Genomic DNA, 56,229 nt, shown 5'->3' with positions numbered 1-56,229 from the left:
GCGGCGCTTCTTCGTGAGGTCGAATCCGATGTCGTCGGGAGTGTACATGGCGGTGCCTTTCGAAGAGGGGGTGCGCGGGCGTGCTGTAGGGGCGCCCGCGCACCCCCTCTTCGAAAGGCACCGCCATGTCCACTCCCGACGACCTCGGATTCGATCTCACGAAGAAGCGCCGCTGGCCCTGGATCGCCGGAGCGGCCGTCGTCGTCGTCGGCGTCGCCTCCGCGATCGCCGTCCCGCTCCTCTCCCCCGCCGTCTCGGCCAACGAGCAGGAGGGAGCGACGCTCTACGTCGCGACCGCCGAGGGCAACGCCTCCGAGCAGGCCCTGGTCGACTTCGTCGCGAAGGAGGTGGCGCCGCGCTACGGCATCACCGTCGCCTTCAAGGGGCTCTCGGACAGCAACACCATCAACCGCGCGGTGAGCGAGGGCGAGGTCGCGGCCACGGTCTACCAGCACAAGCTCTGGCTGGGACAGGTGCTCGAGGCCAACCCCGACTTCGAGGAGGAGGCGGCCACCCCCGTCTTCCGCTGGGGCTTCGGGCTCTGGAGCGACAAGTACTCCGACGTCTCCCAGATCCCCGACGGCGGCACGGTCTCGCTCTACTCCGACCCCGCCAACGAGGCGCAGGGCCTCTGGCTGCTGCAGAACGCCGGCCTGATCAAGCTGAAGCCGGGCACGGAGCCGGGCACCGCGACCCAGGACGACATCGCCGAGAACCCGAAGAACCTGCAGTTCACGCTGCTCGACTTCGCCGCCCAGTCGCGCGCGCTGCCGGACCTCGACGCGGCCGTCGGCTACACCGAGTACTACCTCGCCGCCGGCATCCCGATCGAGCAGCAGATCTTCGCCCCGCAGGCCCCCGACGACTTCGCCGGGCAGCTCACCATCGGCTCGAAGTACCGCGACACCGAGAACGTGAAGAAGCTCGTCCAGGCCTTCCAGGACCCGGCCGTGCAGGAGTTCCTCGCCACGGACGAGACGGTGAAGGGGATCCTGCTGCCGATCGACGGCTGAACAGGGCCGGAGCGACGGGGTCGCCTGAGGAGTCGCGCGCGGCTTCTCGGGCGACTCGGCGTCTGCGGACGTAGCGTGGGCTCATGAACACGTTCACTCTCCACAACGGTGTCGAGATCCCCGCCCTCGGACTCGGCGTCTTCCAGACTCCGCCCGACGAGACCCGCGCCGCCGTCGCCGCCGCGCTCGACGCGGGGTACCGGCACATCGACACGGCGGCGGCCTACGGCAACGAGCGCGAGGTGGGCGAGGCGATCGCCGGCCGCGACGACGTCTTCCTCGAGACGAAGGTGTGGATCAGCGACTACGGCTACGACGAGACGCTGCACGCCTTCGACAAGAGCGCGGGCAAGCTCGGCGTCGAGCGGATCGACCTGCTGATCCTGCACCAGGCCCTGCCCGAGGCCTTCGACCGCACCCTCGACGCCTACCGGGCGCTCGAGCGGCTGCTCGCCGACGGGAGGGTGCGGGCGATCGGCGTGAGCAACTTCATGGTCGAGCACCTCACCCGCCTGCTCGCCGAGACCGACGTCGTCCCCGCGGTGAACCAGCTCGAGGTGCACCCGTACTTCCAGCAGCGGCGGGTCGAGCGCTTCGGCTGCGAGAACGACATCCTCACCCAGGCCTGGTCGCCGATCGGCGGCATCACCGCCTACCGCGACTCCCCGCGCCGCAGCTTCGACGACCCGGTGCTCCTCGAGCTCGGCGCCAAGTACGGGAAGACGGCCGCGCAGGTGATGCTGCGCTGGCACCTCCAGGAGGGCCGCCAGGTCATCCCCAAGTCGACCCGCCCCGAGCGCATCGCCGAGAACATCGACGTGTTCGACTTCGCGCTCTCCGGCTCGGAGCTCGCCCGGATCGACGCCCTCGAGGCCGGCGTGCGCGGCGGACCGGAGCCCGAGGCCGTGACGCTGGAGGCGTACGGCCGCGACATCCCCGAGGCGTGAGGAAGGCGCCCGCGACGGGAACACCGGAGCCGTCGCGGGCGTTGCCCTCACCATGAGCGTTCCCCTCTCCATCCTCGACCTCGCCCCCATCGCCCCCGGTGAGACCGCTCGCGACAGCTTCGCCGCTTCCGTCGCCCTGGCCCAGGAGGCCGAGCGGAACGGCTACCGCCGCGTCTGGTACGCCGAGCACCACAACATGGCGAGCATCGCCTCCAGCGCGACCTCGGTGCTCATCGCGCACGTCGCCTCGCAGACCTCCACGATCCGCCTCGGCTCCGGCGGCGTCATGCTGCCGAACCACTCCCCGCTCACCATCGCCGAGCAGTTCGGCACCCTCGAGACGCTGCACCCGGGCCGGATCGACCTCGGACTCGGCCGCGCCCCCGGCAGCGACCAGGCGACCTTCCGCGCGCTCCGCCGCGACCCCGACTCCTCCGAGCGCTTCCCGCAGGACGTGCTGGAGCTGCAGGCGTTCCTCGCCGGCGAGTCCCGCATCCCCGGAGTGAGCGCGACGCCCGGTGCCGGCACCCGCGTCCCCCTCTACATCCTCGGCTCCTCGCTCTTCGGCGCGCAGCTCGCGGCCGCGCTGGGCCTGCCGTACGCGTTCGCCTCGCACTTCGCTCCGGACGCGCTGCACCAGGCCGTCGCGGAGTACCGCCGCGGCTTCCGCCCCTCCGAGCAGCTCGACGCGCCCTACGTGATCACCGGGATGAACGCCATCGCCGCCGACACCGAGGAGGACGCACAGGAGCAGTTCGCGCAGATGAAGCGCGCCCGCCTGATGATGCTGCTGCGCCAGAGCGGGCAGATCCCCGTCGGCCAGACCTTCGACGACGAGGAGCTCGACGCCCTGCTCAGCGCCCCGATCGGCGCCCACGTCGCGAGCATGACCACCTACACCGGTGTCGGCACCGGCGACCAGGTGGCCGACTACACCGCCGACTTCGCCCGCTCCGCCGACGCCGACGAGGTCATCGTCGCCCACGCGTCGCTGCAGACGGAGGCGCGCCTGCGCTCGGTCGCGCTCCTCGCGCAGTCGAACGCGCGCGTCGCCGCCTGACGGGCGGGCGGCCCAGTCCGTCGACGCCGCCGCACGGGCCCCGTGCGCGACCGGGGCCGCGCATCGGCGGGCGTGCGGCGCGCATCGGCGGACTCCTGTGAAAGTGAGCCTCTAACGGGGGCCACCTCTCAGGGAACGACCCCGGGAGGAGCGCGTCCGCGGTGCCAGGCTGAGCCCTGTGTCGACGATGACGGGCAAGCGGCGTGAGCCCGGGGACGGCCCTGCGCGGTCGGCGGCCCTGCTGCTGCGGGTCTGCGCGGGCGACCGGATCGCCTTCCGGCAGCTCTACTCGCTCACTGCGAGCAGAGTCGTCTCCGTCGCGGACGCGGTGCTCGACGACCGCGCCGCCGCCGAGGAGGTCGCGCAGGAGGTCTACCTCGAGCTCTGGCGCACCGCGCGCTCGCTCGACCCGGGCCGTCCCGTCCTCGCCTTCCTAGCCCAGGTCGCGCACCGCCGTGCCGTGGACCGCGCCCGGGCGGACCGGTCGGCGCGGCGCCGGGAGCTGCAGTACACGGTCCTCGACCGGCCGCGCGATCACGAGTGGGAGCGCTCGGACGTCCGGCTGGCCCTGGCGCCCGCGGCCGGCGCGATCCGGCAGCTCGCCGCCATCCACCACGACGTCCTCTACCTCGCCTACGTCCGCGGGTACAGCCACTCCGAGATCGCGGAGGAGCTGTCGATCCCGCTCGGCACCGTCAAGACCCGGCTGCGCGACACCCTCATCCGCCTGCACACCCACCTGCAGTCCGCCGGCCCGGCGGATCCGGACGGCGGACCGGGACGGCGCATCCGGCACTGACCGGTGGCGCGAACGCCTCTGCGCCACCGGGGTCGCACGCCTCAGGACCGAGTCCGGCCCGCTCAGCCCGCCTGCGTCGCGCCCGAGACCGCGAGCCCGACGATCACCGTGAGCACCGTCGTCCACAGTGCGATCGCGACGCCCTGCCAGAGCAGGATCCGCCCGCGGCCGACTCCGGCGCCCGCCAGCATCACCGCGGTGAAGTGCGTCGGGAGCAGCAGCGGCCCCAGCAGGCTCACGCCCGGGACGCCGTAGCGGGTGAAGGCCCGCTGGAACTTCTCGCGCCGCGGAGTCGTCCGCTTCGCCTCCGAGCGGCCCGTGATCGCCGAGCGGACGCCGGTGCCCAGCAGCACGAGCAGCGCCACGCAGACGAAGTTGCCGATCGCCCCGGCGAGCCCGGCGACCACCGGGTGGATGCCGCCGATGATGCCGATCGACGCCGCCCCCTCGCCCTCGATGAAGGGGACGGCCCCGGCCGCCGCGACGACGAGGGGCTGTACGAGTTCCGGAACGCGGCCGATCAGGTCCTGGAATCCGAGGATCGCGTCGCTGATGATCGTCATGGTCGTGCCTTCCGATGCGGGGCCCCGGCTCTCGGGACTCCTCCATCCGACCGTGTCCGGGAGCGCCGCGGCAGTGCCGCCGGGTCACCGCGTCCCGGGAGGATCGACGGCCCGAGGGGTGACAAGTGTCATGGTCGTAGCCTGGGCCGCATGGTGAACTCGACCGAGGCGGATCCGCCCGTGCGCGCGGGCCGCGGCGTCGCCGTGACCTGGTGGTACACCCTCGCGTCGGCCGCCTCCTTCGTGGTGATCGTCCTGGCCGTCTGGTCCGTGGCGGTGCTGAGCGCCGAGGCCGAGGAGTGGCGGAAGGGCGCCTACTTCCTGGGCGCGGCCGCCTGGGTCGCGGTGTTCTCGCCGACCGCGCTCGCGTACCGGCGCGCCGACCGCGAGGGCCCGGTGCGCCTCCGGGCTGTGCCGACCCTGGTCTTCTGCCTCGGAGTGGCGGCCGCGGCGCTCACCGGCACGGCCGCCGGGAGCCTCGCGCTCGGGCTCTCGCTCGCCGCGACCCTGGTCGCCGTGCTGCCCTGGCAGAGCGGGGTGCGGCTCCGGGTGATGGTGCTCTGCACGATCGTCCTCGCGGTCGCGGCGGTGCTCGAGCAGACGCGCGCGGCGCCGGACGCGTCGGCCGCGCTCTCGACCCTCCTGCTGTTCGCGACGCTGCTGCCCCTGACGGTCGTCAGCGCGCTGTGGTGGTGGGACATCGTCCGCGAGCTCGACCGGGCGCGCGCCGCCGAGGGCCGGCTCGCCGCCGCCCAGGAGCGCCTGCTGCTCGCCGGCGACGTGCACGACCTCCAGGGCCACCACCTCCAGGTGATCGCGCTGCAGCTCGAGCTCGCGGAGCGCCTCCTCGGCAGCGACCCGGAGGCCGCTCTCGAGCAGCTGCGCGCCGCCCAGCGCTCGGTCGACGGCGCCCGCACCGGCACCCGCGAGCTGGCGACGCGCTTCCGCAGCGTCCCGCTCGTCGACGAGCTGGCCAACGCCGCCGACCTGCTCCGCTCGGCCGGGCTCCGCGTCGAGCTCGAGGTCGACCCGGCGGCGGCCCACGCGCCGGCCGAGACGCTCGGGCCGGTGGTCCGCGAGACGACGACGAACATCCTCAAGCACGGCGGCGGCTCCAGCGCGCGGCTGCGGCTCGCGCGGGAGCAGGACGAGTGGCGGTTCGAGGCGGTGAACGACCTGGCACCGGACGCGGAGGAGGCGGACGGGACCGGCTCGGGCGTCCTCGGCATGGCGGAGCGGGTCGAGCGCGCGGGCGGGACGCTGCGCGCCGGGGCGGTCCGCCGCTCCTTCGAGCTGGACGCGCGCCTGCCGGTGGGGAGCGACTCGTGATCCGGGTGCTGATCGCCGACGACGAGGACATGATCCGCACGGCGCTGGCCGCGCTCCTCCGCCTCGAGGAGGACCTCGAGATCGTGGGCGAGTGCCGCGACGGCGAGCAGGCGGTCGCGGAGGCGCTGCGCCTGCAGCCCGACGTGTGCCTGTTCGACGTCGAGATGCCCGGGCTCGACGGGATCGAGGCGGCGGAGCGGCTGCGCCGGGTCTCGGCGACGCGGGTCGTGGTCGTCACCCGGCACGCGCGGCCGGGGGTCCTGCGGCGAGCGCTCGGAGCGGGCGTCAGCGGCTTCCTGCCGAAGTCGCGCCGGGTCGAGGACGTCGCCGAGGTGATCCGCCAGGTCGCGAGCGGACGCCGCTACGTCGACCCGGAGATCGCCGCCGACGCCCTGGCGAGCACGCGCAGCCCGCTGACCGACCGCGAGCTCGACGTGCTCAGCGCCGGCTCCCGCGGCGAGACGATCGGCGAGATCGGCGCGGCTCTGCACCTCTCCTCCGGCACCGTCCGCAACCACGTCTCGTCGATCCTCCGCAAGCTCGACGTCGACACCCGCCAGCGCGCGGTGATCGAGGCCCGCGAGCGCGGCTGGATCTGAGCGCACGGCGCCGCAACGGCAGCCACTACGCAGGAGTCGTCGCACTCACACTCGAGTGCGACGACTTCTGCGTTCTCGCGAGCGCCGCTGGGTCAGGCCGTCGGCGTCCAGATCCGCATCGTCGACGGCCCGCGGTTCGCCCAGCGGTGGTACGGCCGGAACTCCGCCTCGAAGCGGCGCCCCTCCTCCACAGGTACGGAACCGTAGGGCCAGCCGGGAGCCGCCTCGCGCGCCACGAGGGACACGCGCGCTCCCTCCGCCGTCACGACGGGCGGCACCGAGGCGTCGACCGCGATGTGCTCGGTGTCCAGGCCCTCGGGCAGGTCGAGCGACTCGATCGCCAGCACGAACGGCCCGCGCTCGAGGGCGACTTGGCCGCGCACCGCGTCGATCCGGGGGTGCGGGGCGACGAAGCGGGCCGACATCGGCAGCGAGAGCCGCACGGTGTCGCCGGCGGAGAACGCCCGGCGGACGGTGACGGTCGGCGTCGAGACCGGCTCGCCGTCGAGCAGCGCCGAGCCCCGCGCGAACGGCGGCACCCGCAGCGTCAGCGCGAACTCCGCGTCCTCGAGGATCCGCACGACGATCTCGCCGTCGGCCGGGTACTCCGTCTCGACGCGCAGCGCGACGCCTCCGGTGCGCACCTCGTACGCGCCGTACTGGTGGAGCTGCACCCCGTCGTCGGTGGCGGTCGCGAAGCCGAGCTCGACGCTCGCGAGGGTGCGGGCGGTGTTGGTCGGGCAGCACGAGACCCAGAACCACGGCGCGCGGAGGCTGGACTGCGCGCGGTCGGTCTCGCGCGACTCGTCCGGCGCCACTCCGTCGACGCGCTGCTGCAGCGTGTTCGTGTAGAAGAAGGCGCGGCCGTCCTCGCGGGTGGCGGGGAGCACCGCGTTCAGCAGCGTCCGCTCCATCAGGTCCGCGTAGCGGTGCTCGTTCGAGCCGAGCAGGAGCCGCCAGCTGAGCATCGTGGAGCCGATCGCCGCGCAGGTCTCGGCATAGGCGCGATCCGGCGGCAGCTCGTAGTCGGCGCCGAACGCCTCGTCCTGGTGGTGCGAGCCCATCCCGCCCGTGACGTAGGTGCGCCGCTCGACGGTCGCCTCCCACTGGCGGCGGACCGCCTCCTCCAGCTCGGCGTCGCCGGTCTCGACCGCGACATCGAGAGCCCCGGAGGCGAGGTAGAGGGCCCGCACCGCATGGCCGCGCAGCACCTCCGCGTCGCGCACGGGCACGTCGTCCTGGAAGTACTCGGCGCCGAACGCGATCGGCTTCAGCGTCCCCGTCCCGCGCCGCTCCACGAACAGGCGGGCCAGCTCGAGGTAGCGCTCCTCCCCCGTCGCCCGCGCCAGCTCGGCGAGCGCCGGCTCGATCTCGGGGTGGCCGCACACGGCGACCCTCCCCTCGGGCCCGAACTCGCGGTGCACGTGGTCGGCGAGGCGCCGGGCGACCTGCGGCAGGAGGTCGTCGTGCCCGGTGCGGAGCCGCGCCACGGCGGCCTGGATCAGGTGCCCGAAGCTGTACAGCTCGTGGCCCCACTCCAGGTCGGAGTAGCGCGCGCGCTGGCCGGGCCGGCCGAAGCTCGTGTGCAGGTACCCGTCCGGGTCCTGGGCGGAGGCGACCCGCGCGACGAGGTCGTCGTACCGCTCCTGCAGCCCGGCGTCGTCGCTCCGGCCGAGCTCCCAGGCCATGGCCTCGAGGAGCTTGTAGACCTCCGAGTCGACGAACTCGATGCCCGCGTGCGCGTCGCCGCCCTCGTCGGACGAGATCGAGCCGTCGGCCGCGCGGTCGAAGTTGCCGGCCCAGCCGACGCGCTCGATCCACGAGCGGCAGTGCTCGATGACGGCGGAGGAGTTGAGGTCCTGGTAGTGCTTCCAGAAGCCGCCGGTGAGGCGGATCTCGTCCTGGCGGAGCGGCCGGAGCACGCTCCGCGAGGGGGCGACCGGGCCGCCGAGGGCGGTGGCGGTGGGGGCGGTGAGGGTCACGGTGTCTCCTTGGAGGGACGGGTCAGTCCTTGACGGCGCCGGCGGTGACTCCCGCCGAGACGTACCGCTGGGCGACGACGAGGAGGACGGCGGCCGGGAGCGAGGCGACCACGGCGGTCGCCATGATCGAGTTCCACTCCTGGTTGTTGTTGCCGATGTACTTGTAGATGCCGAGGGTGATCGGCTGGAGCTTCCCGCCGCTGTCGAGCGTCGAGGCGAAGATGAAGTCCGACCAGGCCCAGAGGAACGCGAACAGCGAGACGGTGACGACGGAGTTGCGGCTGATCGGCATGATCACCGAGGTGAAGGTGCGCCAGGCGCTCGCTCCGTCCATCCGGGCAGCCTGGGTGAGCTCGTCGGGGATCCCCGACATGAAGGCCGTGAAGATCAGCACGCCGAACGGCACCGCGATGGTGGAGTCGGCCACGATCAGGCCCGGGATCGAGTTGAGCAGCCCCAGGTTGAGGTAGATGGCGTAGAAGCCCATCGCCATGATGATCGCCGGGATCATCTGCGCGATCAGCAGCACGAACGAGAGGGCCTGCCCGCCGCGGGGCCGCAGCTTCGCCAGCGAGTAGGCGGCGGGAGCGGCGATCGCCACGGTCAGCAGCACCGTGCCGAGGCCGACGACGAGGCTGGTGCCCAGGTAGGGCAGCTGCTCGCTCAGCACCGCCTGGTAGCCGGTGAACGTGGGCGCGAACGGGAACCAGTCCGGCGGATCCTTCCGCATCGAGCCGGTCGGAGTGAGGGAGACGTTGATCATCCAGTAGACGGGGAACAGCATGACCGCCGTGAGGGCGATCCCGACCACCGTCAGGTACCAGGGGCGGCGCGCGGTCACGAGTCGGCCTGCTTCCGCTGGACGCGGATGTACACGAGGCCGAAGACGAGGGCCAGGATGATCAGCAGGTTGCCGACGGCCGCGGCCGGTCCGAAGTCGGGCAGCATCGAGCCGAAGCCGAGCTGGTACGTCCAGGTGGCGAGCGTGGTCGAGGAGTCGGCGGGGCCGCCCTTCGTCATGATCCAGATGATGTCGAACACCTTCAGCGTGTAGACGAGGCCGAGCAGGATCGTGATCGCCGATACCGGCCGCAGCAGCGGCAGCGTGATCCGCCAGAACTGCTGGGCGCCGGTCGCGCCGTCGAGCGAGGCCGCCTCGTAGAGGTCCTGCGAGATGTTCTGCAGGCCGGAGTAGAGGATCACCAGGTTGAACGGGATGCCGATCCAGATGTTCGCGATCAGGACCGCGATCAGCGAGGTGGTCGGCGAGGTGAGCCAGTTGATCTGGCCGATCCCGAACGACTCCAGGAACGCGTTCACGATGCCGGAGTCGCTGTTGAGCATCCACGACCAGGTCGACGCCGAGACGATCAGCGGCAGGAGCCACGGCACCAGGAACAGCGCCCGGAGCGTGCTCGCCAGCGGGAAGCGGCGGTAGAAGAACACGGCGAGCGCCAGCCCCAGCGTGAACTGGAAGAGGAGCGAGACGCCGGTGAAGACCGCCGTGTGCAGCAGCGCCGGGCCGAAGGTCGCGTCCTGGAACACCTGGACGTAGTTGTCGAACCAGACGAAGGGTGCGTTCCCCTGCACGAACGAGCGGACCGTGTAGTCCTTCAGGCTCAGCTCGAGGTTGCGGTAGAGCGGGAACGCGTAGAAGACGAGCAGGTAGGCGACGAGCGGGGCGAGGAACGCCCACGCGACCAGGCGGCCGCCCTCGGGGCGCCAGCGGCGCCGACGGCTCTCGGCGGCCGGGGCGGGCGGGGCCGGCGGCTCGGTGCCGCGCCGCAGAAGGCGGGCGGTCTCGGTGGCAGTGGTCATGGTCTCTCCCGTCCCCCCGGCCGGTGCGCGGAGCACCGGCCGGAAGGACCTCGTTCGGGGAGCGGGAGCCCCCGGTCGTCCTACTTCGTGGCGGATTCGGCGGCCGACTGGGCGGCCTTCAGGGCGTCCTCGGGAGACTGCGAGCCGCTGAGCACGGTCTGCACCGCGCCCCACAGCTGCTCCGAGATCTTCGGGTACTTCGTGCCGAGATCGTCCGAGGTGCGGCCCTTCGCGGCCTGCACGGCGGAGACCCACGGCTCGAGGTCGGCGTTGCCGGCGACCTGCTCCTGCTGCGCCTCGGCCGTCGGCGCGATGTACGAGAGCGTGTTGTCGGTCGTGACCAGGCTGCTCGTCGAGGTCAGGCACTCGGCGATCTGCTTCGAGGTCTCGTAGCGCGCCGTGTCCGACTGCACCGGGAGGGTGAGGAACTCGCCTCCGGTCGGTGCGGGGGCCGCTCCGCCGTCCTTCGACGGGATGGTCAGGACGCCGTAGTCGATGCCCGAGGCCTTCGCGTTGGCCAGCTGCCAGGTGCCGTTCTCGCCGAACGCGTACTCGCCGGTCTCGAACTCCTGCCAGCTCGTGGTCTGCGTGTTGCCGATCACGGAGTTGGGCGCGTAGCCCTTCTGCAGCCAGTCGCTCCAGAGCGAGACGGCGTCGACCGCGGCGGGCGAGTCGAGGTCGGTCAGCTCGGCGCCGGAGCCCCAGAACCACGGCAGGAACTGGAAGGTCCCCTCCTCCGTGCCGATGCCGGAGAACGTGATGCCCTTGCCACCGGAGGCGGTGACCTTCTCGAGCGCGTCGGTCAGCCCGGCCCAGTCGGTGATGGAGGCGGCGTCCACGCCGGCCTTCTCGAGCACGGCCTTGTTGTAGTACAGCGCGAGCGTGTTGGCACCGATCGGCACGCCGAAGGTGTCGCTGCCGGTCTGGCCGGCCGCGAGGATGTTCGCGTCGATCCCGTCGGTGGAGAGCCCGGACTCGGCGGTCGTGGTCAGGATGCCCGACTCCGCGAGCGTCGAGACCACGGGGTTGTCGACGAGCAGGAGGTCGGGCGAGTTGCCCTGCTGGCCGGCGAGCAGCGCCTTGTTGGTCAGGTCGGTGGTGTCGTAGCCGGTGCGCTCGACGGTGACGCCGGCCTCGGTCCCGCAGGAGTCGATGAGCTTCGCCCAGTCGGACGACTCGTCGAACTGGGGGTACGGGTCCCAGAACGTGTAGCTGCCTCCCGCGGCGGAGCCGGAGTCTCCCCCGGAGCCGCTCGCGCAGCCGGTCAGTGCGGCGGCGGCCGTCCCCAGCAGGACGGCGGCGGCGAGGCCCCGAGCGTGCTTCCTCGTCTTCACGGATGATCCCTTCGTCGTTGACGGATTCCTCGGCAGTCGTCCCGATCGTCTGCGCCGGGCCGAAACTACTTTCTGTCGGGTAAACCTAGGCAGGGGCGGTCAGCGCGTCAAGAGATGCGACCTTTTCGGTCTTTTCGGTTTTTCGCCGGAGTCGTGCGAGGATCGACGCGGCGGCCCGCCGGGCCCGGAACGGAGGCGCGGTGCCACCACGCAAGCCCACCGGCACCATCACGCTCACCGACGTGGCGGCCGCCGCCGGCGTCTCGATCGCCACCGCCTCCAAGGCGCTCAACGGCCGCGACCAGGTGCGCGCCGAGACCCGCCAGCGCGTGCTGGACGCCGCCGAGGCCCTCTCCTTCACCCCGAACCCGTTCGCGCAGGCCCTCAACTCCCGGCGCACGGGCACCATCGGGATGCTCACCAACGATCTCGACAACCGCTTCGTGCTCCCCGTGCTGCTCGGCGCCGAGGACGCGTTCGGCGCCGGATCGACGTCGGTGCTCCTCTGCGACGCCCGCGGCGACTCGATCCGCGAGCAGCACCACATCAAGAACCTGCTCGCCAAGCGCGTCGACGGGATCGTGGTGCTCGGCCGGACGACGAACCCGCGCCCCTCGATCACCCGCACCATCCCGGTGCCGGTCGTCTACGCCTACGCGCCCTCGGAGGATCCGCGCGACTCCTCCTTCACGCCCGACAACGTGCAGGCCGGCGTCCTCGCCGCCCGCCACCTGATCGAGCGCGGACGGACGAGGATCGCCCTCGTCAACGGCGAGCCGAGCTACACCGCCGCGCACGACCGTGCCCGGGGCGTCGAGCAGGCGCTGACGGAGGCGGGGCTGCCGCTGGTCGGCGGCGGCGTCCTCTTCGGGCAGTGGTCCGAGAGCTGGGGGCGCCAGTGCGCCGAGACGCTGCTGCGCGCGCATCCGGACCTCGACGCGATCATCTGCGCGAGCGACCAGATCGCCCGCGGCACGCTCGACCACCTGCGCGAGACCGGCCGGCGGGTGCCGCAGGACGTGGCCGTCGTCGGCTTCGACAACTGGGACCTCCTCGTCGAGGCCGCCCGCCCGCCGCTCTCGAGCATCGACATGATGCTCGACACGCTCGGCCGTGCCGCCGCGGAGGAGCTCTCGAACGCGATCCACGGACGTCCGACCGCGGGCGTGCAGGCCATGCCCGTCCGCCTCGTGCCGCGCGAGTCCTCCGGCTGACGCCCCCGCCCTCCGCGAGAACGCGGAAGCCGTCGCACTCGAGCTCCGGAACGACGACTCCTGCGTTCCCGCGACCTGCCGACCGGGGCTCGCGGAATCGGATGTTGACGCCGCGCTCTCGGATGTGTACTTTCCAGTTATACGAATAACCGAGACCACGAGGAGGTGGGTCATGGCCGGACGGACGGCGACGATGAGGCAGGTCGCGGAGCGCGCCGGCGTCTCCCAGGCCACCGTGTCCCTCGTGCTCAACAACGCTCCCGGCAACCGCGTCACCGAGGCCACCCGAGCCCGCGTGATGGAGGCGGTCGAGGATCTCGGCTACAGCACCAACGCCTTCGCGAAGTCGCTCCGCAGCGGGCAGTCGGGGATGATCGGCTTCGTCTCGGACGAGGTCGCCAGCTCCCCCTTCGCCGGCCGCCTGCTGAAGGGCGCGCAGATGCGGGCCTGGGAGAGCGGCCACATCATCCTCAGCGTCGACACCTTCGGCGAGCGCGCCCTCGAGGAGTCGGCGATCGACATGATGCTGTCGTACCGCGTGCTCGGCGTCATCTACGCCTCGATGTACCACCGCGTCGTCGAGGTTCCGGAGGCGCTGGGCGACGTGCCCACCGTGGTCGTGAACGCCCAGTCCGCCGGCGGGCGCTTCTCCAGCGTCTTCCCGGACGAGGAGGAGGGCGGGTACACCGCCACCCGCCAGCTGACGGGCGCCGGCCACCGCCGCATCGCCTACATCGACATCCAGCCCGCCGACAGCGACCTCCCTGCGGGTGTCGGACGGCGGGCGGGCTACCGCCGCGCCCTCGAGGAGGCGGGCCTCACCGTGGACCCGCGCCTCGTCCGGCACGGCTCCGGCGGCACCGTCGAGGACGGCCTCGCCCTCACCGCGGAGCTCCTCGACGAGGCCGATCCCCCCACCGCGATCTTCTGCGGCAACGACCGCACCGCCTGGGGCGCCTACCGGGCTCTCGAGGCGCGCGGCCTCCGCGTGCCCGAGGACTGCTCCATCGTCGGCTTCGACGACCAGGAGACCCTCGCCTCCTACCTCGACCCCGGCCTCACGACCGTCGCGCTCCCCCACGAGCGCATGGCCCGCGACGCCGTCTCCCTCCTCCTGGCGGAACCGCGCGAGGAGCCCCGACCCCATCCCATCCATTGCTCACCGGTCCTCCGCGGATCGGTGACGAGTGCAGAGGTGCGCGCATGACGACGATGAAGTCCGCCCCCGGGATCCCCCGGCCACGGCGCCTCCTGAGCCCGAGGCAGCGCCTCGGCTCCGCTGGGAGGCGCGCCCTGCGCTCCTGGCAGTTATACGTACTACTGACTCCGGCGCTCGTCTTCGTGGCGCTGTTCAAGTACTGGCCGATGTACGGCGCCCAGATCGCCTTCCGCGACTACAACCCGTCGCTCGGCTTCTCGGGCAGCCCGTGGGTGGGCCTGGACAACTTCACCCGCTTCGTCTCGTCGTTCCAGTTCGGGCGCCTGATCGAGAACACCCTGACGGTGAACGCCCTGGGTCTGCTCATCGCCTTCCCGGTGCCGATCGTGCTCGCACTGATCGTCAACCAGCTGCAGAGCGAGCGGTTCAAGAAGTTCACGCAGACGGTGCTCTACTCGCCGTCCTTCATCTCGGTCGTCGTGGTCGTGGGCATGATCCACCTGCTCTTCTCGCCGCGGTCCGGGATCGTGAACAGCGCGATCGTCGCCCTCGGGGGAGAGCCGGTGTTCTTCATGGGCTCGCCGGACTGGTTCCGGCCCCTCTACATCGGCTCCGACATCTGGCAGAACGCCGGATTCTCGATGATCGTCTACCTCGCCGCCCTCACCGCGATCGACCCGGCTCTGCACGAGGCCGCCCGCGTCGACGGAGCGAGCAAGTGGCAGCGGATCCGCCACATCGACATCCCGGGCATCCTGCCGGTGATCACGATCCTGTTCATCCTGGCGATCGGCAATCTCTTCAACCTCGGATTCGAGAAGGTCCTGCTCATGCAGACCGACCTCAACCTCCCGACCTCCGAGGTGATCCAGACCTACGTCTACAAGGCGGGGCTGCAGCAGGCGCAGTTCAGCTACTCGGCCGCCATCGGCCTCTTCAACTCCCTGATCAACCTCGTCCTGCTGGCGACCTTCAACCAGGTCGCCCGCCGTGCGGGCCAATCGAGCCTCTGGTGACGACGCCATGACACAGACCATCCACCCCGACCGCGTCGTCCGCGAGCCGTCGGCACCGACTCCCCCTCGCCGCACCGCCCCGGGAAAGCGCACCGGACGGTACGCGGACCCCGTGTTCAACACGATCGCGATCGCCGTCCTGCTCCTGGCGATCGTCGCGATCGTCTACCCGATGTACTTCATCGTGATCGCCTCGTTCAGCGAGCCGTCGCAGATCCTCAACGGGAACGTCTGGCTCTGGCCGGCCGGCTTCACCCTCGAGGGCTACGGGCGGATCTTCTCGGACGGCGCGATCTGGCAGGGCTTCGGCAACTCGGTCCTGTACACGGTCGTCGGCACCGCGATCAGCGTCAGCACGATCCTCTGCGCGGCCTACGCCCTGTCGAGGAAGGACCTCTACGGGCGGACCGTCTTCCTCCTGATCTTCATCCTCACGATGTTCATCGACGGAGGCCTGATCGCCCGCTACCTGGTGGTGCGCGACCTCGGGATGCTGGACACGATCTGGGCCGTGGTCCTGCCCGGCGCGGTCGGGGTCTGGAACCTGATCATCGCCCGCGCCTTCTTCGAGAACAACGTGCCGGGCGAGCTGCGCGACGCCGCTCAGATGGACGGCGCGAGCGACTTCCGCTTCTTCTTCAGCATCGTCCTGCCGCTGTCGAAGCCGCTGATCTTCCTCATGATCATGATCCACCTCGTGGCCAACTGGAACGCCTTCTTCGACGCCCTGATCTACCTCGACGACGAGAGCAAGTACCCGCTCCAGCTGGTGCTGCGCAACGTCCTGATCCAGTCCGAGGTCACCTCCGCAGGCGGCTCCGGAGCGATGGACTCCTACGCCGCCGCCCAGCGCCTGGGCGAGCTGATCAAGTACGGAATGATCGTCGTCTCGACGATCCCCCTCTTGATCGTCCTGCCCTTCATGCAGAAGCACTTCACCAAGGGCGCCCTTCTCGGCGCCGTGAAGAGCTGACCCTCCACCCCTCCCGCACCACCCTTTCGACAAGAGGAACACGAACGATGAGACACCGCAGTTTCTTCACCACCACCGCACTCGCCCTCTCCGGCGGACTGCTCCTGGCCGGCTGCACGACAGGCGGCGGGAACGACCCCGTCCAGGACCGCTCGAGCGAGGTCGGCTTCAACGAGACCGGCCTGCCGATCGTCGACGACACGCTGTCGCTGACCTTCGGCGGCACCAAGTCCGCCCTGTCCCCCGACTACTCCTCGATGCAGCTCGTGCAGCAGTGGGAGGAGGACACCAACATCTCGATCGACTGGAAGAACCTCCCCGAGCAGGTCTACGCCGAGAAGAAGAACCTCCTCCTCGCCAGCGACGACGTGCCGAACGTGCTGTTCAACTCGGGCCTCACCGACGCCGAGATCGTGCAGTACGGCGAGAACGGCACGCTCCTCCCGCTCGAGGACCTGATCGAGGAGCACGCGCCGACCCTCTCCGCGATCCTCGAGGACCGGCCCGACATCCGCGCCGCGCTCACCGCCTCGGACGGCCACATCTACACGCTGCCCTCGGTCGAGGAGCTCGGGATCCTCCAGTACCCGAACTTCCTCTTCATCAACACCGCCTGGCTCGACGCGCTCGGCCTCCCGATGCCGACGACGATCGAGGAGTACCGGGCCGCACTCGAGGCCTTCAGAACCGGCGACCCCAACGGCAACGGCAAGGCCGACGAGATCCCGCTGTCCTTCCGCACCGACTCGTTCTGCGGCAACCCGCACGACCTGATCGCGGCGCTCGGCGGCCAGCCGGAGAACAACGACCACCGCATCGTGGTCGACGGGAAGGTGCAGTTCACGGCCGACACCGACGGCTACAAGCAGGGCGTCGAGGCGCTCTCCGACTGGTACGCCGACGGGCTCATCGACCCCGAGTCGTTCTCGCAGGACGACGTCGCCTTCCTCTCCAAGGGCAAGGCCGACACCCCGGTCCTCGGCTCCTTCTTCTGGTGGGAGGCGAAGGAGATGGTCGGCGAGGACCGCCTCGGCGACTACGCGATCCTCGGCGTGCTCGAGGGCGTCGACGGCGAGAAGCGCGCCAGCGTCACCAGCAACCAGGAGATCAACCGCGGCGCGATGGCGATCACCCGCTCCAACGAGTACCCCGCCGCCACGATGCGCTGGGCCGACCGCCTCTTCGACCCCGAGATGAGCGCCCAGAGCAGCTGGGGACCCCTCGGCGTGACCCTCCAGAAGGACGAGGCCACCGGCCTCCTCGTGCAGATCCCCGCCGCCGCCGGCGAGGCCGAGGGCGAGCGCCGCCAGAAGGTCGCCCCGGGCGGCCCGAAGATCACCACCGAGAAGGACTTCGAGACCGTCGTGGCCCCCGAGCCGCGCGCGAAGGAGCGCCAGGACCTGGTGAACGAGTACTACCTCCCCTACAAGGCGAACGACGCCTACCCGCCGGTGATGCTCTCGAACGACGAGCTCGACCGCGTCTCGTACGCGCTGACCGACATCAACACCCTGGTGAAGGAGAAGTTCGCCGCCTGGATCGTCAACGGGACCGTCGACAGCGAGTGGGACTCCTACGTCTCGCAGCTGGAGTCGATGGGCGCCTCCGACGTGACCGCGACGTACCAGCAGGCCTACGACCGCTTCCAGAACGGCGGCGAGTAGTCCCCGGGGGCGCGGGCGGCAGCCGCCCGCGCCCCTCGTCCGGCCGCACCGAACCCCTCTCCTCAGGAGCCCTTGTGACCATCACCACGACGACCGACGCCTGGCGTCCGTCCGCCCACTTCACCGCCCGATCCACCTGGCTGAACGACCCGAACGGGCTCCTCTTCCACAACGGCACCTACCACCTGTTCTTCCAGAACAACCCGACCGGCAGCACCTGGGGCAACATGTCCTGGGGCCACGCGACCTCGACCGATCTGGTGTCGTGGAGCGAGCAGCCCGTCGCGATCCCCGTCCTCGACGGCGAGATGGCCTTCTCCGGCAGCGCGGTCGCCGACGTCCGGAACACGGCGGGCTTCGCCGGCCCCGGCGAGACGGCCCTCGTCGCGGTCTACACGGCCGCCCGCGACGCCCTCCCGGACGGCACCGGGGCCTCGCAGGCCCAGGCACTGGCCTACAGCGTCGACGACGGCGCCACCTGGACCCGGTACGCGGGCAACCCCGTCCTCGACATCGGCTCCGCGGAGTTCCGCGATCCGAAGGTCTTCTGGTTCGGCGGGGACGACGGCCACTGGGTGATGGTCGCCGTCGAGGCGGTCGACCGCCGCGTCGCGGTCTACACCTCGCCCGACCTGATCGCGTGGACCCGGCGCTCCCACTTCGGCCCCGCCCATGCCACGGGCGGCGTCTGGGAGTGCCCGGACCTCTTCCCGCTGCGCGTGCGCGGCACCGACGAGGTCCGCTGGATGATGATCGTGAGCCTCAACCCGGGCGGCATCGCCGGCGGCTCCGGCAGCCAGTACTTCCTCGGCGACTTCGACGGAGCCGAGTTCACCGCCGACCGGATCAGCGCGTCCGAGGACCCTGCCGACTACGACTGGCTCGACTACGGCCGGGACTACTACGCGGCCGTCTCCTTCAACGACGCTCCCGAGGGCCGCCGCCTCACGATCGCGTGGGCCAGCAATTGGGACTACGCGAACGAGACGCCCACCGGCCCGTGGCGCTCGTCGATGTCGCTCGTACGCGAGCTCGACCTCGTCCGCGGGGCCGACGGCCGTCTCCGCCTCGCGCAGCGGGCGGTCCTCCCGACAGGGCCCGCGTCCCGCGACGTCCGCGTCTTCGACGTCGACGTGTCCCGCCTCCCCGGCGACCGCACCGAGCTGCGCCTGCTCACCGGCACGACCGACGACGAAGTGGTGCTCACGGTCGACGGCGACGAGGGAGTGCTGACCTGCGACCGCACGCGCAGCGGCGCGGTGGACTTCGCGGCGTCCTTCCCCTCGGTCGACTGGGCTCCGCTGCCCGCGCCGGACGAGTCGGGGCGGATCCCGGTCCGCATCGTCGTCGACGCCTCGGTGGTCGAGGTGTTCCTCGGCGGGGGTCTCAGCACCCTCACCCAGCTCGTCTTCCCGTCGGCGCCGTTCACGACGCTGCAGGTCCGCGCGGCGGCGGAGTGAGCGGGCCCGGCGCGGGCTCCGGCTCTCGCGTCCTCGTCGTCGGCGAGACCGTCGTCGACGTCGTCGAGCGGGACGGGAGCCGGTCGGAGCACGTCGGCGGCTCGCCCGCGACCGTCGCCGTCGCCCTCTCCCGGCTCGGCCGCTCCGTCCGCTTCGCCACCGCCCTGGGCGACGACGAGCGCGGACGCCGGGCCCGAGCGCACCTGGAGGAGTCCGGAGTCGCGGTGTCGGCGCCCGCGCGCGGCACCACGTCGACCGCGGCGGCGGTCATCGGCGCCGACGGGTCGGCCCGGTACGAGTTCGACCTCAGCTGGGACCCGGACCGCATCGATCCCGACGGAGCCGCGCACCTCCACACCGGGTCGATCGCCGCCTTCCTGCATCCCGGCGGAGACACGGTCGCGGACCTGCTCGACCGTCTGCCGCCCAGGACCTCCGTCAGCCTCGACCCCAACATCCGGCCCGAGGTGCTCCCTCCGCGCGCCGAGGTCCACCGCGTCCTCGAGCGGCTCCTCCGGCGCTGCGATCTGGTGAAGCTGAGCGACGAGGACGCCGAGTGGCTCCACCCCGGCGACTCCGTCGACGCCGTCCTCGACCGCCTCCTGGCCGCCGGCCCCGCGTTGGCGGTCGTCACGCGGGGCGGCGAGGGGATGGTCCTCGCGTCCCGCCGGGCCCGGGTCGTCGTCCCCGCCTCCCGCATCGCCGTCGCGGACACCATCGGCGCGGGCGACACGGCGATGGCAGGGCTGATCGACGCCCTCCTCGACAGCGGGACCACCGCTCTCGACGAGGACGCCCTCCTCGCGGCGGGCCGGTGGGCGGCCCGGGCGGCGGGAGTCACCGCCTCCCGCATCGGCGCGGACCCGCCCCTCCGAGCCGAGCTGGCCGGGGTCTGACGGCCGGGCGGAGCGGACCCCGGCATCGAGCGGACGCCCGCGTTCCGAGCAGAGCGGTCGCGCACTCCTCGCATGCCGCCTTCCGCCCCGAGACACTGCCCCTACCGCGATGTCCCGGCGATCGGAGCGGCGTCTCGACGCACGAGCGGGCCCGACGGCACCGGGATACACCCGTGTCACGAGCAGTGCGTGCTCACCCGGACGCGCACCCGCCTCCCTGCCAGATACCGCCCCGCATCCGAGACGCCGCCTGCTCAGCGGTGCCCCGACGCTCGGAGCGGCGTCTCGACCCACGAGCGGGCCTGCGCACAGCGGCGAGGACACCGGAGAGACGGGCGGAGCGCGATCGTGGACGCAGACGTGCGCCGGACCCCTCGGGAGTCCGGCGCACGGCCTGGCGGTGATCAGCTGCCGGTGATCAGCCGGGATCAGCTGCCGGTGCGCTCACCGCGGCGTCGGAGGGTGAGGAGCATCAGACCGCCGCCGACCAGGGCGAGCAGGCCCAGCACTCCGGCGGTCGCCGTCGCTGCGGCGTCCACTCCGGTCGAGGCGAGAGCCGGACCGCGGGGACCGTTCGACCCGGACACGGGAACGACCGCGGCGTGGGAGGGCGCCGGTCGCGGCGCTGTGGTCGCGGTCGGAGTGGGCGAGGCCGTGGGCGTCGCGGTCGGCGTGGTGGTGGGGGTCACCGTCGGCGTGGTCGTCGGCGTGGCCGTCGGAGCCACGGTGGGCGTGATCGTGGGAGTCGCCGTCGGAGCCACGGTGGGCGTGATCGTGGGAGTCGCCGTCGGAGCCACGGTGGGCGCGATCGTGGGAGTCGCCGTCGGAGCCACGGTGGGCGCGATCGTGGGAGTCACCGTCGGAGTGACGGTGGGCGTGACAGTCGGAGTCACCGTCGGAGTGACGGTGGGAGTCACCGTCGGCGTCACAGTCGGCTCGACGGTGGGAGTCACCGTCGGGGTGACGGTGGGAGTCACGGTCGGCGTGACGGTCGGGGTGATAGTGGGCGTGACCGTCGGCGTCACGGTCGGCGTGACCGTCGGAGTCACTGTCGGCGTCACGGTCGGAGTCACGGTCGGAGTCACGGTCGGCGTGACGGTGGGGGTCACCGTCGGAGTCACGGTCGGCGTGATGGTCGGGGTCACCGTCGGAGTGACCGTGGGCGTCACCGTCGGAGTGACCGTGGGCGTCACGGTCGGAGTGACCGTCGGCGTCACGGTGGGCGTGACCGTCGGGGTCACGGTCGGCGTGACCGTCGGCGTCACGGTCGGCGTGACCGTCGGAGTCACGGTCGGCGTCACGGTCGGCGTGATGGTCGGAGTCGCCGTCGGCGACGATCCGCCGTCGGTGGGCTCGCAGCCCGGCTCGGTGAAGTCGTTGGAATCGAGTGTGACCGCTCCCGTGCGGGCCAGTGCGCGGCCCTCGACGGAGACGCCCGTCGTCACCGTGATCGAGACCGAGGCGAGCACGGAGCCCACGAAGTCCGAGTCGGTGCCGAGCGTCGCGGAGCTGCCGATCTGCCAGTAGACGTTGCAGGCCTGCGCTCCGTTGATCAGGGCCACCGTGCTCGACGAGGCCGTCGTCAGCGTCGACGCGGCGCGGATCACGAAGACCGCCTCGTTGACGCCCTCGGCGTCGAGCGTGAGCGTCCCCGTCACTCCGACCGGTCCGGCCGCGGTGTAGACCCCGGGCTTCAGCGTGCTGCCGCCGATCTCGGCGTCGATCTGCGCGGTCGTCGCCTGCGAGGCGAGCTGTCCGTAGGCGGTGCCCACGTCGGCCTGGGCCTGAGCCGCCTCCGCGTCTCCGCGGTGGATCACTCCGTCTGTCCGCCCGGGCGGGAACCCGGTGACGGCGGTCAGCGGGCTGACCCCGACGTTCTGGTCGAGGACGCTCGACCCCGTGTTCGTCACGGTCGACGCGGCCAGGACCGAGTAGTCCTCCGCCGTGCCGAGGTCCGGAGCAGTGGCCGCCTGCGCCGAGACGCCGGCGAAGAGCGCGGCGCCGACGACGGCGAGGACGACACCCGTCCCGATCGCCCCTCTTCTGCGGTTCTGCCGATGACGGCGGAGCGAGGTACGAGAGGACACGTGCGGCATGAGGCCAGCGATCTGCCCACGTCAGCGTGAGCTCAATAACCCGAGGTGGGAGGCTCGAACCGTAGGTCGCGCTCCTCGCCCGCGTCTACGCCGCGACCCTGACGGGGGGCAGGATCCGCCGACGGCGTCCCCCGACCCGGGACATGGCCGCCACTGGAGTCCTCGCGCCGGTGACGGCGGACCCGGCCGGCGGAGCGGATCAGCGGTGACGCCCGCGGCACCCGAACCGGTCGGAGTGCCGTGCGTTGGGGCCCTCAGCCGAGAGCCGCCACCCGCTCGATCACGCCCTCGCCCAGCCGGGCGACGTACCCCTCCGGATCCGGCCCGGCCGGCGCCAGCTGCACGTGGTCGATCCCCAGCGCCGCGTACTCCTCCATCGCGCGGACGAAGCCGTCGGGGTCGCCGATCGGATCGCCGCCCCCGGTGATGGTCTTCGTGATCGTCGCGTAGTCGCGCCCGAGGTCGTCGCAGTGCCGCTTCAGCACGTCGAGCTTGTGCGCCACGTCGTCCGCGCCGGTGCCGAACAGGTTGCAGGCGTCGCCGTACTGCGCGACCAGCCGCAGCGTCTTCCTCTCGCCGCCGCCGCCGATGAGGATGGGCGGGCCGGGCTGCTGGATCGGCGCCGGGTGGTTCAGCGTCTCGGCGAGCCGGTAGTGCGTCCCCTCGAACGGCCCGTCGTCGTCGCTCCACATCTGACGGCAGATCCGCAGCGTCTCCTCCAGCCGCTCGAACCGCTCCTTCAGCGGCGGGTACGGCACGCCGAGCCCGAGGTGCTCGCGCTCGTACCAGGCGGCGCCGATGCCGAGCATCGCGCGTCCGCCGGAGAGCACGTCGAGGGTGGTGACGATCTTCGCGAGCAGTCCCGGATGGCGGTACGTCACGCCGGTGACGAGGAGCCCCAGCCGCATCCGCTCCGTCCGGCCGGCGACGAAGCCGAGCGAGGTGTAGCCCTCGAGCATCGGATCCTCGCTCGTCGCGAAGTGCTCCATCTGGAAGTAGTGGTCCATCAGCGTGAACCAGGCGCAGCCGACGTCCTCGGCCGTCCGCGCGGTCGCTCCGAGGATCGGCGCGATCTGCGCGCTCCCCCCGGGCAGAGTGAAGTTCATGAAGTGAATGCCGAGCTGCACGCGCGTCTCCTGTCGTCCCGGGATGTCCAGGAGCCAGTGTGCGCCGAGCCACCGCTCAACACGCCGACGCGCCCGCCTCTGAGCGGCGTCTCATCCGTTCCGCGGGGTCTCGGCCGATCGCACCCGTCGAGGCGCGGCCGCGCTCACTCGCAGACGCGGAAGCGGTTCCGGTCGAACCCGACGACGTCGCCGACGGCGAGCTGGCGGCCGCGGCGCAGATCGACTTCGCCGTTGACGGTCACCATCCCCTCGGCGACCGCCTCCTTGGCCTCGCCGCCCGAGAGGATCCCGGCGTACTTGAGGAACTGGCCCAGGCGGATCGACCCCCCGCCCAGCGGGACGTCGACGGGCTCGGGGACGGCAGCGGCACCTGTCACGTCAGACCGCCGGGATGTCGGCGAAGCGCGAGAAGTGGCCGTGGAAGCCCACGGTGACCGTGCGGGTCGGGCCGTTGCGGTGCTTGGCGACGATGAGGTCGGCCTCGCCCGCGCGCGGGTTGTCCTTCTCGTAGGCGCTCTCGCGGTGCAGGAGGATCACCATGTCGGCGTCCTGCTCGATCGAGCCGGACTCGCGGAGGTCCGAGATCGCGGGGAGCTTGTCGGCGCGCTGCTCGGGGCCTCGGTTCAGCTGCGAGAGCGCGATGACCGGCACCTGCAGCTCCTTCGCGAGGAGCTTGAGGGCACGCGAGAACTCCGAGACCTCCTGCTGGCGGCTCTCGACCTTCTTGCCGGAGGTCATCAGCTGCAGGTAGTCGATGACGACCATCTTGAGCCCGACCCGCTGCTTGAGCCGGCGGCACTTCGCCCGGATCTCGACGAGGGTCATGTTGGGCGAGTCGTCGATGTAGAGCGGCGCGTCGTTGATCCGGCCGCGGGTGGAGGCGATGGTCGTCCAGTCGCGCTGGTCGACCGTGCCCTTGCGCATGTGCTGCAGCGGCACGGACGCCTCGGCCGAGAGGAGGCGCATCGCGATCTCGCTGCGCCCCATCTCGAGGGAGAAGAAGATCGTGGCCATGTTGTGCTTGATCGCGGCGGCGCGGGCGAAGTCGAGCGCCAGCGTCGACTTTCCGAGCGCGGGGCGCGCGGCGACGATGATCATCTGCCCGGCGTGGAAGCCGTTGGTCAGGTCGTCGAGGTCGGCGAAGCCGGTGGGGACGCCGGTGAAGCTGCCGTCCTTGTGAGCGGCCGCCTCGATCTCGTCGATCGCGACGGTCACCGCGTCGGTCAGAGGGACGTAGTCCTCCGCCGTCTCGGAGCCGGTGACGTTGTAGATCTCGGCCTGCGCCGTGTTGACCAGGTCGAGCACCTCGCCCTCGCCCTGGTAGCCCATCTGCGCGATGCGGGTGCCCGCCTCGACGAGGCGGCGCAGCAGAGCGCGCTCAGCGACGATGGAGGCGTAGTACCCGGCGTTGGCCGCGGTGGGGACCATCGAGGTGAGCGTGTGCAGGTAGTCGGCGCCGCCGGCCCGCTGCAGCTCGCCCTGCTTCGTGAGCTCGTCGGTGACCGCGATGACGTCGGTCGGCTCGCCGTGCGAGTAGAGGGCGAGGATCGCGTCGAAGACGATCTCGTGCTTGGGGATGTAGAAGTCGGTGCCCTTGACGCTCTCGACGACGTCGGCGACCGCGTCCTTCGAGAGCAGCATGCCGCCCAGCGCCGACTGCTCGGCGAGGAGGTCGTGCGGAGGGGTCCGCTCGTTCCCGCGCGACTCGCCGCGGTCTCCGCGACCGTCCCGTCCGTCCGAGCCGGGTACCGCCAGGTGCGCGATCGTCATGCCTTCGCCTCCTCCTGTCGGGTGCTGCGCGTCCGGTCGAGCCGGTGCCGGGATCCGGTCTACCAGCGACCTCCGACAGCGGCGCACGGGCGCCTGCCCGCACCCCTCGCGGGGCGCTGCGCCACCCTACGGACCGCCGCCCGCGGCACGCAAACCGCCCTGTGGAGAGAGCTGTGCAGAACCGAGGGGAAACGCCGGGCCCACTGTGGGCAACGTGTGGACAACCCTGTGGGATCAGCGGCCCTCAGCAAGTTTTTTCTGGCTCTTGACCAGGCATTTCCTGCTTTCCACAGGTGTGTGGGGAAAAGAGTCTCAAGACCACAGTGAAGGTTGGTCCCGCTGAAGGGTGTATGTGGATGGAGCTGTGGAGAACGGGAACGACGAAGGGCGGTGCGAGGGGACTCGGAAGTCCCGTCGCACCGCCCTCCGCGGCGTTCTCGCGGCCTTACTTGGCCGCGACCACCTGCAGCTTCACAGTGGCCTGGATGTCGTCGCGCAGACGCACCACGGCCTCGTGCTCGCCGACGTGCTTGATCGCGTTCGAGATGACGATCTTGCGCTTGTCGAGCTCGCCGAATCCGGCCGCCGCCACCGCGTTCGCGATGTCGGAGGTCTTCACCGAGCCGAACAGGCGGCCGTCCTTGCCGGCCTTGACCGTCAGCTTCACGCGGTTGGCCTCGAGGACCTGCTTGGTGTGCTGGGCCTCTTCGATGGTCTTGTGCTCACGAGCGGCTCGCGCCGACTTGATCTGCTCGACCTGCTTCTCGCCACCGCGGGTCCACGCGACGCCGAAGCCCTGCGGGATGAGGTAGTTGCGGGCGAACCCGTTCTTCACGTCGACGACGTCGCCGGCCGAGCCGAGTCCGTCGACCTCGTGGGTCAGGATGACCTTGGACATACCGTTACCTACCTTCCGCTGCCGGCGTAGGGCAGGAGCGCCATCTCGCGGGCGTTCTTGACGGCACGGGCGATGAGGCGCTGCTCCTGTACGGAGACGCCGGTGATACGACGGGCGCGGATCTTCCCGCGCTCCGAGATGAACTTGCGGAGGGTCGCGACGTCCTTGTAGTCGATGACACCCACGCGGACCGACTTCGCGGGGGCCGCGTTCTTCGCGCCCTTGCCGCGGATCGGCTTGCGGCGGTCGCCGCTGCTCTTTCCAGCCATAGTGGTTTCCTTAGATTCTGGTTCGCCCCTGCCCCGCCGCGAGCGATCGCGGTGCGGGGGAGGCGTGATTCAGGTGAGGAGAGCGTCCGAGCCGAGGCTCAGAACGGCGTCTCGTCGTTGTAGCTGCCCGGCGTGCTCCACACGTCGCCACCGGCGGGAGCGCTCGGCGCCCACGGCTCCTCGGCCTGACCGCCACGGTTGCCGCCGGCGTTGCCGGAGCCCCCCTGACCGCCGCCGCCGAAGCCGCCCTGGCCGCCGCCGATCTGACCGCCGTTGCCCTGGCCGCCACCGGCCTGGCCGCGTCCGCCTCCACCGGAGGCGCGCGTGACCTGCGCGGTCGCGTAGCGCAGCGAGGGCCCGATCTCGTCGATCTCGAGCTCGATGCTGGTGCGCTTCTCGCCTTCCTTCGTCTCGTAGGAGCGCTGCTTCAGGCGGCCGGTCGCGATGACGCGGCTGCCCTTGGTCAGCGTTCCTGCGACGTTCTCGGCGAACTCGCGCCAGACGGAGGCGCGGAGGAACAGCGCTTCGCCGTCCTTCCAGTCGTTCGCCTGACGGTCGAAGGTGCGCGGCGTGGAGGCGATGGTGAAGTTCGCGACCGCGAGCCCGCCCTGCGTGTAGCGCAGCTCGGGGTCGGCGGTGAGGTTCCCCACCACGGTGATGATCGTCTCGCCGGCCATGAGCGCTACGCCTTGGGAGCGGCCGAGGCCTTGGCAGCCTTGCGGGCGGCCTTCTCGTCGGCGAGCTTCGCGGCGGCCGCGACCTGGGCGATGCCCTCTTCGGCCCGCAGCACCTTGGTGCGCATGACGGCCTCGGACAGCTTCAGCTGACGGTCGAGCTCGTTCGCTGCGGCGGAGGTCGACGTGAAGTCGACGACGGCGTAGATGCCCTCGGACTTCTTGTTGATCTCGTACGCCAGACGACGGCGGCCCCAGACGTCGACCTTGTCGATGGATCCACCATCGGTGCGGATGACGTTGAGGAACTTGTCGAGACTCGGAGCGACGGTGCGCTCATCGATCTCGGGGTCCAGGATGACCATGATCTCGTACTGATGCGTCACTAACCCACCTCCTTCGGACTGAACGGCCACGGTATTTCCGTGACAGGAGGGTATGTAGCATCTGCCCACTCCCGCGGACGCGAGTGCGTCTGGTCGTGGACAACCTGTACAGACTACAACAGGACCGCCGCGACGCGCCGGACGGATCCGCTCGAGGCGCACCATCCCGGGCGCAGGGCGAGGCGAGCACGGGGCCCGGCTCAGCGCCTCAGCGCGACGCCCACCATTCGCGGAGCCGCTGCGTCGCGACCTCCTCGCCGAGCGGACCCTCCTCGAGCCGCAGCTCCAGCAGGAACCGGTACGCCTGCCCGACCTCGGGGCCCGGGGCGAGGCCGAGGATCTCCATGATCCGCGTGCCGTCGAGGTCGGGGCGCTTGGAGGCGAGCTCCTCCTTCTCGGCGAGCTCCGCGATGCGCGCCTCGAGGTCGTCGTAGGCGTGCGCGAGCCGGTCGGCCTTGCGGCGGTTGCGCGTGGTCACGTCGGCGCGGGTGAGGATGTGCAGCCGCTCGAGCAGGGGCCCGGCGTCGGTCACGTAGCGGCGCACCGCGGAGTCGGTCCACGCGCCGTCCGTGTACCCGAAGAAGCGCAGGTGCAGCTCGATGAGGCGGGCCACGTCCTTCGTCGTCTGGTTGTCGAACTTCAGCGCGCGCATCCGCTTGATCGCGAGCTTGGAGCCGACCAGGTCGTGGTGGTGGAAGCTCACCGCTCCGGCCGGCTCGAGCCGCCGCGTGGCCGGCTTGCCGATGTCGTGCAGGAGGGCGGCGAGCCGCAGCACGACGTCGGGCGCGGCTCCGGGGTGCCGCGACTCCTCCAGCGCGATCGCCTGCTCCAGCACGGTGAGGCTGTGGGTGTAGACGTCCTTGTGGTGGTGGTGCTCGTCCTGCTCCAGGCGCAGCGCGGGCAGCTCCGGGAGGAAGCGAACGGCCAGACCGGTGTCGACGAGCAGCTCCAGGCCGGCTCGGGGCGAGGCGGTCGCGAGGAGCTTCCGCAGCTCCTCCTGCACGCGCTCCGCCGAGACGTCGTCGATCCGGCCGGCGAGCTCGGCCATCGCCCACTCGACCTCGTCGGTGGTGCGGAAGCCGAGCTGCGAGGTGAAGCGCGCGCCGCGGAGCATCCGGAGCGGATCGTCGCCGAAGGAGAGGTCGGCGGGGGAGGGGGTGCGCAGCCGGCCGGCGAGCAGGTCCTCCACTCCTCCCGAGGGATCGACGAGGACGACCTCCGGGAGCCGCAGCGCCATCGCGTTGACCGTGAAGTCGCGCCGCACCAGGTCGCCCTCGAGCGAGTCGCCGAACTCGACCTCGGGCTTGCGGCTCACCCCGTCGTAGCTGTCGCTGCGGTAGGTCGTGATCTCGACCGTCTCGCCGGCCACGCGAGCGCCGATCGTGCCGAAGGCCCGGCCGATGTCCCAGTGCGCCTCGGCGATCGGAGCGACGATCCGCACGATGTCGTCGGGGCGTGCGGAGGTGGTGAAGTCGAGGTCGTGCACGCCGTGGCCGAGGAAGGCGTCGCGGACCGGGCCGCCGACCAGCGCGAGCTCGTGGCCCTGGGCTGCGAACGCCTCCGCCAGCCGCGTCACCGTGGGCGTCCCCGCGAGCGCGCGGAGGGTCTCGAGAGCGGTCTGGACGCTGTGCATTCGCACGATCCTAGTGGCGGGGGGTGTCCCGGCAGCGGGTGACCGTGCCAGGGGGTTACGCGGGGGAACCGCCTGCACAGCGGACGCACCGCCTGCCCCGAGGAGGGCTGCCCGTAGAATCACCCGCATGGAGGCCGAGTGAGTCCGATGCATCGGCGCGACCCCTCCCTCCGCTCCCGCCGCTCGCGGGCGGCCCTCCTCCTGCTCCGCTCGGCAGGTGCTGCCGCCCTCGCGCTCGGCCTGACCGGCGTGGCCTCCCCCGCCCTCGCGGCCCCGGTCGCCGCCGCGACGGCGACCTCGACGCCCGCTCCCGGCACCGTCACCACGACCGCCGGGGCCGGCAGTGACGGCGTCCTGCGGCCCGGCCAGGACCTCGAGCTCTCGATCGCCGTGCGCAACGGCACCACCGAGGCGATCGACAGCGCCGACGTGACGGTCGCCCTCTCCTACGCCACCCTCGACACCCGCGCGGAGCTGCACGACTGGCTCGACGCCGAGGCCGACAACGACACCGACCCGGTCCGTGCGACCGCCCAGCTGCGCCTGCTGCCCTCCAGCACCGCCGAGGCCGGCCTCACCGTGCCGGTCGACCAGATCCCCTTCTCCAACGACCGGACCGCGCTCGGCACCCACGCCGTCCTCGTTACGGTAACCGGTCCGGGTGGTGTCGTCTCGACCGCTCGCACCGCCGTCGAGCTGACCGACGACGCGGTGGCCCCGGAGCGCGAGACCGGCGTCAGCGTCCTCGTCCCGCTCACCGTCCCGGACACGGCCGACGGCCTGCTCTCGGCCGAGGCCCTCGCCGACTACACCGACGGCACGGGGACCCTCACCCGGCAGCTCGACGCGGTCGCGGGGAAGGGCGTCACGATCGGGGTCGACCCGCGCATCCTCGCTTCGATCCGCATTCTCGGCAGCGCCGCTCCGGAGTCCGCCCTCGACTGGCTCGACCGGCTGCAGTCCGTGCCGAACGAGCGCTTCGCCCTGCCGTACGCCGACGCCGACGTCTCGGCCCAGGCGCAGGCCGGGCTCTCCGCGCTCCTCTCTCCCACCTCCTTCGAGTACGCGATCGACGACACCCGCTTCGCCGCGGTCCCCGGCACCGCCAGCCCGGCGCCCACGGTCGCCGTCGACTCCGACCAGCCGGCCGAGGACCTGCCGGCGCGTCCGAGCACCGAGTCGCTGCTCGCCTCCGACTGGAGCACCTCCCTCGGCAGCGTCGCCTGGCCCGACGAGGGCACCCTCCGCGGGTCGGACCTCGACGTATACGCGGCCAGCGGCATGAACCGCACGGTCGTCCCCTCCTCCGGTCTCCTGCTGCCGGAGGAGGTGACCACGACCTCGCGCGCCACCGTCGGCGACTCGGACCTGGTCGTGGCCGACTCGCGCCTCACCGAGGCGTTCGACGCGGCCGCCACCGCCACCGACGACACCGAGTGGCGCGCCCGCATGTCCGAGATCGCCACCGATCTCGCCGAGGTGCAGGAGGAGGGGACCGCGCCGGACGTCGTGCTCACCCTCGGCCGCGGCTCGGCGATCGGCGCCGCGCGTCTCTCCGAGACCCTCGACGCGATCGAGTCGCTGCCCTGGGCCCGCGGAGTCGCCCTCTCCACCGCCCTCGCCGTCCCCGCGACCGAGGGCGCGAGCGTCGTCGACTCGCCGGAGTCGGAGTCGCGGCTCGACCGGGTGCGCGACCTGCTCGACGCCGGCTCCGAGGTCGAGGCGTTCTCCTCCGTGCTGCAGGAGCCGGAGCTGCTCTCGGGCAAGAGCCGCAACGACGTGCTGGCGCTGCTCTCGGTGACCTGGCGCGGAGACGGCAGCGGCTGGGGCGACGCCGTCGGCGCGGCCATGACCGAGGCCGACCGGACGCTCTCGCTGGTGTCGATCGACGCGACCGGCAGCATCCTGCAGGTCTCCCGCGACTCGAGCATCCCCGTGTACGTCCGCAACGAGCTCCCCTGGCCGATCGCCGTCCGCATCCAGGCCTCGACCTCGAACGCCGTCCTCGACATCGACGAGGAGGCGATCGAGACCACCGAGATCGACGCCCGCTCGCAGGGCCGCGTCCTCATCCCCGTGAAAGCCCGGGTCGGCAACGGCGAGACGAGCCTCGGCCTGCAGCTGACCTCGGCGCAGGGCGTCCCCATCGGCACCCCCACGGGCATGACGACCAGCGTCCGCGCCGACTGGGAGACCGTCGGCACCCTGGTCATCGGGATCGCGCTCGTCGTCGTCTTCGGAGCCGGCATCCTCCGCAACATCCGCCGTCGCCGTCGAGGCGACACCCCAGAGGACGAGGAGGACCCGAACGCCGTGCTCGAGGTCCAGCCCGACCTCGACGACCAGCGATCGGACCCGCGTGGCTAGCTTCTCCCTCGGACGCGCGAGCGCCGTCCTCGCCTCCGGCACGATGGTCTCGCGGATCCTCGGCTTCGTCATGTCGATCGTCATGGCGAACACGATCGGAGCCGCGGTCGCGCCGGGCGCGGACGCCTTCACGACGGCGAACCTGCTGCCCAACACGATCTACTCGATCATCGCGGGCGGCGCTCTGAACGCCGTCCTCGTCCCGCAGATCGTGCGGGCGGGCCTCGACGCCGACGGCGGCCGCGGCTACATCAACCGCCTGCTGACCCTGGCGCTCGGCCTGCTCCTGGTGACCACGATCGCCGCCACGGTCCTCGCTCCCCTGCTCGTGCGCCTCTACGCGCCCGGCTACGGACCGGAGCAGTACCAGCTGGCCGTCGCCTTCGCGTTCTGGTGCCTGCCGCAGGTCTTCTTCTACGGCCTGTTCACGATCCTCGGCGAGGTGCTCAACGCCCGCGGCTCGTTCGGCCCCTTCACCTGGGCGCCCGTGCTGAACAACGTCGTGGTGATCGCCGGGCTCGTCGCCTTCATGGTGCTGTTCGGCGCCGATCCGGAGGGGAACCGTCCGGTCGACTCGTGGTCCCCGGCGATGGTCACCCTCCTCGGCGGGAGCGCGACGCTGGGCATCGTCGTCCAGTCGCTGTTCCTGATGCTCTTCTGGCGGAGGGTCGGCCTCAGCTACCGCCCCGACTTCCGCTTCCGGGGCGTCGGCCTCGGCACGGCCGGGCGGATGTCGCTGTGGTCGTTCGCCACGGTGCTGCTGACCATCGTCGCCGGCATCGTCGAGAGCCAGGTCTCCTCCACCGCGTCCGGCGAGGGGCCCTCGGCCGCGGCGCTGCAGAAGGCGTGGCTGATCTTCATGCTGCCCCACTCGGTCATCGCGATCTCGATCGCCATGGCCTACTTCACCAAGATGAGCGGCCACACCGCACGGGGGGAGATGAAGGAGTTCCGCTCGGACGTCTCCACCTCGCTCCGCCTGGTGCTCATGATGCTCGTCTTCGCCGCCGCCGCGATCGTCGTGGTCGCAGTGCCGTTCGGCTCCGTCTTCACCGACTCGTACGCGGACGCGCAGGCCATCGGAGCGATCGCCATGGCCTACGTGATCGCCCTGCCGCTGTTCTCCTCGATCGCCATCATGCAGCGCGCGTTCTACGCCCTGAGCGACGGAGCGCGGCCGTTCCTGTTCACCCTGGTGCAGGTCGTCGTGGCGGTCGCCGGGTACCTGATCGTGCTCCGGCTCCCCGCCGACCGCACCGCTGTCGGCATCGCCGCTGCGACCTCGCTCGGCATCTGCGTGCAGGCCCTCGTGGCGGCCCTCCTCCTGCGCCGCCGGCTCGGCGGCCGCGGAGGCAGGCGGATCCTCGTCAGGCTCGCGCAGTTCGTCCTCGCCGCGGTGCCCTCCGCCGCCGCCGGCTACGGCGTCCTCGTCGCCCTCGGCGGCACGCGCGCGGGCGGTTTCGCCGTCTCGAACTACGTGGAGCCGCTGCTCTCGATGGCCGCGATCGGCACCGTGATGGCGCTCGTCTACTTCGCGGTCCTCTGGTTCCTCCGGGTGCCGGAGCTGCGCGCCGTCCTCGCTCCGGTGCTCCGCCGACTGGGCCGCTGATGCTGCTCCGGTAAAAACCCGGTCAGATTGCATTTCCTGGGCTGCTGCATCGAGCGGCGCGTGGCACGACCGGCACTACCGGGCCCGCGGAATAGTGCCCGCCTAGGATGTGTTGTAGCCCACGGAGCCGCGGAACGATTCGAGCGACCGGCTCCGGGTGCTCGGCTCCCGCCCCACCCGTCACCGCTCGTACAGACCCCGAGGAGTTGCCGTGCGCGACATCGTCATCATCGGATCCGGCCCCGCCGGCTGGACCGCCGCCATCTACGCGGCGCGCGCCGAACTGCACCCGGTGGTCGTGGCCTCGTCGGTCGAGATCGGCGGCGACCTGATGAACACGACGGACGTCGAGAACTTCCCCGGCTTCCCCGACGGCGTCCTCGGCCCCGAGCTGATGACCTCGATGCAGGCGCAGGCCGAGAAGTTCGGCGCCGAGACCTTCTACGACGACGTCACCTCCCTCGATCTCGAGGGCGAGGTCAAGACCGTCCACCTCGGCTCCGGCGAGAGCATCGAGGCGAAGACCGTCGTCGTCGCGACCGGATCCGCGTACCGCAAGCTGGGCCTCCACGACGAGGACCGCCTGTCGGGACACGGTGTCTCGTGGTGTGCCACCTGCGACGGCTTCTTCTTCAAGGGCAAGACCATCGCCGTCGTCGGCGGTGGCGACTCCGCCATGGAGGAGGCGACCTTCCTCACCAAGCACGCCGCGAAGGTCTACGTGATCCACCGCAAGGACTCGCTCCGCGCCTCGAAGGTCATGCAGAAGCGCGCCTTCGACAACGAGAGGATCGAGTTCATCTGGAACGCCGAGGTCACCGGCATCACCGGCGAGAACCACGTCGACGGCGTGAAGCTGCGCGACACGGTCGACGGCACCGAGTCCCACCTCGACCTCGACGGCCTGTTCATCGCGATCGGCAACGACCCGCGCACGCACGTCGTGCACGGCAAGCTCGACCTCACCACCGAGGGCACCATCTCGGTGGTCGGCCGCTCCTCCCAGACCTCCGTTCCCGGCGTCTTCGCCGCCGGCGACGTGATCGACCCGACCTACCGTCAGGCCGTCACCGCCGCGGCATCCGGAACGGTCGCCGCCCTCGACGCGGAGCACTACCTCGCTTCGCTCGCCGATGGCACCGCCCACACCGAAGGCTCACCCCGGGCCGAGCTCATCACCCGCTGACCGTCCGGTCATCGCACATCGGAGCCGGCAGCCCGCCGACTCGTGAAGGAGAGAACACCATGTCCACCGCGAAGAGCGTCACCGACGCATCGTTCCAGTCCGACGTCCTCGACTCCGAGAAGACCGTCCTGGTCGACTTCTGGGCCGAGTGGTGCGGCCCCTGCCGCATGGTCGCACCGATCCTCGACCAGATCTCGGCCGAGCACGGCGACAAGATCGAGATCGTCAAGCTGAACGTCGACGAGAACCCGCAGACCGCCGCGAAGTACCAGATCACGTCGATCCCGGCGATGAAGGTCTACCAGAAGGGCGAGGTCGTGAAGACCGTCATCGGCGCCAAGCCGAAGCCGGCCCTCGAGGCCGACCTGGCCGCGTTCCTCTGAGTTCGCACCCCTGACCGCCCGTGCGGTCTCTGAGAGCCCCTGTCACGTCGTGACGGGGGCTCTCCTCGTTCCCGGGGCTGTTTCACGTGAAACAGCCCTGCTCGGGGGCAGGCCACGCTCCCTGCGGTGGCGCCCGACCGCCCCGCCGCAGCACAGGACCGGCCGGTACTGTGGATCCACCCGGCTCCGGCCGGAGAGACCCTGTCCACCGAGCGAAGCGGAACCATCGTGACCAACCGCGGCACCAACCTCGACCCCTGGTACAACTCCTACGCGGAGCGCACGGCCGGTCTCGCCGCCAGCGAGGTCCGAGCCCTGTTCGCCGTCGCGTCACGCCCCGAAGTGGTCTCGCTCGCCGGCGGCATGCCGTTCGTGTCCGCGCTCCCCCAGGACCTGGTGACCGGCGCCATCGACACCGTGATGCGGGAGCAGGGACCCGTCGCGCTGCAGTACGGGTCGGGCCAGGGCGTCCCCGTCCTCCGCGAGCAGATCCTCGATGTCATGGCCCTCGAAGGCATCTCCGCCAGCGCGGACGACATCGTGGTCACCACGGGCTCTCAGCACGCCCTGGAGCTCGTCTCGAAGCTCTTCCTGGACCCGGGGGACGTCGTCCTCTCCGAGGGCCCCAGCTACGTCACGGCGATGGTCATCTTCCGGTCGTACCAGGCCGAGGTCGAGCACGTCCCGATGGACGAGCACGGGCTCATCCCCGCCGCCCTCCGCGAGCACATCGCCCGCGTGCGCGCCGCCGGCAAGACGATCAAGTTCCTGTACACGATCCCCACCTTCCACAACCCCGCGGGCGTGACCCTCAGCTGGGAGCGCCGCGTTGAGATCCTCGAGATCTGCAAGTCCGAGGGAATCCTCGTGCTCGAGGACAACCCGTACGGCCTCCTCTACTTCGAGGACGTCCCGCCGAAGGCGATGCGCTCGCTGGAGGAGGACGGGGTGATCTACCTCGGCACGTTCTCGAAGACGCTCGCTCCCGGCTTCCGAGTGGGCTGGGCTCTCGCTCCGCATGCGATCCGCGAGCGGCTGATCCTCGCCAACGAGGCGGCCGTCCTCAGTCCGTCGTCCTTCAGCCAGCTGGTCATCTCGAAGTACCTCGAGACGGCCGACTGGCGCGGACAGATCGACACCTTCCGGGGCGTCTACCGCGAGCGGAAGGAGGCGATGCTGAAGGGCCTGCAGACCCATCTGCCCGGCCTCAGCTGGACGAACCCGAACGGCGGCTTCTACGTCTGGGTCACGCTGCCCGAGGAGCTCGACTCCAAGGCGATGCTGCCGCGCGCAGTGAAGGAGCTCGTCGCGTACACGCCGGGTACCGCGTTCTACGGTAACGGAGACGGACGTCAGAACATCCGCCTCTCGTTCTGCTACCCGACACCGGAGCGCATCGGTGACGGCATCCGCCGCCTCGCCACGGTCATCAACGGAGAGCTCGATCTGCTGTCGACCTTCGCGGGCACGGGCCGGCTGAGCAGCGCCGACGCGAGCAAGCGTGACGCCGTCCTGCCGCCGAACGTCTCCTGACACCGCTCCTTCGATAAGAAAGCCCTGGTCATGACCGATTTCTCTGTGCTCGACCGTACACTCGACATCGTCGTCATCAGCGGTGGCATCAGCCACGAGCGCGACGTCTCCTTGCGGTCGGGCCGTCGCGTGGCGGATCGTCTCTCCGCGATGGGCCACCGCGTCTCCCTGCACGAACCGGACGCCGGCCTCCTCTCGACGCTGCTGCAGAAGCGTCCCGACGTCGTCTGGCCCGCGGTGCACGGGGCGAGCGGTGAGGACGGTGCGCTCCTCGGGCTCCTCGAGGCGGCTGGCTTCGCCTACGTCGGCTCGCAGACGGACGCGGCGCGCCTGGCCTGGTTCAAGCCGACCGCGAAGACGCTCGTCGCTCGCGCGGGCTTCTCGACCCCGCGCTCCGTCACCCTCCCCCGCGAGACCTTCCGCGAGCTCGGAGCCGCCGGGATCCTGGAGCAGGTCGAGGCGCACCTGCCGGGCTCCCTCGTGGTGAAGCCCGCTCAGGGCGGTTCGGCCCAGGGCGTCAGCATCGTGACGGAGTCGTCGCAGCTCCCGCGAGCGATGGTCGAGGCGTACACCTACGGCGACGTCGTGCTCATCGAACAGCAGATCCAGGGGACCGAGGTCTCCGTCGGTGTTCTCGACCTCGGTGACGGTCCTTTCGCCCTGCCGCCCGTCGAGATCGCACCCGTCGCGGGCCAGTACACCTTCGAGGCGCGCTACAACGCGGGGGAGACGCACTTCTACACGCCGGCACGGATCTCGCCGGAGATCACGGAGGAGGTGTCCCGCGTGGCCGTTGCTATCCACGAACTGCTGGGACTCCGCCACCTGTCGCGGCTCGACTTCATCATCGACGACGCCGGACTCCCCTGGTTCTTCGACGCGAACGTCCTTCCCGGAATGACCGAGACCTCACTCGTTCCCCAGGCCATCGAGGCATCCGGCCGCTACCTCGGCGACGTCTACTCCACCCTCGCGAAGCTCGCAGCCTCCTGACTCCATACCGTTTCACGTGAAACGGTCCGCTGCGCGTCCGCTCCTGGTCGCGAGGCTCCAGCGCTTTGAACAAGTGCGCGAAACCATGCCAGACGAGTAGCCGGATCGCGGCATATCGAGACACGCGATCGCCCCCTTCTCCTATGACATGGGTCGAGTAGCCGCCCAACAACGTGTCTTGGTCTTCATCAGCAGACCAGTAGTGCCGACTCGAGGGAAGCCGAGGCCGCGCCTCGACTCCCACAACGCCAGACATCCATCGCCGCGCCGGTCGAGTATCCGTAGATCGGCTTGTTGAGACCCCCTCGCCGCGCTAAACCCACCAGGAATGGACCAGGCCCACGGGCATCCATCGCCACCTGGTCCTCGTCGTAATGCTGGTCGAGTAGACGCATTGCCGCGTATCGAGACCCGGCCACCCCCAGTGGGTACCTGGTGGGCGTCGCCTGGAGCGATGTGTCCACGCCCACTGTCTGGCCATATCCGCAGACATACCGGTGAAGAGCAGTAGTGCCTCGAATCGAGGCTCACCACGATCGCCACCCGCGCCATCTCTGGGGAGACACAACATGGTCGATCGACGCTGATCGACACCAGGCACCCGTCGCCGTGCTGGTCGAGTAGCCACAACGCGACCTACCGAGACCCACGGCCCGAAGGGACCCCTTTAGCTTGGTTCTCCGACTTCACCTTCGCCTCGGGGGGTGGTGTCTCTATCCCGCTGGTCAGGCGAGCAATCTCTTTCGAGCATTGCGGTCGAAGTCGGTCCCACGATGATCCGAATGGGCGTCCAATGTTCTCGGCAGGGGCGTTTCACGTGAAACGCTTCCGCAGCCGTTGAGGAACTTCGATCCGAAATGTTGCGCCCGTTGGAGCGAGTCGAGCCGATTAGGGCCTCCCCTCCTACATGACAAGCTCGTAGCTCTTCGATGGCTAGGCCGCCCTAGAGCGCACCGTTTCACGTGAAACGGCCCTTCCATCGTCTCTTTCAGTGCTCTCCGGGGGCGACCGCCGACGGGGTCCTCCGTCAAACCTCGGCGAACCCACTTATCACATCCGCGTCGATCCGCGAGAACGAAGCGATACTTCATTTCGTCTAACTTGCCCCCCCCGCCGGCCAATTTCTGGAGGACCAGGAAGCGCTCCTCACCGGCGACTTGGGATGCACGGACAGCCGAGGGGGTCCTCATCTCAGCGGCCCACGTAGGAATGTTTCACGTGAAACACTCCGCACGGGAACCCCGGCGACCATGACGTCGCCCTGGGCAGCGGAGAGCGCCACCGAGTACGACCCACCCAGGCACCCGTCCTGCGCCCGCCAGCGAGTCACCGAAAGCGACATGAACTCCGGAGGTCAACGAGGTCTGAACTCAGCCAACCCTAGATCCGGCGCTCCACGACTACTCAACCGCCATATAGGCGCATCGTGAGCTGCTCTATCCAGAGATCAATGCCCCAGATACCCGGCGATCGTCGCCGTTCGGCTATACCAGCCGTATTCTCGACCAGGCCCGGAGTCAGCAGGGCCCCGCAGAACCTGGGGCCACTTCATCAGACTGTGCCGGTCACAAGGGCTCATCAATCAGAGAGATGGCGACGGCCGAGAATGCACAGCTCACAAGGCATTTCGTAGGCCGCCTCAAGCGTACCGATTCCTGTGATCGCGGTGCCGACGAGGGGAGCGGATACCGCCACATCGGCGATTGCGGCCAAGAACACAACGCGAGCACGCGCATTCCAGCCGCACGGCGAATCAGTGGCGGCCACTAGGCCGGCCACTACGGAGCGAGCGACACCTCAGTCGGCTCCCCGATCTCGGCGAGGATGCGGTTCAAGTCCTGGATGGTGGCGAAGTCGATGACCATCTGGCCCTTACGTGCGCCCAGGGTGACCTTGACGCGCGTGTTCAACCGGTCGCCGAGGTGATCCGCGATGGAGGAGAGGTGTCCGGAGTGCCCGCCCTGCTCCTCCACCACGGGACGCGTGGTCGTCCGCGGCGCCTTCATCTGCGCCGCGGCGGCCTCGGCGGCGCGGACGGACAGGTCCTCGTTGACGATCTTGTCGGCCAGGCGGCGCATCATCTCGACGTCGTCGAGGGACAGAACCGCACGCGCGTGTCCTGCGGTCAGGACGCCGGCAGCGACGCGGGCCTGCACATCGGCCGGGAGCCGCAGGAGACGGAGCGTGTTCGAGATCTGCGGCCGCGAACGTCCGAGCCGCGTCGCCAGGGCCTCCTGGGTGATCCCGAAGTCGCTGAGGAGCTGCTGGTAGGCGGACGCCTCCTCGAGCGGGTTGAGGTCGGCGCGGTGCAGGTTCTCCAGCAGCGCGTCGCGGAGCATGTTCTCGTCGGCCGTGTCCTTGACGACCGCGGGGATGGTGGTCAGTCCCGCGGCCTTCGAGGCGCGGAACCGGCGCTCACCCATGACGAGCTCGTACTTCGCTCCGCCGCGAGCCGTCACGGGCCGGACGACGATCGGCTGCAGCACTCCGAACTCGCGGATGCTGTGGACGAGTTCCGCGAGGTCGTCCTCGTCGAACACCGACCGCGGCTGCGCCGTGTTGGGGGTGATGTCGGCGAGGGGGAGTCGCGCCAAGCGCGCTCCGGGGACCTCGAGGAGCTCCTCGGCACGGGCCGAATCGCCGACCTGATCAGGGAAGAAGACGTCGACGGGCCGGGAGCGCGACTCGTCGCTCGTCGGGATGAGCGAGCCGATCCCCCGGCCGAGTCCCGTTCGCTTGGTCGCCATCAGCGTGCCTCTCCTTCGTGTGCCGTCTCGGGTGTCTTCCGAGCTCCGCGTCGTGCGATCTCGGCGGCCGCCTCCAGATACGCCAGCGAACCGGACGACTGCGGGTCGTAGCTGATCACGCTCTGTCCGTAGCTCGGCGCCTCCGAGATCCTCACGTTGCGCGGGATCACCGCGCGCAGCACCTCCTTCGGGAAGTGCTCTCGGACATCCGCTGCCACCTGCTGGGAGAGGTTCGTGCGGCCGTCGTACATCGTCAGAAGGATCGTCGAGACACCGAGGTTCGGATTGAGGTGCCGCTCGATCAAGTCGATGTTCTTGAGCAGCTGGCTGAGCCCCTCGAGCGCGTAGTACTCGCACTGAATCGGGATGAGCACCTCGCGAGCGGCGACGAACGCGTTGATGGTCAGCAGACCGAGCGACGGCGGGCAGTCGATGAAGACGTAGTCGAACGGCTCGTCCATGGTGTCGAGCATGCGGTCGAGCGCACGGCGGAGACGCTGCTCGCGTGCGACGAGCGAGACCAGCTCGATCTCGGCGCCGGCCAAGTGGATGGTCGCCGGCACACCGTAGAGCGAGGCGAACTCCGGGCTCTTCTGCACGACGTCCGCGAGGGGAGTGTCGTTGACGATCACGTCGTACACGCTGGCCGTCTCGGCGCGGTGCTCGATGCCCAGGGCCGTCGACGCGTTGCCCTGCGGATCGAGGTCGATGACGAGCACCTTCGCCTCACCGCGGGCGAGCCCGGCGGCGAGGTTGACGGTCGTCGTCGTCTTGCCGACGCCGCCCTTCTGGTTCGAGATCGTGATGACGCGCGTCGACTCGGGCTTGGGCAGCGGCTGGGCGTTCAGCAGTGCGCGCCGACGGGTCATGTCCGCGATCTCCCGGGCCAGGGGAGTCGAGGAATCGAAGCCTCCGGTCAGACCGGCGGAATCGGTTTGTTTCACGTGAAACCTTCGCTCAGCGAGTGGGACGGACATCAGCACCGAGGAGTCGACGGACGAGGAGTCGGGGGCTCACTGCGGCGTCGTGGCGATCAACCCACTGTAGCCCGGACGACCCTCGTCACCTCGGAGAGCACGCCGTCGCCGAGCACGACGACCTCGGGCGGGGAGAGCCGGAAACGACGGATCTGCTTGGCCGCCGCCTCGATCTCCTTCTCGGCGTTGATGCCCTTCAGCAGGACCAGCTCGCCTCCGGGCCGCAGCAGCGGCGCGGTCAGCGGGATCAGCTTCGAGAGGGCGCTGACCGCCCGAGCGGTCACCTGGTCGAGAGGCTCCGCGAGCTCCACCTCTTCGGCACGGGCTCGAAGAACTGAGGCATTCTCGAGTCCGAGTCCGTCCACCTGCTCCTGAAGCCAGACGACGCGACGCTCCATCGGCTCGATGAGCACGAAGCGGACGTCGGGCCGCACGATGGCCAGGACGAGCCCGGGAAGGCCCGCGCCACTGCCGACATCACCCACCAGTCCCGGACGCAGGAGAGGGGCCACCAGGGCGCTGTTGAGCACGTGCCGCGTCCAGAGACGGGGGAGCTCCAAGGGCCCGATCAGGCCGCGCTCCTCACCCTGGTCGGCGAGAGCCTCCGTGAACCGCCGCAGGAGGGGCAGGCGGTCGCCGGCGATCGCCGCAGCGGCTGCGGGCTCGGCCTCGAGGGTCGACTCCACGCCGTTCAGCCGCGGGTGATGACGGTGTGGCGCTCGCGCGCCTCGCCGCGCGACTCCGACACGAAGCCGCGCTCGCCCACCATGTCGTGGACCAGCTTGCGCTCGTACGACGACATGGGCGGGAGCGAGGCCGACGTGGCGCCGTCCTCGATCCGCTCGATCGCGCGGTCGACCAGCTGGGCGAGCTCAGCCTCGCGGGCGTCGCGGGAGCCGCCGATGTCGAGGATGAGGCGGGAGAACGCGCCGGTCTTCGTCTGGACCGCCAGGCGCGTCAGCTCCTGCAGTGCCTGGACGGCGTCGGGGCGGGAGAGCACCCGGAGGTTCGTGTCGCCGGAGGCGGTGACCGAGAGGTAGGCGCGGCCGTTGCGGACCTCGATGTCGATGTCGCCGTCGAGGTCGCAGATGTCGAGGAACTCCTCGATGTAGTCGGCGGCGACGTCGCCCTCGTCCTCGAGCTGCGAGAGCGTGGACTCGGGCGCCTCGTCGACGGCGGACGCGTCCACGTCCGCGGGTGCGGACGCGTCGTCGATGATGGTCTGCATCGGATCGGTCATGGCGGCTCTACTTCTTTCCGGCTTGCTTCTTGGAGCGGTTCTTGCTCACGGGCTGCGTGCGCTGCACGGCCTTCTTCTCGACGAGGGTGACGTCGCCGGCGGCCGTGGTCTCCTCGACCAGCTTGCCCTTGCGGCGCAGGCGCTCCTCGCGGGCCTTGGCGGCCTCGCTGCCCGGGGTCGGCATGTTCCGGATGACGATGAACTGCTGGATCATCGTCCAGATGTTCGAGGTCAGCCAGTAGAACATCACGCCGAGGGGGAAGGCGAAGCCCGAGAAGGCGAAGACGAGGGGGAGGATGTAGAGCAGGATCCGCTGCTGCTTGAACGTCGGCGAGGCCTTCGCCTCGGGCGACATGTTCTTCGAGACGATCTGCAGCTGCGTGATGAACTGCGACGCGGTCATCAGGACGACCATGATCACCGCGATGATGATGACCGGCTCCTGGCCGCCCTCGGCGAGTGCGCCCTGGATCGACTGGTGCAGCGGTGCGACGCCGAAGAGGTTCGCCTCGCCGAACTGGCGGGCGAGCGTCTCGTCGAGCGGGCCCACGCCCTTCTGGCTGTGCTGCGCCGCGTTCAGCACCGAGAACAAGCTGAAGAAGATCGGCATCTGGATCAGCAGGGGCAGGCAGGAGGCGAGCGGGTTGGTGCCCGTCTTCTTGTAGAGCTCCATGGTCTCGCGGGACATCGCCTCGCGGGACAGCTGGTCGCGCTTGCCCTTGTACTTGTCCTGGATCTTCTTGAGCTGGGGTGCGACCTCGAGCATCCGGCGCTGGCTCTTGATCTGCTTGACGAAGATCGGGATGAGCGCGGCGCGGATGACGATGACCAGGCCGACGATCGAGAGGACCCAGGTGATTCCCGCGGCCGCCTCCATGCCGGTGAAGGTCAGCAGCTGGTGGAAGGCGACGAGGAGCAGCTCGACCACCCACTTGAGGGGCCAGAGGATCGTGCCGAGGAGGTCCATGGAGTGGGGTCAGTCCTTTCGAGGGCCCACGACGAACCCGGCTCGCGTCACGGCGAAGCGGGTCCGGCCGGAAGCCGGTCGGTGCAGGGGGATCGAGGTCGGGACGTCGTCGATGCCGCCGGCCGCCCACGGGTGGCAGCGGAGCAGACGGCGGGCCGCGAGGACGGAGCCGAGGACGAGCCCGTGGAGCTGGACCGCCTGGAGCGCGTACGCGGAGCACGAGGGGTAGTAACGGCAGACGTCCCCGTAGAGAGGGGACACGACTGCCCGGTAGACGATCAGGAGCAGGACGCCGATGTTCCGCGGCAGCAGGAGGATCGCCCACCCGAGCCGGGCGAGCGGCGCCTCGCGGCGGGGGAGCACGGCGGTCACGAGGACGCCCCGCTCTTCCGCGCGGCTCGCGCCATCGCGGACCACACCTCGGAGCGCAGCTCCGACCAGGGGGCGTCGGCGCTGCCGGGCAGCGCTCGGACGACGACCTGGGTGCCGGGGTCGATCTCGGGGACGAGCTCGAACGCCACGGCCTTGAGCCGGCGGCGGACGGTGTTGCGCGTCACCGCGGTGCCGACCGTCTTGGCGACGATGAACCCGAACCGCGCCGGATCGCCCGCGGAGGACCGGCGGACATACGTGACGGTGTGCGGTCCTGTGGACCGCACACCGCGACGGACGACTGTCCGGTACTCGCCTCCGTGGACGATGCGATTGGCTCTGGCCAGCACCGCTGGTCGGTACCGCTCGCTGCTAGGCGGAGAGCTCGGTGCGCCCCTTGGCGCGGCGGGCGCTGAGGATGCCGCGGCCGGCACGGGTGCGCATGCGCAGACGGAAGCCGTGCACCTTGGCGCGACGACGGTTGTTCGGCTGGAAGGTTCGCTTGCTCATAATCAGATCTCCACGTACGTGTTCCGCGGCGCGAACCGGCACCGCCCGCTCGGGCGGAGACTCGGATCCTCCGGGAAGAAGGGGTGCCCGGCTGCGGAATCCGCTCGGCCTGCGAGGGCCGCACGGACGACACCGGGCAGGCGTCAACTGATTTAAACTACGGCCTGTTCCGCCACCGGTCAAATGTGGACGGCGCGAAACCTCGATCATGCACACGGGACACGGGGTTCCGCGCATTGACACGCGGGTGTCGCTGTGGTGGATTTGTCTCCCGTCGGCTCCGTTCGTTACGGTGTTGAGCCGCAGTTATCCACAGGTGGGATCCGCGTCCTCCCGCGCCCGCACAGGCATCGCTCGAGGCCGGTGGACAACCCTGTGGAGAGAGCGGCACTCGAGACCCGGCTCCGCGCCCGGTCCGCGACGCCCCTGCAGCGGGCGGCGACGGGTCCGGCGGAGACGGCGATCCCGCAGCGACTTCACAGCGACAGCACCCAGGACCGGAGACAGATGGCAGACGACACGTCGATGGTCGACGCGTGGAACGTGATCCTCGGCGCACTGTCCCAGGACGAGCGGATCACCGCTCCCCTCTACGGGTTCGTCTCGCTCGTGGAGCCCAAGGGCATCATGGCGGGCACCTTCTACCTGGAGGTCCCGAACGAGTTCACCCGCGGGATGCTCGAGCAGCGCGTGCGCGTGCCCCTGCTCAGCGCGATCGGGACGCTCGACGACTCCTTCGGCGTCACGACGTTCGCCTTCGTGGTGAACCCCGACATCGAGCACGAGCCCCTCAGCTCCCCGTCGTCGCAGGAGTCGATGAACCCGTTCGAGCCGATCACCGCCTCCTCGGCGACGGTCGCGCCGACCCGCGGGGTCGAGGAGCTGCGGACCGTGCCGGCGACCGACACCCGGCTGAACCCGAAGTACAGCTTCGACAACTTCGTCATCGGAGGCTCCAACCGGTTCGCGCACGCCGCGGCCGTCGCCGTCGCCGAGGCTCCCGCCAAGGCCTACAACCCGCTCTTCGTCTACGGCGACTCCGGGCTCGGCAAGACGCACCTCCTCCACGCCATCGGCCACTACGCGATGAGCCTCTACCCGGGGATCCGCGTGCGGTACGTCTCGAGCGAGGAGTTCACGAACGACTTCATCAACTCGATCGCGAACAACCGGGGCAACGCCTTCCACGGCCGCTACCGCAACGTCGACATCCTCCTGATCGACGACATCCAGTTCCTGCAGGGGAAGGCGGAGACCCAGGAGGCGTTCTTCCACACCTTCAACCAGCTGCACGACCACAACAAGCAGGTCGTGATCACGTCCGATCTGCCGCCGAAGGCACTGACCGGCTTCGAGGACCGGATGCGCTCGCGCTTCGAGTGGGGCCTCATCACCGATGTGCAGGCTCCCGACCTCGAGACCCGCATCGCGATCCTCCGCAAGAAGGCGGTCAGCGAGAAGCTGCTCGTGCCCGACGACATCCTCGAGTTCATGGCGTCGAAGGTGTCGAGCAACATCCGCGAGCTCGAGGGGACGCTCATCCGCGTCACCGCGTTCGCGAGCCTGAACCGGACGCCGGTCGACATGTCGCTCGTGCAGACCGTGCTGAAGGACCTGATCACGCTCGACGAGGACAACGTCATCTCGCCGGTCGACATCATCAACCACACCGCGGACTACTTCAAGCTCACGGTCGACGACCTCTACGGCTCGTCGCGCTCGCAGGCCGTCGCCACCGCGCGCCAGATCGCCATGTACCTGTGCCGCGAGCTGACGAACCTCTCGCTGCCCAAGATCGGCCAGCTGTTCGGCAACCGCGACCACACCACGGTCATGTACGCGAACAAGAAGATCTCGGAGCTCATGAAGGAGCGCCGCAGCATCTACAACCAGGTCACCGAGCTGACCACCCGCATCAAGACGAACCGCTAGCCGGCAGTCGTGCGGTCCCCGGGACCGCCTGTCGCGGGTGGCGTGCCCCGGGGTCCATCGGCGTCCGTGCGCGGTGGTCGGGTAGTCGCTCCCCTCTCCTCGTGTGAGGGGAGGCGGAGGCGACGGGGATCGCGGCGCGAGCAGCAGGACGTCGGTGTCGGCGCGCGTCGAGATCAGACGAAGGCGCTGGCGGGGGTCTCGATACGCCGCGCTGCGGCTACTCGACCAGCATGAACCGCACGTGCTCAAGGGGTCCGGGTGAGCGGCTGAGCGGCCGGCGTGCGATCGGACGGTGTCGATCCGCCGTGCGTTGGCCCGGAGGGCAACGCGGGGGAGAGGGAGCGCGCACTGTCTTCCGGGCCGCTCGGACGGCGGCAGCTGCCCTCGACGGTCTCCGTCGTGACCGGAGAAGTCGTCGACGGACTCCTCGGACCTTCCGCGCGCGCCTCGGACACGCCGCCTCGCGCACCCCGGAGGGCCGATTTCCACAGTGTGAGGAACCTGTGGATAACTGTGGACAACCGCCTCGGGACTGTGCGCCGGGAGAGCCCGCCTGTGGAGGGCGACCGGTCGGCTCGGATCCCTCCACAGGGCGTCCACGGGCCCGCTCACACTCCCTCCACAGGGGCGGGTCCCTCCGATCCCACCCAGGAGTAGGGGTCCGAAGCGTTTTCCACAGTTTCCACACGTGTTAACACTGTTAACGCAGTTCTCTCTTTAATGAAGCCTCGACCGGCAACCTCTCCACAGCGGCTCGGGAGTGCTCGGCGGTCCACCCCCTTCCGAGCTCGTCGAGCCCGGCGGGTACGATGGGCGACGGTCTTCGTCCGCGACTCGTCAGGGGTGTACTCGTGAGGTTCCAAGCCAACCGCGATGTCTTCAGCGAGGCGGTGTCCTTCGCGGTCAAGCTGCTTCCGCAGCGCACGACCCTGCCGATCCTCTCCGGAGTCCTCATCGAGGCGACCGCCGAGGGTCTGACGCTGTCCTCCTTCGACTACGAGGTGTCCGCGCAGACGCAGATCGCGGCCGATGTGGAGGAGACGGGGACCGTGCTCGTCTCGGGCCGTCTGCTCGCCGACATCGCGAACCGCCTCCCCAACGCTCCCGTGCGCATCGCCACGGAGGAGTCGCGCGTCTCGGTCTCGGCCGGCTCGGCGCACTTCACGCTCCTGCAGATGCCCGTGGAGGAGTACCCGAGCATCCCCGAGATCGACGCCTCCACCGGCCTCGTCCCGGCCGACGCCTTCGCGGCCGCCGTCTCGCAGGTGGCGGTCGCCGCCTCCCGCGACGACGTGACCCCCGTCATCACCGGCGTGCAGCTCGAGATCACCGAGAACACGATCGGCCTCGTCGCGACGGACCGCTACCGCGTCGCCGTCCGCGAGATCGACTGGGACAACGGGGACAACCCCGCGCCCACCCAGCCGCTCACCGCCCTCGTGCCCGCGCGCACGCTGCAGGAGGTCGGCAAGACCTTCGGCCACTCCGGCACCGTCTCCGTCGCGATCACCAACCGCGACGAGCGCGAGCTGATCGCCTTCACCGCGGACCGCAAGACCGTCACGTCGCTGCTGATCAAGGGCAACTTCCCGCCCGTGAAGCGCCTCTTCCCCGCCTCCGTCGAGAACTACGCGGTCATGTCGACCAGCGACCTCATCGAGGCCACCCGCCGCGTCTCGCTCGTGCTCGAGCGCGAGGCGGCCCTCCGCTTCAGCTTCAGCAGCGACGGCCTCACCCTCGAGGCCATCGGCTCGGAGCAGGCGCAGGCGTCCGAGAGCATCGACGCGATCGTGACCGGCGACGACGTGGTCGTCTCGCTCAAGCCGCAGTTCCTGCTCGACGGCCTCGCTGCCGTCCACTCGGAGTTCGTGCGCATCGCGTTCACGAAGACCGAGAACCCCAACAAGCCCGGCCCCGTCCTGATCACCGCGCAGACCTCGCGGGAGCAGCCCGGCAGCGACAGCTACCGCTACCTGCTCCAGCCCAACCTGCTGCTGCGCTGACCACTCCCCGGATCGCAGAGCCGCGACCGCCCCGCTCCCGACGAGCGCCCGCCCGCCGGACAACGAATCCAGGAAGGTTCACCATGCACATCGGACTCGTCGGCCTCGGCAAGATGGGCGACAACATGCGCTCCCGCCTCCGCTCCAAGGGGCTCGAGGTCACCGGCTACGACCGCAATCCCGACGTCTCGGACGCGGCCTCTCTCGACGAGATGATCGCCGCACTCCCCTCGCCCCGCATCGTCTGGGTGATGGTGCCGGCCGGCGAGATCACCGACGCGGTCGTCAAGGACCTGTCGGAGAAGCTCAGCGAGGGCGACCTCGTCATCGACGGCGGCAACTCCCGCTTCACCGAGGACTTCAAGCACGACGCGCTGCTGAAGCCCAAGGGCATCCACTACATCGACGCGGGCGTCTCAGGCGGCGTCTGGGGACTCCAGAACGGCTACGGCCTGATGGTCGGCGGCCCGAAGGAGCTCGTCGAGTACGCCATGCCCGTCTTCGACGCGCTGCGCCCGGAGGGCCCCCGCGAGGAGGGCTTCGTCCACGTGGGCGAGGTCGGCGCCGGCCACTACGCGAAGATGGTCCACAACGGCATCGAGTACGCCCTGATGCAGGCGTTCGCCGAGGGCTACGAGCTGCTCGAGACCCGCAGCGACATCATCAAGGACGTCACCGGCACCTTCAAGGCGTGGCAGCGCGGCACGGTCGTGCGCTCCTGGCTGCTCGAGCTCCTCGTCCGCGCCCTCGAGCAGGACCCGGACTTCAAGAACATCGAGGGCTACGTGCAGGACTCGGGCGAGGGCCGCTGGACCATCGAGGAGGCCATCAACAACGCCGTCCCGGTGCCCACGATCAGCGCCTCGATCTTCGCCCGCTTCGTCTCCCGCCAGGAGGACTCCCCCGCGATGAAGGCCGTCGCAGCGCTCCGCAACCAGTTCGGCGGGCACTCCGTCAAGGCCGTCGACTGAGTGGGCTGGTGAGGACTGCCTCCGGCAGTCCTCACGGCGGTCGGCTTCCGGAGGGGGGCGCGTTCCGCAGGGCCGGTGACGGACGGCGGACTGCGGCCCGCCGCCCCCGTGAGGCAGGGATGCTCTCACGGGGGCGGCGGGCCTCCGGCCGCCTCCACCTTGCTACCGACGTCGGGCGGCGAGCCTGCGGCCGCCTTCACGGGCGGGGACGGGGCGCCGCCGATCATGGTGAGCGAGTAGTGGCCCCGGAGGGGCGTATCGGGATCCGCGTCCCGGACGGTTCCGCCGCCGTGCCGGTCGAGTAGTCCGCAGGGGTGTGTCGAGACCGGGGGCGAAGGCCTGGCCGACCGTGGGACAGCGGGCCGCAGGCGCCGGAGCGGGTGGATCGGCCGAGCGAGACGGGCGAGGAGCCCGCAGGGGTGCAGGGAAGGCCCGCGACGACGGGTGGAGGAGAGGAGCGCGACGTGCAGGTGACGCAGCTGGCGCTCAGCGACTTCCGGAACTACGAGTCGGTCGACGTCGTGCTCGTGCCCGGACCGAACCTCTTCGTCGGCCGCAACGGCCAGGGCAAGACGAACCTCGTCGAATCGCTCGGCTACCTCTCCACCCTGGGCTCGCACCGCGTGTCGAGCGACCAGGCGCTCATCCGCGCCGGCCGGGACAGCGCCGTGGTGCGCGCCCGCCTCCGCAACGGCGAGCGCGACCTGCTGGCCGAGGTGCAGATCAACCGCTCCTCCCCCAACCGCGCGCAGATCAACCGCGGCGGGATCAAGCCGCGCGAGCTCCCCCGCTTCTTCTCCAGCGTCCTCTTCGCGCCGGAGGACCTCCTCCTCATCCGCGGCGACCCGTCGGCCCGCCGCCGCTTCCTCGACCAGCTGGTGATCCTCCGCTCCCCGCGGATGAGCGCCGTCCAGGCCGACTACGAGCGGGTGCTGCGCCAGCGCAACTCGCTGCTCAAGTCCGCACGGGCGAGCGGCGTCCGCGACCCCTCGAAGCTCGGGACCCTCGACATCTGGGACGAGCGCCTGATCGCGCTCGGGACCGAGATCATGCAGTCGCGCCTCACCCTGGTGGAGGAGCTGAGCGGACCGGTGCGCGCCGCGTACGAGGCGGTCGCCGGTGCCGACCAGCGTCCGGTGCTCCGCTCCCGCCTGAGCATCGAGGGCGCGGTCGACGACGACGGCGAGCCCGTGGAGCAGCCGGGCGCCGCGTCACCGGCGGCGGGCGAGGGACTGGCGGAGGCGTTCGCGTCCGCGCTGGCCGGGGTGCGACGCCGCGAGCTCGACCGGGGCGTCTCCCTCGTCGGCCCGCACCGCGACGACGTGCAGTTCGAGCTGAACGCGCTGCCGGCCAAGGGCTACGCCAGCCACGGCGAGAGCTGGTCGTTCGCCCTGGCGCTGAAGCTGGGCGCTGCGGAGCTGCTCCGGCGCGACTCCCCCATGGGCGATCCGGTGCTGATGCTCGACGACGTCTTCGCCGAGCTGGACGCACGCCGGCGCGAGCGCCTCGCCTCGGTGGTCGCCGACTACGAGCAGGTCCTGATCACCGCGGCCGTCTTCGACGACGTCCCGGAGGCGCTGGCCGCGCACACCGTGCGGATCGAGGCCGGCCGGATCGTCGGCACGGGCGCCGCCGCCGCGCCGATCGCCGTGCCGGAGCCGACCGCACCCGACTCCGCCTCGTCCGATCCGGTGTCCTCCGACTCCCCTCCTCCCGGTCCTGAGTCCTCCCGCTCCTCTTCTCACGATCCGGTCTCGTCCGACTCCCCTTCTCCTGGTGTCGTCTCCTCCGTCGCGGCCTCCTCCTCGGAGACCGCGTCCCCGGAGCCGGCGTCCACAGATCCCGCGTCCCCGGAGCCGCTCGCCCCCGCCCCGTCGGAGCCGGCCGATGGCTGACTCCCCCCGCCGCGGAGCCCCCGCACCCGACTCCGAGGCCGCCCGCGTCTACCGCCACCTCAAGGAGGTGTTCGGCGCCGACGGCCCTCGCCGCATCCGGAAGACCGTCGAGCGCGCCGAGCCCAAGGGCGACGCGATCCCGTTCGGCAAGGGCCGCGACCCGCACGACCTCGGCGACGTCCTCGACTCCCTCACCGTGAAGCTCGGCTGGACGGCACCGCTGGCGCAGGGCGACCTGATGTCGTCGTGGACGGCGATCGCCGGCGAGGAGACCGCGAAGCACTCGACTCCGGTGGGCGTCGTCGACGGCGTGCTGACGGTCGCGTGCGAGTCCACGGCGTGGTCGACGCAGCTCCGGCTGATGCGGATCGAGATCATGAACCACATCGCGGTGAACTTCCCCGACGCGGGCATCGCGTCGATCCGTTTCCAAGGCCCGGACGTCCCGAACTGGAAAAAGGGTCCCAGGTCGATTCCAGGGCGTGGTCCGCGCGACACCTACGGCTGAGGACGCATTTTCGGTCGACCGCCGATCTTTCGCGCCTCAGATCGCCGTCCAGCGCTTCGGATCGACCCGGCACGCGGTAGAATGGAGGGCCGCCGAACCGCAGTGACGCCGCCGCGCGGGCGATCTCCAGATCACCGTGCGCGTCGCGACGGACCGTCAGAGGAGAACTCCACAGCTATGACTCACGAGCCGAACGACTCCACGTCACCCGCAGCGAACGACCTGGACGCGAACGGCTCAGCAGCCCCCTCCGCTCCGCACGAGAGCATGTCGACCAAGTCGTCCGGCGACTACGGCGCGAATCAGATCCAGGTCCTCGAGGGCCTCGAGGCGGTCCGCAAGCGCCCCGGCATGTACATCGGATCCACGGGTCCGCGCGGTCTGCACCACCTGGTCTACGAGATCGTCGACAACGCCGTCGACGAGGCGCTCGCGGGCTACTGCGACAACATCGAGATCCTGATGCGCGCCGACGGAGGCGTCACCGTCTCCGACAACGGCCGCGGCATCCCGGTCGACATGCACCCGACCGAGGGCATCTCCACGGTCGAGCTGGTCCTCACCGTGCTGCACGCCGGCGGCAAGTTCGGCGGCGGCGGCTACGCGGTCTCCGGCGGCCTGCACGGCGTCGGCTCCTCCGTGGTCAACGCGCTGTCGACGCGCCTCGACGTCGAGGTCAAGCGCCAGGGCGCCGTGTACCGGATGAGCTTCACCGACGGCGTGCCGGACGCCCCGCTCGAGAAGGGCGAGGCCAGCGACGAGACCGGCACGACGATCACCTTCTGGCCCAACGCCGGCATCTTCGAGACGGTCGAGTTCGACTACGAGACCCTGCGCGCGCGCTTCCAGCAGATGGCGTTCCTCAACAAGGGCCTGCGCATCGCGCTGACCGACCAGAACGAGATCGAGTTCGAGGGGGAGGGCGAGAACGAGACCGAGGGCGACCGGACCGACGTCTTCCACTACGAGAAGGGCCTCGTCGACTACGTCGAGTACATCAACTCGCTGAAGAAGTCGGACCTCGTGCACTCCGAGATCATCGACTTCGAGTCCGAGGACACCGAGCGCCGCATCTCGCTCGAGGTCGCGATGCAGTGGACCACCGCCTACACCGAGAGCGTCCACACCTACGCCAACACCATCAACACCCACGAGGGCGGCACCCACGAGGAGGGCTTCCGCGCCGCGCTGACCACGCTGGTCAACCGCTACGCGCGCGCGAACAACCTGCTCAAGGAGAAGGACGAGAACCTCTCGGGCGACGACATCCGCGAGGGCCTCACCGCCGTCGTGTCGATCAAGCTCGGCGAGCCGCAGTTCGAGGGCCAGACCAAGACGAAGCTCGGCAACACCGAGGCGAAGGCGTTCGTGCAGCGCGTGGCCGGCGAGCAGCTGGCCGACTGGTTCGACCGCAACCCGAGCCAGGCGAAGGACATCATCCGCAAGGCGATCCAGGCGGCCTCGGCCCGCATGGCGGCGCGCAAGGCGCGCGAGACCGCCCGCCGCAAGGGCCTGCTCGAGGGCGGCGGCATGCCGGGCAAGCTCAAGGACTGCCAGTCCAAGGACCCGTCGATCTCCGAGATCTTCATCGTCGAGGGCGACTCGGCGGGCGGATCCGCGGTGCAGGGCCGCAACCCCGAGACGCAGGCGATCCTCCCCCTCCGCGGCAAGATCCTCAACGTCGAGAAGGCGCGGCTCGACCGCGCTCTCGGCAACAACGAGGTCCAGGCGATGATCACGGCGTTCGGCGCCGGCATCGGCGAGGACTTCAACCCCGACAAGGCGCGGTACCACAAGATCATCCTGATGGCCGACGCCGACGTCGACGGCCAGCACATCACGACGCTGCTGCTGACGCTCCTCTTCCGCTACATGCGCCCGCTGATCGACCTCGGCTACGTCTACCTCGCGCAGCCGCCGCTGTACCGCCTCAAGTGGTCGAACTCCCCGCACGAGTACGTCTACAGCGACCGCGAGCGCGACGCCCTGATCGCGCACGGCTCGGCGACCAACAAGCGCATGCCCAAGGAGAACGGCATCCAGCGCTACAAGGGCCTCGGCGAGATGGACTACAAGGAGCTGTGGGAGACCACGATGGACCCCGCCACGCGGACCCTCCTCCAGGTCACGCTCGACGACGCGGCCGCGGCCGACGAGATCTTCTCCACCCTCATGGGCGAGGACGTCGAGTCCCGCCGCTCCTTCATCCAGAAGAATGCGAAGGACGTGCGCTTCCTCGACATCTAGCTGTCGAGGAAGCGGACGTCCTCGAAAGGCGGCGGCCGGGCGGTCCAGTGGACCTCCCTCGCGACCATCTCGAACACGTGACGGCGGCCCTCGATGGGCCGCATCCTCGACCAGAACGCGACAGAGGCCCTCACCGGCCCGCCCACCGACGACACACCTGACACCCAGCGCGACCGTCGCCCCCGCTCCTCCGGGGCACGGACCCACCTGAGAGACCAGAGACCATGGCAGAAGAACCCACCACCCCCACCGGCCCGGACGAGAGCGATGACATCGTCACCGAGACCGGTGTGGTGATCCACGGTCACGACAAGATCGAGCCGGTCGACCTGCAGCTCGAGATGCAGCGCTCCTACCTCGACTACGCGATGAGCGTCATCGTCGGGCGAGCCCTGCCGGAGGTGCGCGACGGCCTGAAGCCCGTGCACCGCCGCGTGATCTACGCCATGTACGACGGCGGCTACCGCCCCGACAAGGCGTTCTCGAAGTGCTCGCGCGTCGTCGGCGACGTGATGGGCCAGTTCCACCCGCACGGCGACTCCGCGATCTACGACGCGCTGGTCCGCCTGGTGCAGCCGTGGAGCCTCCGCTACCCGCTCGCGCTCGGGCAGGGCAACTTCGGCTCCCCCGGCAACGACGGCGCCGCCGCCCCCCGGTACACCGAGACCAAGATGGCGCCGCTCGCGCTCGAGATGGTCCGCGACATCGACAAGAACACCGTCGACTTCCAGGACAACTACGACGGCCGCACGCGCGAGCCGGCGATCCTGCCGGCCCGGTTCCCGAACCTGCTCGTCAACGGCTCCGTCGGCATCGCGGTCGGCATGGCGACCAACATCCCGCCGCACAACCTGCGCGAGGTCGCCGCCGGCGCCAAGTGGGCGCTCGAGAACCCCGACGCGACGCGCGAGGAGCTCCTCGAGGCGCTGCTGCAGCGGATCAAGGGACCCGACTTCCCCACCGGTGCGCAGATCCTGGGCGTCCGTGGCATCCAGGACGCGTACCGCACCGGCCGCGGCTCGATCACGATGCGCGCCGTCGTCTCCATCGAGGAGATCCAGGGCCGCACCTGCCTCGTCGTCACCGAGCTGCCGTACCAGGTGAACCCGGACAATCTGGCGATCAAGATCGCCGAGCTGGTCAAGGACGGGCGCGTCTCGGGCATCGCCGACATCCGCGACGAGACCTCCGGTCGCACCGGCCAGCGCCTCGTCGTCGTCCTCAAGCGCGACGCCGTGGCGAAGGTGGTGCTGAACAACCTCTACAAGCACACGCCGCTGCAGGAGAACTTCGGCGCGAACATGCTCGCGATCGTCGACGGCATCCCGCGCACGCTCTCGCTCGACGGCTTCATCCGCGCGTGGGTCGACCACCAGGTCGAGGTCATCGTGCGCCGCACCCAGTACCTCCTCGACGAGGCGGAGGCGCGGATCCACATCCTGCGCGGCTACCTCAAGGCGCTCGACGCGCTCGACGAGGTCATCGCCCTCATCCGCCGCTCCCCCACCGTGGAGGAGGCGCGCGACGGCCTGATGGAGCTGCTCGACATCGACGAGGTGCAGTCCCGCGCCATCCTCGACATGCAGCTGCGCCGCCTCGCGGCCCTCGAGCGCCAGAAGATCATCGACGAGCACGACCGGATCCAGGCCGAGATCGAGGACTACAAGTCGATCCTCGCGAGCCCCGAGCGCCAGCGCACGATCATCTCGGACGAGCTCGACGAGATCGTCGACCGCTTCGGCGACGACCGCCGCACCGAGATCCTCTTCGGGTTCGACGGCGACATGAGCGTCGAGGACCTGATCCCCGAGGAGGAGATGGTCGTCACCGTCACCCGCGGCGGCTACCTCAAGCGCACCCGGAGCGACTCCTACCGGGCGCAGCACCGCGGCGGCCGCGGCGTGCGCGGCGCGCAGCTGAAGGCCGACGACATCGTCGAGCACTTCTTCGTCACCACCACGCACCACTGGCTGCTGTTCTTCACGAACACCGGCCGCGTGTACCGCGCCAAGACCTACGAGCTGCAGGAGGCCGGCCGCGACGCCAAGGGCCAGCACATCGCGAACCTGCTCGCGCTCGAGCCGGGGGAGCAGATCGCGCAGATCCTCGACATCCGCGACTACGAGGCGGCCCGCTACCTCGTGCTCGCCACGCGCGACGGCCTCGTGAAGAAGACGGCCCTCTCGGAGTACGACACGAACCGCTCCGGCGGCATCATCGCGATCAAGCTGCGCGACGGCGACGAGCTCGTCTCGGCGCTCCTGGTCGAGGAGGACAGCGACGTGCTGCTGGTCTCCCGCAAGGGCATGTCGATCCGCTTCACCGCGTCCGACGAGGCGCTTCGTCCGATGGGCCGCTCCACCTCCGGAGTCCGCGGCATGTCGTTCCGCGGGGAGGACCGCCTCCTCGACGCGAACGTCGTCAGCGACGAGGGCTTCGTGTTCGTGGTCACCGAGGGCGGCTACGCCAAGCGCACCGCGGTCGACCAGTACCGCCTCCAGGGACGCGGCGGGCTGGGCATCAAGGTGGCCAAGCTGGAGGAGAAGCGCGGCGACCTCGTGGGCGCCATCATCACCGGAGAGGACGACGAGGTGCTCGTCGTGCTCGCCAGCGGCAAGGTGGTACGCTCTGCGGTGGCCGAGGTACCGGCCAAGGGTCGCGACACCATGGGAGTCGTCTTCGCACGATTCGCTGAGGACGACCGCATCATCGCACTCGCCAAGAACACCGAACGCAATCTCGACGCCCAGGACGAGGATCCCGACGCCGCGGCGCCGGCCGAGTCCGCTCCGGTGTCGGAGGAGGATGGGTCCGTAGATGAGTAGCACCGTCGCCGAGAAGCTCGCCAGGAAGTCCGCGAAGAGCCCGGCGGCGAAGCAGGTCCGCCTGAAGCTCGTCTACGTCGACTTCTGGTCGGCCGTGAAGCTCTCGTTCCTGCTGGGCCTGACGCTCGCGATCATCACGATCGTCGTCGTCTACCTGGTCTACACGGTCCTGGCCCAGACGGGAGTGTTCGACGAGGTCAACGGCCTCGTGCAGGACATCGCCGGCGCGGAGGCGTTCGACCTCAACACGATCATCTCGCTGCCGCAGGTCATGGGCTTCGCGAT

Annotated in this window: 48 protein-coding genes and 1 pseudogene (1 of these 49 running past the window's edge); 27 read left to right on the top strand and 22 right to left on the bottom strand. The window is 70.3% G+C overall.

Going from position 1 to position 56,229, the window contains the following annotated elements; all coding sequences use genetic code 11:
• The first annotated feature begins 125 nt into the window (after positions 1-125).
• From C5C10_RS02600 to C5C10_RS02585, 4 genes are all read left to right on the top strand, one after another.
• Positions 126-1,013 (top strand): MetQ/NlpA family ABC transporter substrate-binding protein, encoded by an 888-nt coding sequence (locus C5C10_RS02600; RefSeq protein ID WP_104328432.1) that lies wholly within the window; start codon positions 126-128, stop codon positions 1,011-1,013.
• An 83-nt stretch (positions 1,014-1,096) separates the two neighbouring features.
• Complete coding sequence (locus C5C10_RS02595; protein ID WP_104222706.1) at positions 1,097-1,960, top strand: aldo/keto reductase; 864 nt, start codon at positions 1,097-1,099, stop codon at positions 1,958-1,960.
• A gap of 52 nt (positions 1,961-2,012) precedes the next feature.
• Positions 2,013-3,020, top strand: a complete 1,008-nt coding sequence (locus C5C10_RS02590; protein WP_104328431.1) for an LLM class flavin-dependent oxidoreductase — start codon at positions 2,013-2,015, stop codon at positions 3,018-3,020.
• 187 nt (positions 3,021-3,207) lie between these two features.
• Positions 3,208-3,819, top strand: coding sequence for a sigma-70 family RNA polymerase sigma factor (locus tag C5C10_RS02585; RefSeq protein WP_258060373.1), 612 nt, complete (start codon positions 3,208-3,210; stop codon positions 3,817-3,819).
• Between the two features lie 62 nt (positions 3,820-3,881).
• Here the strand turns inward: C5C10_RS02585 and C5C10_RS02580 are convergent, their stop codons facing one another.
• Entirely contained in the window at positions 3,882-4,382 is a 501-nt protein-coding gene (locus tag C5C10_RS02580; RefSeq protein ID WP_104225805.1) for a small multidrug efflux protein, read from the bottom strand.
• A gap of 150 nt (positions 4,383-4,532) precedes the next feature.
• Here C5C10_RS02580 and C5C10_RS02575 point away from each other — a divergent pair, with 150 nt between their 5' ends.
• Entirely contained in the window at positions 4,533-5,711 is a 1,179-nt protein-coding gene (locus tag C5C10_RS02575; protein WP_104328429.1) for a sensor histidine kinase, read from the top strand.
• A complete protein-coding gene (locus tag C5C10_RS02570; protein ID WP_104222701.1) occupies positions 5,708-6,310 on the top strand; it encodes a response regulator transcription factor in 603 nt (200 codons plus the stop codon). The genes C5C10_RS02575 and C5C10_RS02570 overlap by 4 nt, the downstream gene beginning before the upstream one ends.
• 92 nt (positions 6,311-6,402) lie before the next feature.
• On the opposite strand, the gene C5C10_RS02565 is transcribed toward C5C10_RS02570, so the two are convergent.
• The 4 genes from C5C10_RS02565 to C5C10_RS02550 all read right to left on the bottom strand — a co-directional run bounded on the left by C5C10_RS02565 (position 6,403) and on the right by C5C10_RS02550 (position 11,444).
• Positions 6,403-8,292, bottom strand: a complete 1,890-nt coding sequence (locus tag C5C10_RS02565; RefSeq protein ID WP_104328428.1) for a glycoside hydrolase family 127 protein — start codon at positions 8,290-8,292, stop codon at positions 6,403-6,405.
• Between the two features lie 22 nt (positions 8,293-8,314).
• Positions 8,315-9,133 carry a carbohydrate ABC transporter permease gene (locus C5C10_RS02560; protein WP_104274111.1) on the bottom strand — a complete coding sequence of 273 codons (819 nt, stop codon included), beginning with the start codon at positions 9,131-9,133 and terminating at the stop codon, positions 8,315-8,317.
• Positions 9,130-10,110: a carbohydrate ABC transporter permease gene (locus tag C5C10_RS02555; protein ID WP_104225802.1), complete on the bottom strand. Its 981-nt coding sequence runs from the start codon at positions 10,108-10,110 to the stop codon at positions 9,130-9,132. The genes C5C10_RS02560 and C5C10_RS02555 overlap by 4 nt, the downstream gene beginning before the upstream one ends.
• 80 nt (positions 10,111-10,190) lie before the next feature.
• A complete protein-coding gene (locus tag C5C10_RS02550; protein ID WP_104328427.1) occupies positions 10,191-11,444 on the bottom strand; it encodes an extracellular solute-binding protein in 1,254 nt (417 codons plus the stop codon).
• Between the two features lie 200 nt (positions 11,445-11,644).
• Between C5C10_RS02550 and C5C10_RS02545 the strand changes: the two genes are divergently transcribed.
• The 7 genes from C5C10_RS02545 (at position 11,645) to C5C10_RS02515 (ending at position 19,826) form a co-directional block, all read left to right on the top strand.
• Entirely contained in the window at positions 11,645-12,658 is a 1,014-nt protein-coding gene (locus tag C5C10_RS02545; protein WP_104225800.1) for a LacI family DNA-binding transcriptional regulator, read from the top strand.
• A gap of 172 nt (positions 12,659-12,830) precedes the next feature.
• Positions 12,831-13,865 (top strand): LacI family DNA-binding transcriptional regulator, encoded by a 1,035-nt coding sequence (locus C5C10_RS02540; protein WP_104328426.1) that lies wholly within the window; start codon positions 12,831-12,833, stop codon positions 13,863-13,865.
• Positions 13,862-14,833 carry a sugar ABC transporter permease gene (locus C5C10_RS02535; RefSeq protein WP_258060371.1) on the top strand — a complete coding sequence of 324 codons (972 nt, stop codon included), beginning with the start codon at positions 13,862-13,864 and terminating at the stop codon, positions 14,831-14,833. The genes C5C10_RS02540 and C5C10_RS02535 overlap by 4 nt, the downstream gene beginning before the upstream one ends.
• Positions 14,834-14,840: 7 nt before the next feature.
• Entirely contained in the window at positions 14,841-15,806 is a 966-nt protein-coding gene (locus C5C10_RS02530; protein WP_104328425.1) for a carbohydrate ABC transporter permease, read from the top strand.
• A gap of 47 nt (positions 15,807-15,853) precedes the next feature.
• Entirely contained in the window at positions 15,854-17,470 is a 1,617-nt protein-coding gene (locus C5C10_RS02525; protein ID WP_104288931.1) for an ABC transporter substrate-binding protein, read from the top strand.
• Positions 17,471-17,544: 74 nt separating this feature from the next.
• Positions 17,545-18,930 carry a glycoside hydrolase family 32 protein gene (locus C5C10_RS02520; RefSeq protein ID WP_104315306.1) on the top strand — a complete coding sequence of 462 codons (1,386 nt, stop codon included), beginning with the start codon at positions 17,545-17,547 and terminating at the stop codon, positions 18,928-18,930.
• Positions 18,927-19,826 (top strand): PfkB family carbohydrate kinase, encoded by a 900-nt coding sequence (locus C5C10_RS02515; RefSeq protein WP_104328424.1) that lies wholly within the window; start codon positions 18,927-18,929, stop codon positions 19,824-19,826. Before C5C10_RS02520 ends, C5C10_RS02515 begins: the two co-directional genes overlap by 4 nt.
• A gap of 428 nt (positions 19,827-20,254) precedes the next feature.
• Here C5C10_RS02515 and C5C10_RS18135 read toward each other — a convergent pair whose 3' ends face one another.
• The 9 genes from C5C10_RS18135 to C5C10_RS02470 form a co-directional block, all read right to left on the bottom strand.
• On the bottom strand, positions 20,255-21,913 hold the full coding sequence (locus tag C5C10_RS18135; protein WP_258060367.1) for an ice-binding family protein: 1,659 nt from the start codon (positions 21,911-21,913) through the stop codon (positions 20,255-20,257).
• A 263-nt stretch (positions 21,914-22,176) separates the two neighbouring features.
• Positions 22,177-23,049, bottom strand: coding sequence for an LLM class F420-dependent oxidoreductase (locus C5C10_RS02505; protein ID WP_244229529.1), 873 nt, complete (start codon positions 23,047-23,049; stop codon positions 22,177-22,179).
• A gap of 143 nt (positions 23,050-23,192) precedes the next feature.
• Complete coding sequence (locus C5C10_RS02500) at positions 23,193-23,426, bottom strand: RNA-binding S4 domain-containing protein (RefSeq protein ID WP_104328422.1); 234 nt, start codon at positions 23,424-23,426, stop codon at positions 23,193-23,195.
• 1 nt (position 23,427) lies between these two features.
• Positions 23,428-24,819: a replicative DNA helicase gene (dnaB, locus tag C5C10_RS02495; protein WP_104225797.1), complete on the bottom strand. Its 1,392-nt coding sequence runs from the start codon at positions 24,817-24,819 to the stop codon at positions 23,428-23,430.
• 445 nt (positions 24,820-25,264) lie between these two features.
• Complete coding sequence (gene rplI, locus C5C10_RS02490; protein WP_104222692.1) at positions 25,265-25,717, bottom strand: 50S ribosomal protein L9; 453 nt, start codon at positions 25,715-25,717, stop codon at positions 25,265-25,267.
• Positions 25,718-25,725: 8 nt separating this feature from the next.
• The gene (gene rpsR / locus C5C10_RS02485; protein ID WP_055784551.1) at positions 25,726-25,986 is read right to left on the bottom strand and encodes a 30S ribosomal protein S18; all 261 of its coding nucleotides are present in this window, start codon (positions 25,984-25,986) and stop codon (positions 25,726-25,728) included.
• 98 nt (positions 25,987-26,084) lie between these two features.
• Positions 26,085-26,663: a single-stranded DNA-binding protein gene (locus C5C10_RS02480; RefSeq protein ID WP_104222691.1), complete on the bottom strand. Its 579-nt coding sequence runs from the start codon at positions 26,661-26,663 to the stop codon at positions 26,085-26,087.
• A 5-nt stretch (positions 26,664-26,668) separates the two neighbouring features.
• Positions 26,669-27,046: a 30S ribosomal protein S6 gene (gene rpsF / locus C5C10_RS02475; RefSeq protein ID WP_068207796.1), complete on the bottom strand. Its 378-nt coding sequence runs from the start codon at positions 27,044-27,046 to the stop codon at positions 26,669-26,671.
• Positions 27,047-27,254: 208 nt separating this feature from the next.
• Positions 27,255-28,679: a CCA tRNA nucleotidyltransferase gene (locus C5C10_RS02470; protein WP_104328421.1), complete on the bottom strand. Its 1,425-nt coding sequence runs from the start codon at positions 28,677-28,679 to the stop codon at positions 27,255-27,257.
• A gap of 147 nt (positions 28,680-28,826) precedes the next feature.
• Between C5C10_RS02470 and C5C10_RS02465 the strand changes: the two genes are divergently transcribed.
• The 6 genes from C5C10_RS02465 (at position 28,827) to C5C10_RS02440 (ending at position 36,750) form a co-directional block, all read left to right on the top strand.
• Positions 28,827-31,046, top strand: coding sequence for a DUF6049 family protein (locus C5C10_RS02465; RefSeq protein WP_104328420.1), 2,220 nt, complete (start codon positions 28,827-28,829; stop codon positions 31,044-31,046).
• On the top strand, positions 31,039-32,655 hold the full coding sequence (gene murJ, locus C5C10_RS02460) for a murein biosynthesis integral membrane protein MurJ (protein ID WP_258059789.1): 1,617 nt from the start codon (positions 31,039-31,041) through the stop codon (positions 32,653-32,655). Before C5C10_RS02465 ends, murJ begins: the two co-directional genes overlap by 8 nt.
• Before the next feature lie 211 nt (positions 32,656-32,866).
• The gene (gene trxB, locus C5C10_RS02455; protein WP_104225794.1) at positions 32,867-33,841 is read left to right on the top strand and encodes a thioredoxin-disulfide reductase; all 975 of its coding nucleotides are present in this window, start codon (positions 32,867-32,869) and stop codon (positions 33,839-33,841) included.
• A gap of 59 nt (positions 33,842-33,900) precedes the next feature.
• Positions 33,901-34,224: a thioredoxin gene (gene trxA, locus C5C10_RS02450; protein ID WP_104222687.1), complete on the top strand. Its 324-nt coding sequence runs from the start codon at positions 33,901-33,903 to the stop codon at positions 34,222-34,224.
• Positions 34,225-34,452: 228 nt separating this feature from the next.
• Entirely contained in the window at positions 34,453-35,757 is a 1,305-nt protein-coding gene (locus C5C10_RS02445) for a PLP-dependent aminotransferase family protein (RefSeq protein WP_104225793.1), read from the top strand.
• 30 nt (positions 35,758-35,787) lie between these two features.
• Positions 35,788-36,750 carry an ATP-grasp domain-containing protein gene (locus tag C5C10_RS02440; protein WP_104262573.1) on the top strand — a complete coding sequence of 321 codons (963 nt, stop codon included), beginning with the start codon at positions 35,788-35,790 and terminating at the stop codon, positions 36,748-36,750.
• Positions 36,751-38,528: 1,778 nt separating this feature from the next.
• Here the strand turns inward: C5C10_RS02440 and C5C10_RS02435 are convergent.
• The 8 genes from C5C10_RS02435 to rpmH all read right to left on the bottom strand — a co-directional run bounded on the left by C5C10_RS02435 (position 38,529) and on the right by rpmH (position 43,563).
• Positions 38,529-39,497: a ParB/RepB/Spo0J family partition protein gene (locus tag C5C10_RS02435; protein WP_104222684.1), complete on the bottom strand. Its 969-nt coding sequence runs from the start codon at positions 39,495-39,497 to the stop codon at positions 38,529-38,531.
• Entirely contained in the window at positions 39,497-40,366 is an 870-nt protein-coding gene (locus C5C10_RS02430; RefSeq protein WP_104247021.1) for a ParA family protein, read from the bottom strand. Before C5C10_RS02430 ends, C5C10_RS02435 begins: the two co-directional genes overlap by 1 nt.
• A 164-nt stretch (positions 40,367-40,530) precedes the next feature.
• Complete coding sequence (rsmG, locus tag C5C10_RS02425) at positions 40,531-41,160, bottom strand: 16S rRNA (guanine(527)-N(7))-methyltransferase RsmG (protein WP_181073370.1); 630 nt, start codon at positions 41,158-41,160, stop codon at positions 40,531-40,533.
• 5 nt (positions 41,161-41,165) lie between these two features.
• Positions 41,166-41,714: a R3H domain-containing nucleic acid-binding protein gene (locus tag C5C10_RS02420; RefSeq protein WP_104328418.1), complete on the bottom strand. Its 549-nt coding sequence runs from the start codon at positions 41,712-41,714 to the stop codon at positions 41,166-41,168.
• Between the two features lie 7 nt (positions 41,715-41,721).
• A complete protein-coding gene (gene yidC / locus C5C10_RS02415; RefSeq protein ID WP_104222681.1) occupies positions 41,722-42,681 on the bottom strand; it encodes a membrane protein insertase YidC in 960 nt (319 codons plus the stop codon).
• A 9-nt stretch (positions 42,682-42,690) separates the two neighbouring features.
• The gene (yidD, locus tag C5C10_RS02410; RefSeq protein WP_244229684.1) at positions 42,691-43,044 is read right to left on the bottom strand and encodes a membrane protein insertion efficiency factor YidD; all 354 of its coding nucleotides are present in this window, start codon (positions 43,042-43,044) and stop codon (positions 42,691-42,693) included.
• A 5-nt stretch (positions 43,045-43,049) separates the two neighbouring features.
• Positions 43,050-43,403, bottom strand: coding sequence for a ribonuclease P protein component (rnpA, locus tag C5C10_RS02405; protein WP_104222680.1), 354 nt, complete (start codon positions 43,401-43,403; stop codon positions 43,050-43,052).
• Between the two features lie 22 nt (positions 43,404-43,425).
• Positions 43,426-43,563, bottom strand: coding sequence for a 50S ribosomal protein L34 (rpmH, locus tag C5C10_RS02400; RefSeq protein WP_055784512.1), 138 nt, complete (start codon positions 43,561-43,563; stop codon positions 43,426-43,428).
• Between the two features lie 507 nt (positions 43,564-44,070).
• Here rpmH and dnaA point away from each other — a divergent pair.
• The 8 genes and pseudogenes from dnaA to C5C10_RS02360 form a co-directional block, all read left to right on the top strand.
• On the top strand, positions 44,071-45,495 hold the full coding sequence (gene dnaA / locus C5C10_RS02395; protein WP_104225789.1) for a chromosomal replication initiator protein DnaA: 1,425 nt from the start codon (positions 44,071-44,073) through the stop codon (positions 45,493-45,495).
• Between the two features lie 851 nt (positions 45,496-46,346).
• Positions 46,347-47,498 carry a DNA polymerase III subunit beta gene (dnaN, locus tag C5C10_RS02390; protein ID WP_104232992.1) on the top strand — a complete coding sequence of 384 codons (1,152 nt, stop codon included), beginning with the start codon at positions 46,347-46,349 and terminating at the stop codon, positions 47,496-47,498.
• 83 nt (positions 47,499-47,581) lie between these two features.
• A complete protein-coding gene (gnd, locus tag C5C10_RS02385; protein WP_104222677.1) occupies positions 47,582-48,469 on the top strand; it encodes a phosphogluconate dehydrogenase (NAD(+)-dependent, decarboxylating) in 888 nt (295 codons plus the stop codon).
• A gap of 464 nt (positions 48,470-48,933) precedes the next feature.
• A pseudogene (gene recF / locus C5C10_RS02380) lies at positions 48,934-50,088 on the top strand (DNA replication/repair protein RecF); the annotation flags it as partial.
• Positions 50,089-50,356: 268 nt separating this feature from the next.
• The gene (locus C5C10_RS02375) at positions 50,357-50,872 is read left to right on the top strand and encodes a DUF721 domain-containing protein (protein WP_104237766.1); all 516 of its coding nucleotides are present in this window, start codon (positions 50,357-50,359) and stop codon (positions 50,870-50,872) included.
• Positions 50,873-51,139: 267 nt separating this feature from the next.
• Positions 51,140-53,119: a DNA topoisomerase (ATP-hydrolyzing) subunit B gene (gyrB, locus tag C5C10_RS02370; RefSeq protein ID WP_104355305.1), complete on the top strand. Its 1,980-nt coding sequence runs from the start codon at positions 51,140-51,142 to the stop codon at positions 53,117-53,119.
• A gap of 224 nt (positions 53,120-53,343) precedes the next feature.
• Positions 53,344-55,944, top strand: coding sequence for a DNA gyrase subunit A (gene gyrA / locus C5C10_RS02365; protein WP_104222674.1), 2,601 nt, complete (start codon positions 53,344-53,346; stop codon positions 55,942-55,944).
• Positions 55,937-56,229 carry the 5' portion of a DUF3566 domain-containing protein gene (locus C5C10_RS02360; protein WP_104222673.1) on the top strand. 118 nt of this gene lie beyond the right edge of the window, so 293 of the gene's 411 nt are visible here — the first part of the coding sequence; the start codon lies at positions 55,937-55,939; its stop codon lies beyond the right edge, outside the window. The genes gyrA and C5C10_RS02360 overlap by 8 nt, the downstream gene beginning before the upstream one ends.

This window comes from Rathayibacter sp. AY1A3, assembly GCF_002930975.1.
GTDB lineage: Bacteria > Actinomycetota > Actinomycetes > Actinomycetales > Microbacteriaceae > Rathayibacter.
This window is presented reverse-complemented; position numbering and strand designations above follow the sequence as displayed.

Excerpts from the sequence above, each read along its gene's own strand:
- rplI (WP_104222692.1), bottom strand. The coding sequence starts at position 25,717 with ATGTCCAAGGTCATCCTGACCCACGAGGTCGACGGACTCGGCTCGGCC.
- rpsR (WP_055784551.1), bottom strand. The coding sequence starts at position 25,986 with ATGGCTGGAAAGAGCAGCGGCGACCGCCGCAAGCCGATCCGCGGCAAG.
- rpmH (WP_055784512.1), bottom strand. The coding sequence starts at position 43,563 with ATGAGCAAGCGAACCTTCCAGCCGAACAACCGTCGTCGCGCCAAGGTG.
- C5C10_RS02430 (WP_104247021.1), bottom strand. The coding sequence starts at position 40,366 with ATGACCCGTCGGCGCGCACTGCTGAACGCCCAGCCGCTGCCCAAGCCC.
- C5C10_RS02525 (WP_104288931.1), top strand. The coding sequence starts at position 15,854 with ATGAGACACCGCAGTTTCTTCACCACCACCGCACTCGCCCTCTCCGGC.
- C5C10_RS02480 (WP_104222691.1), bottom strand. The coding sequence starts at position 26,663 with ATGGCCGGCGAGACGATCATCACCGTGGTGGGGAACCTCACCGCCGAC.
- C5C10_RS02530 (WP_104328425.1), top strand. The coding sequence starts at position 14,841 with ATGACACAGACCATCCACCCCGACCGCGTCGTCCGCGAGCCGTCGGCA.
- C5C10_RS02540 (WP_104328426.1), top strand. The coding sequence starts at position 12,831 with ATGGCCGGACGGACGGCGACGATGAGGCAGGTCGCGGAGCGCGCCGGC.
- C5C10_RS02465 (WP_104328420.1), top strand. The coding sequence starts at position 28,827 with ATGCATCGGCGCGACCCCTCCCTCCGCTCCCGCCGCTCGCGGGCGGCC.
- C5C10_RS02420 (WP_104328418.1), bottom strand. The coding sequence starts at position 41,714 with ATGACCGATCCGATGCAGACCATCATCGACGACGCGTCCGCACCCGCG.
- gyrB (WP_104355305.1), top strand. The coding sequence starts at position 51,140 with ATGTCGACCAAGTCGTCCGGCGACTACGGCGCGAATCAGATCCAGGTC.
- dnaA (WP_104225789.1), top strand. The coding sequence starts at position 44,071 with ATGGCAGACGACACGTCGATGGTCGACGCGTGGAACGTGATCCTCGGC.
- C5C10_RS02585 (WP_258060373.1), top strand. The coding sequence starts at position 3,208 with ATGACGGGCAAGCGGCGTGAGCCCGGGGACGGCCCTGCGCGGTCGGCG.
- C5C10_RS02440 (WP_104262573.1), top strand. The coding sequence starts at position 35,788 with ATGACCGATTTCTCTGTGCTCGACCGTACACTCGACATCGTCGTCATC.
- dnaB (WP_104225797.1), bottom strand. The coding sequence starts at position 24,819 with ATGACGATCGCGCACCTGGCGGTACCCGGCTCGGACGGACGGGACGGT.
- C5C10_RS02595 (WP_104222706.1), top strand. The coding sequence starts at position 1,097 with ATGAACACGTTCACTCTCCACAACGGTGTCGAGATCCCCGCCCTCGGA.
- C5C10_RS02575 (WP_104328429.1), top strand. The coding sequence starts at position 4,533 with ATGGTGAACTCGACCGAGGCGGATCCGCCCGTGCGCGCGGGCCGCGGC.
- C5C10_RS02590 (WP_104328431.1), top strand. The coding sequence starts at position 2,013 with ATGAGCGTTCCCCTCTCCATCCTCGACCTCGCCCCCATCGCCCCCGGT.
- C5C10_RS02555 (WP_104225802.1), bottom strand. The coding sequence starts at position 10,110 with ATGACCACTGCCACCGAGACCGCCCGCCTTCTGCGGCGCGGCACCGAG.
- yidC (WP_104222681.1), bottom strand. The coding sequence starts at position 42,681 with ATGGACCTCCTCGGCACGATCCTCTGGCCCCTCAAGTGGGTGGTCGAG.
- C5C10_RS02580 (WP_104225805.1), bottom strand. The coding sequence starts at position 4,382 with ATGACGATCATCAGCGACGCGATCCTCGGATTCCAGGACCTGATCGGC.
- C5C10_RS02535 (WP_258060371.1), top strand. The coding sequence starts at position 13,862 with ATGACGACGATGAAGTCCGCCCCCGGGATCCCCCGGCCACGGCGCCTC.
- C5C10_RS02435 (WP_104222684.1), bottom strand. The coding sequence starts at position 39,497 with ATGGCGACCAAGCGAACGGGACTCGGCCGGGGGATCGGCTCGCTCATC.
- C5C10_RS02375 (WP_104237766.1), top strand. The coding sequence starts at position 50,357 with ATGGCTGACTCCCCCCGCCGCGGAGCCCCCGCACCCGACTCCGAGGCC.
- gnd (WP_104222677.1), top strand. The coding sequence starts at position 47,582 with ATGCACATCGGACTCGTCGGCCTCGGCAAGATGGGCGACAACATGCGC.
- gyrA (WP_104222674.1), top strand. The coding sequence starts at position 53,344 with ATGGCAGAAGAACCCACCACCCCCACCGGCCCGGACGAGAGCGATGAC.
- trxA (WP_104222687.1), top strand. The coding sequence starts at position 33,901 with ATGTCCACCGCGAAGAGCGTCACCGACGCATCGTTCCAGTCCGACGTC.
- C5C10_RS02470 (WP_104328421.1), bottom strand. The coding sequence starts at position 28,679 with ATGCACAGCGTCCAGACCGCTCTCGAGACCCTCCGCGCGCTCGCGGGG.
- C5C10_RS02600 (WP_104328432.1), top strand. The coding sequence starts at position 126 with ATGTCCACTCCCGACGACCTCGGATTCGATCTCACGAAGAAGCGCCGC.